This window comes from Bradyrhizobium sp. MOS002, from assembly GCF_003020115.1.
Lineage (GTDB): Bacteria > Pseudomonadota > Alphaproteobacteria > Rhizobiales > Xanthobacteraceae > Bradyrhizobium.
On sequence record NZ_PYFX01000007.1, the window covers coordinates 164858 to 220482 of the forward strand.

Below are 55625 nucleotides of genomic sequence, written 5' to 3' on the forward strand. Positions count from 1 at the left end.
CAGTCATGTCCGCGCGCGGCGTAGGTTACCACCTGCGGCTTGTAGCGGGCCGGCTCGTCGAGGCTTGCGGCGCGGATGGTGAAGATGTCGGGCATCGCTGCGAAGGTCAGGTAAACAGGCAAGCCGCAGGCGGCGCAGAAACCGCGCGTCTTCACATTGCCGCTGTCGCCGACCATCTCCCAGTGCTTCGCTTCGCCCGTCACGGTGACGCCGGCGCGTGCGAAGGTCATGTACGACCCGTGGCCGCTGCCGCTTTCGCGCTGGCAGTCCCGGCACTGGCAGTGATTGCTGAAGAAGGGCTCGCCCAGAATCGAATAGCGGATCGCGCCGCAGGCGCAGCCGCCGGTATAGGGTTTGTCCATCGCGATGCCTCCTTACTGGTCTTCGCCGGCGACGGCATCGAGCCGCTGCACCACCTTGACCCAGCCGTCGCTCATGTTGCGATAAGCGGTGTCGTTCCTCGGCACTACGAAGCCCGAATGGACCACGCGCACGCGCGTGCCTGCTTCGACCGGTGTGAGGGACCAGGTGACGACGGTGTCGAGCGCCGAGCCGTAGCCGGTATTGCCCTCGTCGCCGCCCTTCCAGGCGAAAGCGAACCGCCGGTTCGGCACGACTTCGAGAACGCGGCAATGGATCGTGCCATCCCACGCGCCGGCCGGGTTGGTCTTGAACGTGAAAGTGTTGCCTTCGACGGCCTCGAAACCGGCCGGCGGCATCAGCCAGCGCGCAATGAGCTGGGCACTGGTCAGCGCCTTCCAGATCGTTGCGGTCGCATGAGGGAACACCTCGTCGATAACGATGTCCTGGGTTTGAACGTTGGAAGCAACAGCACTCACGGATCGATCTCCTTCAAGAGGTCACGCAGGTTTTGGAAGCGCTCGCGCCAGAACACGCCGTAATGGTCCATCCAGGAGACCAGCGGTTCGAGGCCTTGCGGCGCGGCACGGTAATAGACGTTGCGGCCCTCGGCACGCTCGGCGACGAGGCCGGCCTGCTTGAGGGACTTCAGGTGTTGCGAGATCGCGCCTTGCGTCACGCCGCTTCCGCGCGTGAGTTCGGCGACGCTGATCTCCTTGCTCTCGAAGACCCGCTCGAACACCGCGCGCCGGGTGGGATCGGCGAGGGCGCGCATCACGGTGGTGACGGGATTTGGGACGGCTTCGATCATAGGATTAGATTAGTATACGCTAATGAATTAGTCAATACTAATTTGTGCGCCTATTAGGTCTGTGGGCCTGTCTTGACTATGACTGACCGGTCAGTCATATTTTAAAGATGACAAGGAAGCCGACCAAAGCCGCCACGCCGTCCGTAGCCCGCGCCAGCGCAAAGGCCTCTGCACGCGCTGGCAGCGACGCGGCACCCGCGTCGAGCCGCGCCACGCGCGCGGCGGAACGGCGTGCGGCGATCGTGGATGCCGCGATGGAGGAGTTCATCGCGCGCGGCTTTGCCGCGACGCGGCTCGACGACATCGCGAAGCGCGCGGGTGTCGCCAAGGGCACCATCTACCTGCACTTCAAGGACAAGGAATCGATGTTCGAGGAGCTGGTGCGGACGGTGATCGTGCCTGTCGTGACGCGGTTGACGGCATTGCCGCCGCCAGCGGGCTCGGTGCGCGATCTCGTCGAGACGTTTGCCAGCAACTTCCTCAAGGAGGTCATCGGCACGCGGCGCGGCGATCTCGTGCGCCTGATCGTGGCCGAAGGGCCGCGGTTTCCCTCCGTGGCCGATTTCTACTACCGCGAGGTCGTCTCGCGCGGCATCGCCGCCATGCGCGCGCTGATCGAGCTCGGCATTGCCCGCGGCGAGATCCGCCAGAAGAACCTGGCGCATTACCCGCAGATCCTGGTCGCGCCCGCGATGATCGCGGTGATCTGGCAGAGCCTGTTTGCGCGGCACGCGCCGCTCGACGCGCAGGACATGCTGCGCGTTCATCTCGATTTGATTTTTGGCGAACGGAGCACGACATGAGGTCGTCGCGAACCATCTCTCACCTCATCGTGAGGAGCGCGGAACGCGCGTCTCGAAGGATGCAGGCCCGGCTGTGGCTCCTCTCCCTTCAAGACGCCGCTTCGCAGCTCCTCAGGGTGAGGAATCGACATAGGTGTCTGCCGCGCGTCTGTTCGATCGCGATATTGGTCCTCGCGACCGGGCTCGCCGGGTGCAAGGACAAGCGTGAGCCCGGCTTCCAGGGCTGGGTCGAGGCCGACATGATCTTCGTCAGTCCGGACGAGGCGGGCCGCGTGACGAAGCTGAACATCCGCGAGGGCGATGAGGTCAAGGTCGGCGATCACCTGTATTCTGTCGACGACGATCTCCAGCTTGCCGATCTCAACCAGAACAAGGCGACGCTTGCCAACGCGCAGCAAACCTATGACCGCGCGGCCTCGCTGAGCAAAACCGGCTCGGGCACGCAGGCCAATCTCGACTCGGCCGTCTCCGCCTTGCGCGTCGCAGAGGCGCGGGTGGCGACCTCGGAGACGCGGATGGCGCGGCGCAAGGGCTTTGCGCCCGTGGCCGGTACCATCCAGCAGATCTATTTTCGCGAGGGCGAGATGGTGGCGGCGCAGCGGCCGGTGCTCTCGATCATGCCGCCTGGCAACATGAAGCTGCGCTTCTTCGTGCCGGAGACCGAGCTGCCGAAGCTTGCGATCGGCGATACGGTGCGGATCGCGTGCGATAATTGCGCCGCCGATCTCACCGCAAAGATCTATTTCATCGCGACTTCGGCCGAATACACGCCGCCTGTCATCTATAGCCTCGAGGAGCGCAACAAGCTCGTCTATCTGATCCAAGCGCGGCCGTCGCGCCCCGATGCGCTGCGTGTCGGACAACCGATCGACGTCCATTTCAATCCAAAAACCCCCGTGGCGGACAAGCGATGAGCGGCGGCAATGGCATTGCGATCGACGTCAAGGGCCTGACCAAGTCGTTCGGCGGCCGCGAGGTCGTGCACGATTTGTCGATGCAGGTGAAGCGGGGTTCGATCTACGGCTTCCTCGGCCCGAACGGCTCGGGCAAGACGACGACCATCCGCATCCTCTGCGGCCTGCTCACGCCCGACAGCGGCGAGGGCACCTGCCTCGGCTACGACATCAGGCGCGATGCCGAAAAGATCAAGCGCCAGGTCGGCTACATGACCCAGCGCTTCAGCCTCTATCAGGATCTCTCTGTCCGCGAAAATCTCGAATTCGTCGCGCGGCTATACGGCCTTCGCGATGCACGCGGTGCCGCGCGCGACATGATCAAGCGGCTGGGGCTCTCGGGCCGCGAGGAGCAGCTCGCGGGCGAGCTCTCCGGCGGCTGGAAGCAGCGGCTGGCGCTAGGCGCCTGCACATTGCCCAGTCCGAAACTGCTGCTGCTCGACGAGCCGACCGCCGGCGTCGACCCGAAAGCGCGACGCGATTTCTGGAACGAGATTCATGCACTGGCGGCCGACGGTCTCACCGTGCTGGTCTCGACACACTACATGGACGAGGCCGAGCGCTGTCACGAGATCGCCTATATCGCCTATGGCCATCTGCTCGTGCACGGCACCGTGGAGGAGGTGATCGCGAAATCCGCGCTGACGACCTACACCGTGACAGGCGAGGACCTCAACGAGCTCACGGCTGCGCTCACCGGCAAGCCCGGAATCGACATGGTGGCGCCGTTCGGCACGTCGCTGCACGTCTCCGGCCGCGACGTCGCCGCGCTCGAAGCCAGCATCGCGCCGTGGCGCGAAAAGAGCGGCTTGCACTGGCATCAATCATCGCCGTCGCTGGAAGACGTGTTCATCGAATTGATGGGCCGTTCCAAGGACAATTTCCAATGAGCGCCGTCGATCATCCCGAACCACGGCACGCGATCCGGGAGCGATTCGGTTTCTGGAGGCGCTCCTATGCGATGCTGATCAAGGAGTTCATCCAGCTCAGGCGCGACCGCGTGTCGTTTGCGATGATCGTGATGCTGCCGGTGATGCAGCTGCTCTTGTTCGGCTATGCCATCAACACCACGCCGCACAATCTGCCGAGCGCGGTGCTGCTCCAGGAGGACTCCGATCTCGCCCGCTCAATCCTGAAGGCGTTGGAAAATACCGCCTATTTCCGCTTCATCTACGAGGTGCACGACGTCGACGATTTTGACAATCTCCTGAAATCCGGCAAGGTTCTGTTCGGCGTCGAGATCCCGCGCGGCTTCGAGCGGGCGGTACGGCGCGGCGACAGGCCTGCGCTGCTGGTCGCGGCCGACGCGACCGATCCGGTCGCAGCGAGTGCGGCGATCGGCTCGCTCGGCATGGTCGTGCAGACCGCGCTCAAACACGATCTCTACATCGGAGATCCCCCGGAGATGCCCTTCGAGATTCGCGCGCATGCCCGCTACAACCCCGCCGCCGCGTCGAGCCTCAACATCGTGCCGGGCCTCGTCGGCACCATCCTCACCATGACCATGCTGATCTTCACCGCGCTCTCGGTCACGCGCGAGGTCGAGCGCGGCACGATGGAGAGCCTGCTGTCGATGCCGATCAGGCCGGTCGAGGTGATGTTCGGCAAGATCATCCCTTACGTGCTGGTCGGGTTCGTGCAGGCGTTTCTCATTATCAGTATCGGGGTCGGCCTGTTCGGCGTGCCGGTGCTCGGCAATCTGTTCCTGCTGGCGCTGCTCTCGACGCTGTTCATCACGACCAATCTGGCGATCGGGTACACGATCTCGACGCTGGTGCAGAACCAGCTCCAGGCGATGCAGATGTCGATGATGTTCTTCCTGCCGAGCATCTTGCTGTCCGGCTTCATGTTCCCGTTTGCCGGGATGCCGGGCTGGGCGCAATATGTCGGCGAGTGCCTGCCATTGACGCATTATTTGCGCATCGTCCGAGCCATCATGCTGAAGGGCGCGAGCATGCAAAATTTGCATTTCGACGCGCTGGCGCTGGCGGTCCTGATGCTGCTCGCCATGACGATCGCCGTGACGCGCTTCCGCCGCACGCTGGATTGAGGCAAGATGCCCCTGGAATCAAGGGGACGGAATGGTCAGTTTTGCGAGCAGGAAGGCCCGGCAGCATGCCGTGGTGTCCGAAGACTTCGAGCGCGAGCTGACGCGCGAAGTGCTGCGCACCGAGCTCGTGCGGGTGAGGGCGCTGATCACGACGGGCTGCGTCATCGTCGTGTTCCTTACCGCGATCTATCTCGTCGATTCCTCCGTGGTGCAGCGGGTCTGGCGGGGCACCGAGGGGCTTGCCGAGGTCTATGGTCTCCTGACCGCCTTCATCCTGTTTGAGGTCTGGGTCCACAGCCAGATCAGGCGAAACCTCAAGCTCGACCGCGATCTGCCGGTGATCCGGCGCTATATCGGTGCGCTGATCGAGACCTCGCTGCCGACCGTGATCCTGATCCTGCAGATCCGTAGCATGGGCGCGAGCCAGGCACTCGGCTTCGTCGTGCCGCTGATCTATTTCATTTTCGTCATCCTCTCGACCCTGCGGCTCGACTTCTGGCTGTCCACCTTCACCGGCTTCGTCGCTTCGGCTGAGCTACTCACGGTGGCGCTGATCTTCGATCCCGTCAGCGGGAGCGGCGAGCCTCAGATCTATTTCCACGCGGTGCGAAGCACCATCATCCTGATCTGCGGCGTGCTTGCAGGCGCAGTCGGTGCGCAGCTCCGCCGCCAGTTCGCCGCGAGCATTGTCGCAGCGACCGCGCGCGACCGGGTGACCAACCTGTTCGGCCAGCACGTTTCCCCTCAGGTGGTGGAGCGGCTGATGGCGGCGGGGACGAGCGCCGCCGGCGACCTCCGCCGCGTCGCCGTGATGTTTGTAGATTTCCGCGGCTTCACCGCCGGCGCGCAGTCGCGCACCCCGCAGGAGGTGGTCGACCGGCTCGACGGCGCCTTCGCCGTCCTCGTCGACATTCTCGACCGCGAGGGCGGCATCGTGAACAAGTTTCTGGGCGACGGCTTTCTGGCCCTGTTCGGCGCGCCGCTGGAGACCTCCGACGCCGCGCACCGCGCGGTCGCCGCGGGCCGCGAGATGCTGACCGCGATGGAGCGCATCAACGCGCAGACGAGCTGGCCGCTCAGAATCGGAATCGGCATCCATTTCGGAGAGGTCGTCGCCGGCAATATCGGCTCGCCCCGGCGCAAGGAATACACTGTCATAGGAGACACCGTGAACTTCGCCTCCCGGCTGGAGGCGTTGAACAAGGAGTTCGGCTCGCAGCTCTTGATCTCCGCATCCGTGCGCGAGGCGCTGGGCGAGGACGGCAGCGATGCCGTCGCGCTCGGCGAGGTCGAGGTGCGGGGCTATGAGCAGAAGGTGGCAGTGTTTCAATTGGGCTAACGCGCCTTCAAATGCGAGTCGCGTTTCGTTGAAGCGAGTGGCGCTTCGGGTGAAACGCGTGATGAACTCTCTGCTGGCTTTCGGGTCCTGCATTGTGGGAGCCGCTTCTCGGCTTCCAACTCATCGTCGCGATTGCTCCGATTGCACCGAATTTTGGGGCATGACGAGCGGTGCCGCCGGCTTGTAGACTGGCGCGCGATGCGGCCGGTTGCGGCCGCGACTTGCGTGAGGAAGTGAAGATGCAGCGCCGCTACATCACCGTCGACGTGTTCACCGACCGCGCCTTCGGCGGCAACCAGCTCGCCGTGGTGCTCGATGCCGGCGGGTTGTCGACCACGCAAATGCAGTCGATCGCGACCGAGTTCAACTATTCCGAGACGACCTTCGTGCTGCCTCCGCGCGACAACGCGAATGATGCCGAAGTGCGCATCTTCACGCCTGTCAGGGAGCTTCCTTTCGCTGGCCATCCCAATGTCGGCACCGCTTTCGTGCTTGCCTCGATCGCGAAGGAGCCGAAGCCGCGCCTGCGGTTCGAGGAGAAAGCGGGTCTGGTGCCGGTCGATATTGTGAGAGAGCAGGGTCGTGTGATCAGCACCGAGCTCACCGCGCCGCAGCCTTTGGCGCGCCTGTCGCAATTGTCGGCTGCTGATGCCGCGAGCTGCATCTCGCTCAATGCAGACGACATCAAGGTCGACCGTCACGCGCCGCAGGTCGTCAGCGTCGGAACGCCGTTTCTGGTGATTGAGGTGCACTCGCGCGATGCACTGAAGCGGGCGAGGTCTGACGCGGCGGCTTTCGGCAAGGTATTTCCGTGCGACGGCGCGTTCGCGGCGTGGTTCTATACGCGCGATGTGCCCGCGGCGGAGGCGCCTTGCGAGCGACAGGCGCGGATGTTCATGCGGGGCGCCGGCGGCCTCGCCGAAGATCCCGCCACCGGCAGCGCGACGGTCGCCGCGGCTGCGTTGTTCGCCGAGCTCGATGCCACGCGTGATGGCGAATTGAAGCTTACGGTCGGGCAGGGCTTTGACATGGGTCGGCCGAGCCTCTTGCTGACGCGCGTGCGCAAGCAGGACGGCAAGGTCGTCTCGGCCCATGTCGGCGGGCGTTGCGTGCCGATGATGGAAGGGACGTTTAAGCTGGCCGGAGAGGGGTAGGTAGGCGCTCTCTCCCCGTCATCCTGAGGTGCGAGCTCTAGCGAGCCTCGAAGGATGTACGGCCGAGGTGCTGCATTGGCGTCACGCCGTCGTCCTTCGAGGGCCGCTGAAGAAGCGGCCACCTCAGGATGACGGCTACGGCGACAGCTACACCTGCCGCCCCGCCAGATTCTTCACTGCCACCCCATTGCGCTCCTCGATGATCTCCGCGATCATCTGGCGGTGGCAATGGGTGTGGTCGCGCTCGTAGCAGAGCAGGCAGACGGGGCCGGCTTTCTTCACCAGCGCCGAGAGCTCATCCATCTGCTCGCGGGCCTCCGGCGTCTTCAGGTGCTTTGAGAAAACCTTCTCCAGCACATCGTATTGCCCGCTGCGCGCGGCGAGGCGTCCCTCCTTGGGCGTGCCGAGCGCTGCCAGATGGACATAGGCGATGCCGCGTTCGTCGAGCCCTGCGGCGAGCTGCTTCTTGGAAAAGCCGGGCCGGCGCGATGATGTCACCGCGCGCACGTCGACGACGAGCTTGACGCCGGATTGCTCCAGTTCGTCGAGCACGGCCTTGGGCGGCGTCTGTTCATAGCCGATGGTGAAGAGCTTTTTCGCCTTTGCCATGAAACGCCTCAGCTCACCCGCGCGATCAGTTCCATGGCGCCGGCCGGCGCGCGCACCTTGCCCTCGTGGATGACATAGGCGAACACGTCGCGCGGCTCCTTCTTCGGCTTGGCCTTGTCGACCTTCGGCAGGTCGTCGGGTTCGCTTCCCTCGGCCCAGTCCTGAAAACGCTTGGCCCAGGCATCGAGCTGCTTCGGCGGATAGCAGGTCTTGATCTCGTCATTGCCTTTCTGCAGCCGGGCATAGACGAAATCACCGGCGACGTCGGCGATACCAGGATATTTGCCGTGCTCGGCAAACACGACGGGCGTCTCGAATTCGCGGATCAGCGCGACGAAGTCCGGCGTGCAGAAACTGTCGTGACGGACCTCGACGACATGGCGCAGCGCGCGTCCCTCGAGCTTGCGCGGCAACAGCTCGAGGAACTTGCCGAAATCGGCGCCGTCGAATTTCTTGGTCGGCGCGAACTGCCACAGCACCGGCCCAAGATGGTCGCCGAGTTCCAGCACGCCGGAATCATAGAACCGCTTGATCGAATCTCCGGCCTCGCCGAGCACGCGGCGGTTGGTGGCGAAGCGCGGTCCCTTCAACGAAAACACGAACCCCTCCGGCACTTCGCCTGCCCATTTGCGAAAGCTCTCCGGTTTCTGCGAGCCGTAGTAAGTGCCGTTGATCTCGATCGAGGTCAGCTTCGAGGCGGCGTAGGACAGCTCCTTGGCTTGCGTGAGCTTCTCCGGATAGAACACGCCGCGCCAGGGCTCGAAGGTCCAGCCGCCGATGCCGATGAAGATGTTGCCGGATTTTTTAGACGCGGTTTTTGCTTTGGCCACGGGAGGATCTCGGATGACGGGAGGAGGGCCTCCATCCTAATCAAACCAGTTGTGATTGGCCAGTTGCGACGTCCCGTCTAAGGTCGCGACGGGATCTGCGAAAAAAGGAGAACAAGATGCGGATGCTGATGGTGGGAGCGGCGCTCGTTATGATGACATCTGCTGCCATGATATCTTCAGTTATGGCCGACGATGACGATGCCAAGGGTGCGCAGAAGCTCGCCATGCAGGGCCGCGACGATTATTGGCATTGCCTGGCGCGGGAATATTCGCGCGACGGCAATCAGGGCCTGTCGGAACAGGACTTTGGCCGCTCCGTCGCCGGAGCCTGTCCGTCGGAGCGACAATATTACCGGGTGGCACTGCTCGATTATCTCACCACGCAATATCCGGATATCGATGCCGGCGCGCATCTCGCGACCGCGAACAGGGCGGTGGAGGCGGCGCAGAAGGACATCGTGACGGCTTTCGTCAAGCACAAGCCGCCGCAGAAATAGCCCATGGACCGGTGCGTCCGGCAAGCCCTTCCGGCAGCGCGCTCATCCATGGTACTACTGAGCGCATCTGGAACAGGGATGGGTTTCCATGTCGTCTGAGTCGGTGGGGGGCATTTTGGGCGCGATCGTCGCGGCGATCGTGCTTGCGGTGGCTGTCATCTTCGGACCGATCGGCCAATACGGCAAGCCGCCCAGGCCCGCGAAAGTCGACCCGGCCGCGGTTGCGGCGCCGGCGGCCCCTGCCGCGCCCGTGCCGCGAGGGCCCGTGATCAAGGAAGTCCCTAACCAATAGGGGCCTGAAAAAGGCCTCGTTCGCCCCTTGCAAAGCGGCTTTGTCGTTCCTATTTAGCTCCTAACGGCGACGTTGAGCGAAAAACTCCGGCGCTGGAACGACCTTGGAATAGCACAGGCTGCGCCGGATGTACGCGCGGTCCGCCGTTCCGGGGTCGTTGGCATTTTTGGGCCCCTTTTGGGCCGCTCCCCAGAGAACCCCCGGCTTGCTGGCGCAAGTTCTTGTCAGCACAAGTTCTTGCCAGCACAAGTTCTTGCCAGCACAAGTTCTTGGCAGCACAGGACGCGGCGGATATACGCTGCCGTCATGAATGAAGCGATCAGACCGGGCTCCGATACCCAACAGGCGGCTTCGCCGGCGCCGGAATTGTCGGTCGTCGTCCCGACCTTCAACGAACGCGACAACGTCACGGTGCTGTACCGGCGGCTGGAGGCCGCGCTGGCCGGCATCGCCTGGGAAGTCGTGTTCGTCGACGATAATTCGCCTGATGGCACCTGGGACGTGGTGCGCGCGCTGGCCCAGCGCGACAGCCGCGTGCGCTGTGTCCGCCGCATCGGCCGCCGCGGCCTGTCGGGGGCCTGCATCGAGGGCATCCTGGCCTCCAGCGCGCCCTATGCGGCCGTGATCGACGCCGACCTTCAGCACGACGAGACGCAGCTGCCGAAGATGCTGTCGCTGCTCGCGAGCGGGCAGGCCGAGCTCGTGGTCGGTAGCCGCTACATCGAGGGCTACAAGAGCGAAGGCTTCAACAAGCAGCGCGCCGGCGCCAGTGCGCTGGCGACCGAGGTCGCTAGGAAGATGCTGCGGGTCGAGATCGCCGATCCCATGAGCGGCTTCTTCATGGTTCGCCGCGACCGCTTCGAGCAGCTCGCGCCGAAACTTTCCGTGCACGGCTTCAAGATCCTGCTCGACCTCGTCGCGAGCGCGAACGGCACCTTGCGCGCCATCGAAATTCCTTACACGTTCGGTGAGCGCCAGCACGGCGAAAGCAAGCTCGATTCCATGGTCGCGCTGGATTTTCTCGGCCTGGTGCTGGCGAAGTTCACCAACGATGCTGTCTCGCTGCGCTTCCTGCTGTTCGCGATGGTTGGCGGGATCGGCCTCGTGGTGCATCTCACCACCCTGTTCATATCGCTCGAGCTGTTCAAGGAGCCGTTCGCGGAAGCGCAGGCCTCCGGTGCCATCGTCGCGATGACCAGCAATTTCGTCCTCAACAACTTTCTCACCTATCGCGACCAGCGACTGAAGGGCTTTGCGCTGCTGCGCGGCCTGATCGCGTTCTACATCGTGTGCAGCGTCGGCCTGCTCGCCAATGTCGGCGTCGCCTTCTCGGTCTACGACCAGGAGCCGATCTGGTGGCTTGCGGGTGCGGCCGGGGCACTGATGGGTGTGGTGTGGAACTACGCGATGTCCGGACTGTTCGTCTGGCGCAAGAAATAGCTCACGATGGGCGGGTCTGACGCGCGGATCGTCCGCAATACGGCGCTGGTGATCCTTGCGCTGGTCGGCTTGCGGCTCGTTGCGGCCGCCTTCACGCCGATCACCTTCGACGAAGCTTATTACTGGATGTGGTCGCGGAACCTCGCCGGGGGATATTATGACCATCCGCCGATGGTTGCCTACGTCATCCGCGCCGGCACCCTGATCGCGGGCGACACCGAACTCGGCGTCCGCCTGGTCTCGATCCTGCTCGCGCTGCCGATGAGTTATGCGATCTATCGCTCCGCCGCGATCCTGATCGGTGGCGCGCGGGTGGCGGCGACCAGCGCCATCCTGCTCAACGTGACGCTGCTGGCCTCGGTCGGCACGCTGATCGTCACGCCCGATGCCCCGCTCCTGGTTGCCTCCAGCTTCGTGCTGTTCTTTCTCGCCAAGGTGCTGGAGAGCGGCCGCGGCGCCTGGTGGCTCGCGGTCGGCGCAGCCGTCGGCGCGGCGCTCCTGTCGAAATACACCGCGATGTTCTTCGGGCTGGCGATCCTGATCTGGCTCGCTGCCGTGCCGAAACTGCGGCACTGGTTTCTCTCGCCCTGGCCGTATCTCGGCGGTTTCGTGGCGCTTGCGCTGTTCTCGCCGGTGATCCTCTGGAATGCCGATCATCAATGGGTCTCGTTCGCAAAGCAGCTCGGGCGCGCCAGGATCGAGGATTTCCGCCCGGTCTTCATTTCCGAGCTGATCCCGACCCAGATCGCGTTCGCAACCCCGCCGGTGTTCATTCTCGGCGCGATGGGGTTGCACGCGCTGACCTGGCGCCGGGCCGGCGCGCTGGCCTCGCGCGTGCTGATCGAGACGATGTTCTGGACCATTGTCGTCTATTTCGTCTGGCATTCGCTGCATGCCCGCGTCGAGGCCAACTGGTTCGCGCCGGTCTACCCGCCTTTCATCGTCGCCGCGGCCGCCGCCGCCAATCTGGTGCAGTGGAAGCCGCGCCAGCGCCGCCTGGTGGATTTCTGCCTGCGCTGGGCCGCACCCACCGGCATCGTGATGTTTTCCGCGCTGATCGTGCAGGCCAATACCGGCTGGCTGTCCGGTTATCGCCGCGATGCGACCGTGCGCAGCGTCGGCGTCGGCTGGCGCGAGCTCGCTGCCGAAATCGAAGCGGTGCGCGTCCGCAATGGCGCGACCTGCGTGCTTGCGCCGGACTACGGCACGACAGGCTGGCTCGCCTTCTATCTGCCGCGCGGCAGCTGCGTGGCGCAGCAGAACCAGCGCATCCGCTGGGCCAGCATGCCCGAGCCCGATCCAAAGCTGCTTGCGGGCAAGCTGATCTATGTCGACGAGCTGCGCCCTGACGGCCATCCCGCCGTCCACGATCTCTTTGCGAAGGTGACGCAGGTCGCGCAGTTGCAGCGTAAGCGCGGCCCGCTCGTGATCGAGACCTACGGCATCGATCTGCTCGAAGGCGCCAAGGGCGACGTGCTGGACCGCTCGCCACCGCCGGAGGCGCGATAGTTCCGTCAGAACGTCGATGAAGGTTTAGTCGACCATCTCGGCCTTGGTCGTGGCCTGGTTCGGCCCGTCCTGGTCGCGCCAGAACCAGACGGTCACGACGCCGGAGCGGCCGCGGACCTGCGTGAGCAGGGGGCCTGACAGAATGCCGTCGGGAGCGCCCTGGAAGTCGGCCGCATCCAGCAGCGTATCGCTGAGTGCGAGCTGTGCGCCGTTCTGGACGGCAACCTCCATCAACCGGCTCGCGACGTTGACGGTGTCGCCCGTCGCCGTGATGTGCTGATGGCTTTCGCCGAGGCGCGAGGCGACGATCGGACCGAAATGCGCGCCGATCTTGAAGCCGAGCTGATCCCTGATCGCAGGCGGCAACGACGCGATCCAGCGTTCGACGCCGCGGTGCAGGTCGATCGCGCATTTCAGCGCGCGTGCGGGGTCGTCGGGCATTGCGCCGGGCAGGCCGAACAGGATCATGGCGCCGTCGCCGAGAAAGCCGCTGATCATGCCGGCGCAATCGACCGCGGTCTTCTCGATCAACGCGTGAAACGCCCTCAGAATGTCCTGGAGTTCGCCCGGATCGATCCGCTCGCTCAACGCCGTGAAGCCGGAGAGGTCGATGAAGACCACGGCTGCGTCCTGCCGGACGGGTTTCGAGAGGAAATTCGGATCGCGCGCGAGCCACTCCTGCACGGCCGGCGCCTGGAATTGCGCGAGCGACCGGCTCTTGGCCGCGAAATATTGCGTGCGGCGGCCTCCCGCCCACAATTGCACGCCGGCAAAGACCGCAACCGGCGGTACTGCTGCGGCGAGCGTAGTCGCGGCGTTCAGCCAGACACCATGCGTGAACGCGAATAGATTGAAGCCGGCCCAGGCGAACATGACCGCGGCCGCAGCGACGATGCCGAGCGCGCTGCGCCGCCAGGCGAGCAGGCCCACCAGCAGCATCGGCAACAGGATCGCGATGAGCGCGTCGGCGATATGGACCTTGCGGTCGCGCACGATGCTGTCGCCGGCGACCAGATGGGTGATCGCGGTGGAGACCACTTCGACGCCGGGCATCAGGGAATCGAACGGCGTCGGGTAGAAATCACCGCCGCCGGCGACCGAGGCGCCGATCACGACGATCCGGTTCTCGATCGCCGCGCGATTAAGCGTGCCGTCAAAGATGCTTTGCGCGCTGACGGTGCGGATGGTCCGGCGTGGGCCGTAATAGGTGACCGGCAACGCGAAGTCGGTATCGGTGGGCACCGCGCGGTCGCCGAGCATCAGATGGTCCGGCGCGATCGTCAGCGACTTGTCGAGCGCGCGCGCCGCGACCCGCAACGGGAAGGACAGCTCGACCTTGTCGCTGGTCCGGAACAGCATCGGCACCGAGAGCGGCGAGCCCGATTGTCCGGTCGCAACGTTGACGACGCCGACCTCGGCATGATCGGCGAACGCCGGCAAGGGCAGCAGGAAGCGCTCGGCCTGCGGCAGGGCGGCGAGGGGGCCTTGGCCGCTGGTTTCCACGGTCTCGCTGGCGGACGGGAAGATCGCCGCGGCGGCAAGGACCATGGGACCCGTAGCCAGCGTATTTGCCAACGTGGCGTCGCCGATCGCAGCGCTGCGGTCGACCAGCAGCAGGTCGATCGCGACGACCTTCGGCTTGAACTGCACGATGGTGTCGACCACGCGGGCAAGATCGGCGCGCGGCAGCGGATAGCTGCCGCCGCGCTTCACGACGGTGTCGTCGATCGCGACGATGGTGACGAGATCGGGCGGAACCTGCACGCCGCGGACTTGCGTCCGCCAATCCGTCAGCGTCGCCTCGAGGCGATCGAGAAAGCGAAGGTGACCGTTGGCGTGGCCGGCATAGATGCCCGCGCCCCACAGTGCGGTGAGGACCAGTGCCACCAGGATCTGAACGCGTCGGCTGCTCATGTGGTCGTGTTGCAATTTTCTCTGTCGTCCAAATGCTGTTGGCCGAGCCCCGGTGACCCGAACTTATTGGCCTGGTCTTGTTGACCTGGTCTCGTGACCTGGCCCTATTGACCAAGTCTTATTGACCAAGTCTTGCCATCAATGCGTCGACGCGCGGCTGGCCCCATGTCTTGACCGTCAACGGGCCTGTCGCTTCCACGTCGACGCCTTCGCCGCGGCCTAGTACCACGCGGCGTCCGCCGCTCCTGCGGCTCACGCCGACGCGGCCGTCGGCGACGAACACGGATGTCTTGGCCTCCGCGACATCGACCGCCCATTTCGTGCCGCGCACCGCGGCAATCGCCTGCGGCGTCAGCACCTTGAAGGGGGTGCCGCCGGGCTTCCTGGGCACCTCGACCAGCAGCGCTTTGCTGCTCAACTCCACGGAGTCTATATGTCCGTCGCGGTTGGCGTCCTTAAGTTCAAATCTGGCACCGCTTTCGGCAACGATCGTGATGCCGTTGTCGCAGCGCCAGGTCTGCGTGCCGGCAGCAGACGGCGCCGCCGTGCAGCCAACATTGGCAGCAGGCTGGGCAATCGCATGTCCGATCAACAGAAACGACCCCGCCAGAGCGAAAAGCCCTGCGCGCGCGAACTCTCTCATGCCAGCCTCCGTTTGCGTGCTCGGCACAGTTCAATGCGATGTCGATACGGTACCGTATCACACGCAGAGGCTGCTGAAAAGTGCCGGTCTCGCAGCTATTTCCTCGCCGCGGCCTTTTCCAGACTGCCGCGATCAACTTTCGGTCAGGGCGCCGTGCCGCGCGGGCGCCCCGTGCGGTGCGTGAGTGGCGTGCCACGAGAGGTGGAAGCGGGCTATTGCGCACCAGCCTCACGCAATGCTTCCCCGTTAACGTCCGGGTATTGAAGACCACGAAAACGACTTGGTTGGTGCGTTTAGAGATGCGCCCGGAGACGTCCGCCGACGGTGCTGAACCGGCCGAGAATTATGGTTAACAGCTTCGCCTAAGTCCGTAATCCTGCGGGCTTTTTCTCGAAATGGCACAGCGTTAGCGACTTGCCCTACATCCGCCCGAACTTAATCCGCATTTAACTAAAAGTGGCCTTAATGACGCTCCGACCCTCTGCGAGATGCTGTTGCCGGATCGTGACCAGCGGCGCTTCGAAGGGGGACTGAGTGACACCGTTCTGGACGCAAGGCGAATGAGTACGAGTATCGCTGCGCAAGGTATCGCGGCACGGAAGTCCAAAGGGTTCTCGAGCAATTCTTATCGGAAGCCTTCCCGGAAAATGACCACGCAAAACGTGCTTGGCGCCGCCGTGATCGGCTGCGTCGTGCTTGGCGCCGGCTGGACCATCTACAGCAACATCTTTGCCGCCAGCGTCTATCCGACCGTCGGCAGCAGCGGCTACGACGAGCCCGTGATCAAGCGCGCGCCCAGGGTCGCGCTGCGGGAGGCCGGTGAGGCCGTCAAGGAAGCCTTTGCGCTCTTGCCCGACCGGTTGCAGGTGGCAGCGCCGATCTCGCGCGAGATGTTCAACGATCGCTTTGCTGCGGCTGCGACCCAAGGCGTGACATCGAATGCGGCGGGCGCCGCGCCCGCAACCAAGGTCGCCGAAGCCAAGGACGCGCCGAAGCCGAGCGTGATGGCAAGGGTCGCGGAAGTCCTGAAGCCAGGTCCCGCCAAGATTGCTGACGCTGCGAAGTCCAAGCGCGGCGCCGACGCGCCGGTGCAACTTGCCTCGGCAGATCCGGCCGAGATCGTGCCGGCGCCTGAGGCGAAGCCAAAATCCTTCGCCGATCGCGCCAAGGCCGCGGTGATGTCGGTCACCGGGCCGCGGCAGTCGATGGTGGAAAAGCTTTGGGGCAAGCGCGAGCCGTCCGGCGGGCTGCTCGCCTATGCCTCGGCCGACGCCAGCGTCACCGCTTCCATCGCGCCGAAGGAGCAGAATCCCATGCTCGGCGGCTCGGCGCCCTACGACCGCTCCACCGCGGTTTACGACATCAGCGCGAAGACGGTGTATCTGCCTGACGGCACCAAGCTCGAGGCACATTCCGGCCTCGGCTCTAATCTCGACGATCCCCGTTCCTCGCGCATCCGCATGCGTGGCGTGACGCCGCCGCACATCTACGACCTGAAGCCGCGCGAAGCGCTGTTCCACGGCGTTCCGGCGCTGCGCCTGACCCCGATCGGCGGCGAGAGCGCGATCTACGGCCGCGACGGCCTGCTCGCGCACACCTTCATGCTCGGGCCGAATGGCGACTCCAACGGCTGCGTGTCGTTTAAGGACTATTACGCGTTCCTCGACGCCTACCGCAACAAGGGCATCCGTAGGCTCGCGGTGCTGGCGCGGGTGGAGTAGGCCCAGTCAATTCGAGATCACGCAAAAGGGCCGCTTGCAGCGGCCCTTTTCTTTTTCCGCTTCACGGGTGCTTTCTAGCCCGGCCAGCACTGCCCGCCGCCGTCGATCCGCAGCACCTGGCCGGAAACGAACGCGCCCATGGGACCGGCGAAGAATTCGACGACGCGCGCGACCTCGTCGACGGTTGCGATTCGGTCGAGCGTGCCTGTCTCGACCATTCTGTCGGGGTCCACCGCGCGTGTCCCGAGGAAGCGGCCGGTACGGGTATCTCCGGGCGCGATGCAGTTGACGGCGATATCGTAGGGGCGGAGCTGGTCGGCCAAGCATCGCGTGTAATGGGTCACGCCGGCCTTCGACACCGCATAGATCGAGCCCTGGGTACGCCCCTTGAAAGCCGCGACCGAGCCAAGCGTGACGATGCGGCCGCGTCTTCGCTCCATCATGCCGCGCGCGACCGCCTGGCATGTCAGGATGGTGGAGAGCAGATTGCGCTCCAGCACCGCGCGCACATCGGCCTCCTTGATGTTCACCGCATCGTTCGGATCGGGCTTGCCGCCGCCGGCCGCGATATCGCCCCCGGCATTGTGCACGAGAATGTCGATCGGGCCGAGTGCCGCTTCGGTCTCCGCGATGACGCGAGCGATGTCCTCGCCCTTGGTGAGATCGCCGAGCACGCGCTGGCTGCGAACGCCGAATTCCCGGCCGATCTCGGCGGCGACCGCGGTGAGGGTGGTGCCCTCGCCATATTCGGCCGGCCCGTTCTCGCGCATGCCGTGGATGGCGACGTCAGCGCCGAGCGCGGCAAGCTTCTCTGCAAACGCGCGGCCGAGCCCGCGCCCCGCGCCGGTCACCAGCGCAACTTTGCCTGCCAGAATCTTGTTGGTGTCATGCGATGTCATGATCTTGTTCCTGTTATGAATGTCAGTCGGCTGCGAGATCGAGGCCGATCGCCAACGCCTGCACGAGGCACATCGGTGCGACAAGCGTGCGCAACGCAGGCTCAGGCATATCCTGGATCTCGAACACGACGCTCGCGCCCTCGACGATCGGGCTCAAGAGGCTGTCGGTGATGGAAATCGTGGGTACGCCCCGCGCGACGAGTTCAGGAAACAGCCGCGCCGTATCCGGATAGTAATTCCGGAAGCTGATCGCGACCAGCGCGTCCTCCGTGGTCGCGGCATGCGACTGCTCATGGATGCTGCCGCCGGTGCCGTCGAGCAGGACGACACGCCGTCCCAGCTTGCGCAGTACGTAGGCCAAATGAATCGCAACTGGAAACGAGCCGCCGAGGCCGAGCAGATAGATGTCGCGCGCCTTGGCAAGGATCGCGGTTGCAGCGTCGAGTTCGCGCGCATGCACGGACTGGCTCAGCGTGACCAGTGCCGATTGGGCTTCCGAGACGAAGCGCGACAAGACCGCGGCCGGCTGGCGGCCGAGCACTGACTTCTCCTGGCTCTTCATGCGGGCGAGACGCGCCTTGTAGCTTGGCGCGACGCCGGCAACGAGGCGTGAGCGGAATACCTGCTGCATCTCGGTGAAACCGCCGAACCCGAGCGCATGCGCGAAGCGAACGATCGCCGACGGCGGGACCCCTGAGCGCTGCGCCACCTCCGCCACGGTGCCGAGCGCGACATCGGTCGGATGGTCGAGCACGAACTCCGCGATCTGTTGCAGCCGGCCGGACAACGCCCGATGCCGCTGCGCAATCGCGCCGCGCAGTTCGTCATAACTCATGGCGCCAGCCGCCTTGTTCATCGAGTCGATCTCCGGATCGGTCGCCTGTTTAACGGCATTTCACGGTTTGGATCAAATATTCTACTTTACATAGTAGATGGAATGAATATTCTAATCTCACAAAAAAGCAAAAGACTTCGAAAACGGGAGGACACGATGAGAGGGCGTCAGATCTCACGGCGAAGCGTTCTGAAGGGCAGCTTGATGGCGAGTGTCATCGGCGGCACCGGCAGCTTCTTCGGCCCGTGGCGGCAGAATCATGCCTGGGCGCAAGGCGCGAAACCGATCAAGCTTGGGCTGACCTGCGATGCCAGCGGTCAATACGGCAACAGCGGCCAGGATGATTTCCGCGGCATAAAGATGGCGATCGACGAGATCAACGCCAAAGGTGGCGTACTCGGGCGCCAAGTCACTTTCATCACGGCGGACACCGAGACGACGCCAGCTACCGGCAGCCGCGTCGCCGAACGTTTCATCACCCGTGAGGACTGCACCATCCTCATCGGCGCGCTGCATTCGGGCGTCGCCAACGCCATCACGCAGGTCGCCAGCAAATACGGTGTGATCTACATGAACACCAATTCCTCCGCGCCGAGCGAAGCCGGGGAGAACTGCTCACGCGTGAAATTCGTCTGGGACGGCAACGGCACCAATTTTTCTAAGGCGTCGGTCAAGAACGCGGTCGATTCCATCGGCAAGAACTGGATGCTGCTGACCAACGACTATGTCTGGGGTCACACGACGTCTGCCGCGACCAGGACGCAGGTCGAAGGCGCTGGTGGCAAGATCATCGACAATCTGCTGGTGCCGCAGAACACGCGTGACTTTACCGCCTATCTGCTGAAGATCCAACAAGCAAAACCCGATGTTGTGGCGACCGCGGTTGGTGGCGACGACATCAAGGCACTGCGCGAGCAGGTGGCGCAGCTCAAGCTCGACGGCAAGCCGGCCTGGATCAACAACCAGCAGGACTGGCCCGATGTGTGGGGCGCGCCCGACAGCCTGTTCGGCGTGTTCGGAACGACGTGGTATCACAAGCTGCCGCTGCCCGGGGTCGCCGAATTCGTCAAGAAGTGGCAGGCCGCCAACAAGGACGGCCCGATCCCGGTGCCGGGCAACGTCTCCTACAACGGCTATATGTCCACGCGCGAACTGCTCCGCGCGATCGAGCGGGCAGGCTCGACCAACAACGTCAAGATCATCAAGGAGCTCGAGAACCTGAAGGTGTCGGCGACCGATCGCATGCAGCATTTCGACGCCTACATGGATCCGATGACGCACCAGATGCAGCAGACGATCTATCTGGCGCGGCGCAATGCCAAGCCGGCCGACAATACCGATCTGTTCGAGATCATCAGCTGGACGGAGCCGAAATCCGCCGCCGACGACGCGGCACCCGGCAAGTGCAAGCTCACGCCCTACGAGCAGGTGCCGACCGTCGACTCCTAGAGACGGCGTGTCACGCCGCAGAACGAGCGGCGCGCATCTCGTGCGCCGCGCGCCCGGGACCATCGGCGTCCCGGGTGAGACATGCCAGTTGCGAGAGCCCAAACCTTGTTCGACCTTCTTCCGCATCTCCTGAACGGCCTGACGCTCGGCCTGTTGTTCGCGCTGATCGCACTCGGCTTCATGCTCATCGTCGGGCTGATGGAGCAGATCAATCTCGCGCACGGCTCGCTGTTCGCGCTCGGGGCTTATATCGCCATGCAGCTCACGGGGCCGCGCCCGCCATTGCCGATAGAACTTGCGAAAGCGTGGCTCGCGCTGCCGCTGGGCTGGCGCTATGCCGCCACGTTAATCATCGCGCCCGTGATCGTGAGTCTGGTCGGCATGCTGATCGAGCTCTGCATGCGGCGCACTTATGGCAAGGATCCGCTGTACGGGCTGCTCCTGACATTCGGCGCCGCGATGGTGATCGAGGAGATGATCCGCCTGGTCTGGGGCACGCGCGATTACGTGCTGCAGGTGCCGTCCGCCATCAATGGGGGCTTCCCGTTCGGCGACCTGATCTGGTCGACCTATCGCTTCTACGCAGCGGGCATCGCCGCCGGGGTCATCGGCCTGGTCTGGCTGTTGATCGAAAAGACCTCGTTCGGCGCGACGGTCAAGGCCGGCGCGCATGACAGCGAGATCGTGCGCGCCCTCGGTATCAACCTGTCACGATTGCGGCTCCTAGTCTTCGTGTTCGGCACGATGCTGGCCGCGATCGCGGGCATCATCGTCGCGCCGATCTGGGGCATTCGCCCGCATATGGGCGTCGATGCCGTCATTCCTGCGTTCCTGGTGATCGTGCTCGGGGGCGTCGGCAGCTTTTGGGGTGCGGTCGTGGCGGGTCTCATGGTCGGGCTGTGTGTCGGTCTCGCCGGCGCCTACGCGTCCGAATGGTCGCTGTTGTCGATGTACATCTTGCTCGTTGCCGTCGTGACGTTCCGCGCGCGTGGCCTGTGGGGCAAGAAGAGCGTGCTCGAGGCCTAAAGGGAATGATTGTGGGATCAAAAACTTCACCGGACGCCGCGCGCCTCGTGACGCCGACGATGCTGGTGCTCTGGCTCGTGCTTGCAACGGTGCCGCTCTGGATCACGCGGATCGGGCTCTATCCCTATCTCGGAATCGAGATCCTGATCTGGTCGCTCTATGCGCTCGCGTTCAACCTGGTGCTGGGCACCGCCGGACTTCCGTCGTTCGGTCATGGTGCCTATTTCGGCATCGGCGCCTATGCGTTCGGTCTCTGTCAGCTCGAAATCGTTGCAAATCTCTGGATATGTCTGATTGCGGCGGCCGCGGTGGCGGGCCTCGCCGGCGTGCTGGTGGCGCTGTTCATCTCGCACAGGCGCGGCATCTATTATGCCTTCATGACGATTGCCTTCGGCCAGATCTTCTGGACACTGGCGATCAAATCGCACCGGATCACCGGCGGCGAAGACGGACTTCTCAAGATCAAACGGTTGCCGGCCGATTTCGGGCTGGTGTCCTTCGATCTCACCGACAATGTCGCGTTCTACTATTTCGTGCTCGCCGTCTTTGCGGTCGGTACCGCTGCATTGTGGCGGCTGGTGCACTCTCCCTATGGCCGCGTGGTCGCTGCGATCAGGCAAAGCGAGGTTCGTGCAAGCCATCTCGGCTATAATGTGTGGCTCTACAAGGTCGCGGTCTTTGCGCTGTCGGCTGCCGTCTCGGGCCTTGCCGGCGGATTGTTCGCCATGGCGCAGCTCGCCGCATTCCCTGACGTCATGAGCCTGCATCAATCCGGCTACGTCGTGATGATGACGCTCGTCGGCGGCGGGCTCGTCAGCTTCTGGGGACCGGTGATCGGCGTGTTTCTCTTCCTCACCGCCCGCGACGTGATCGGCGCGCTGACCAATGCCTGGATGCTCTATTTTGGCCTGCTGTTCATCGCGATCGTGCTGTTTCGCCCCGAAGGCATTGCTGGCGCGATATCCGCTGCCGTGCAGCAGCATTCACTCGGCGCGTTACGGCAGCGTGGCACGTCGGCGATGCGGCTGCTGTTCGGGAGCGGGCGATGAACATGATCGAAGCTGCAGCCGTTCATGTCCGCTTCGGCGATCGCGTCGTGCTGGAAAGCGTCGATCTCGCGGTCGCGGAGGGCGAGTTTCACGGTGTGATGGGTCCGAACGGCGCCGGCAAGACCACATTCTTCAATGTCCTCACCGGCCGGGTGAAGCCGAACCGGGGCCGAGTCCTGCTCGCCGGCGAGGATGTCACGGGCCTTAGCCCGCACCGCATCGCCGCCAAGGGCATCGCCCGCTCGTTTCAGATCATGACACTGTTCGACGAATTTTCCGCGCTTGACAACGTCATGATGGGCTTGCCCGAGTTTCGCGCCCGCAGCCACGATGTCGCGCGCGCAGCGGCAGGCGATAGCCGGTTTGCCGCGAAGTCCTCCGAGGCGCTGGCGGCAGTCGGGCTTGCCGACAAGGGCGACATCCGCGCCAAGGACCTGTCCTATGGCGACCGGCGCGCGCTGGAGATCGCGGTCGCCCTGGCGCAGGCGCCCCGCGTGCTGTGCCTGGACGAGCCGACTTCCGGCCTCGGCTCCGATGGCGTGCAGCGGCTCGCAGCCCTGATTGCACGCCTGAAGGGGCGGCTGACCATCGTCGCCATCGAGCACGATATGGAGTTCTTGTTCTCGTTGGCTGACCGCATCTCGGTCATCCATTGGGGCCAGGTAGTGGCGCGCGGAACGCCACACGAACTGCAGCAGAACGAATGGGTGCGGCGCTCCAATCTCGGAAAGTTCGCATGATCCTCGAAGTAGACGCGGTCGATACCTTCTACGGCGAGACCCAGGCGCTGTTCGGCGCCTCGCTCGCGATCGAGCACGCCAAGGTGTTTGCGTTGCTCGGCCCCAATGGCGCCGGCAAGACAACCATGCTCCGCTCGATTCTCGGGCTGACGCGACCGCGCCGCGGCTCGGTTTGTTTCGACGGCCACGATGTCACGCGCGATCCGACCCACGAGATTGCGCGCGCGGGCATCGGCTGGGTGCCCGACGACCGCCGGCTGTGCCCGACATTGACGGTCGCGCGCAACCTGTCGATCGCGCAAAAGCGCACGCGCTTTCGCCACTGGAGCGTCAAGGAGGCCGCCGCGATCTTCTCGCCGCTCGAATATCTCATGGAGCGCGACTGCGAAAACCTCTCGGGCGGCGAAATGCAGATGGTGGCGATCGCCCGCGCGCTGGTCGGTTCGCCGGGACTGGTGCTGTTCGACGAGCCGAGCCAGGGACTGGCGCCGAAAATCGTCGGCGACGTGCTCGCCACGATCTTGCGCATGAAGGACGAGGGCATTGCCTCGCTGGTCGTGGAGCAGAACGCCGAGATCGCGCTGTCAGTCGCAGACCATGCCGCGGTGATCGACCGCGGCCGTATCGTCTGGACCGGGGAGGCCGCGGCCTTGCGCGCTGATCGCGGGCTTCGTCAGCGCTTGCTGGGAGTACAATAAGTGGCCGCACCGCTGCTCGTTCTCGACGACGTTCGGAAGGTCTATACAAGGGGCCGCGTGATCCGCCGCCCGACATTCACGCTACAGGCAAACCTGTCGCTGGACGAACCTGATATCGTCGGTGTCGTCGGCCCGAATGGCGCCGGCAAGACGACCTTGTTCGAGATGATGACGGGCTCGAACGCACCGACCTCGGGGCGCGTGCTGGTCGCGGGCACCGATATCCATGGCGTCAAATACCGGGAGCGCGACCGGCTCGCGATCCACTATCACCAGTCGTATCAGGTCCGGCGCTTCCGCAAGCGCATTCCATCCGCCTTCCTGGCGCCGTCGCCGACGCGGACGCCGCTGGTTCACCTGTTCGACGAACCGCAGTTCAACCTGCAGGATGGCTATATCGGCTTCATGCTCGATTTCTTCCGCAAGCTGCGCGACGAGGGCCGGCTGGTCGTGCTCTGCATGCATCCGACGGCGGCCTGGCACCTCGACATTCTTGCCGAGATCGCCGGGCGGTTCCTGTTCGTGGCCGGCGGCGGCGTGACGGCCGTGGCGAATTTCGGCGCGCTCGTCGCAGATCCACGCTGTCGCTCTTATCTCGGGCCGGAAATGACCAAGGCGGCGGACGCGATTTGTCACGGCGCCGTTCACAGCTCGACCTAAAAGGAGAAACCATTGGCCTATTCGAACACCCAACTTTTCATTGCCGGAAAATGGCGACCGGCCCATTCGGGCAAGGTGATCGAGGTGCGCAATCCCGCGACCGAAGAGGTGATCGGCACCGTCGCCCATGCCGGACGGTCCGACCTCGACGAGGCGCTGGCCGCAGCAAGTGCCGGCTTCAAGATCTGGCGGAACGTTGCCCCTTTCGAGCGCTGCCGGATCATGCGGAAGGCCGCCGCGATCATGCGCGAGCGCAATGACGAGATCGCGCCGCTGCTCACGATGGAGCAGGGCAAGACTCTTGGCGAGGCCAAAATGGAGGCGATGGCCGCCGCCGATGTGATCGAGTGGTTTGCGGAGGAAGCCAAGCGCGCCTATGGCCGGCTGATCCCCGCGCGGGGGCCAGGCATTTACCAGCTCGCGATCAAGGAGCCGGTCGGCCCCGTCGCGGCGTTCACGCCCTGGAATTTTCCGATCAATCAGGTCGTGCGCAAGCTCTCCGCCGCACTCGGCGCCGGCTGCTCGATCATCGTCAAGGCCCCGGAGGAGACACCAGCCTCGCCCGCACAGCTGATCCGCGCGTTTGCGGACGCCGGCGTGCCCGATGGCGTCATCAACCTGGTCTACGGAGTTCCTGCCGAGATCTCCGAATATCTCATTCCGCATCCGGTGATCCGCAAGATCTCGTTCACGGGCTCGACCCATGTCGGCAAGCAGCTCAATGCGCTCGCTGGCCTGCACATGAAGCGCGCCACCATGGAGCTCGGCGGACATGCGCCGGCGATCGTCTTCAAGGACGCCGACGTCACATCGGCCGCGAAGATTCTGGCGGCAGCAAAATATCGCAATGCCGGGCAGGTTTGCATCTCGCCGACGCGGATGCTGGTGCAGGATGACGTGTTCCGTGAATTCGTCGACACCTTTGTCGACAGCGCCAAGACATTCAAGGTCGGCAACGGCCTCGATCCCGACTCCAAGATGGGCTCGCTCGCCAATCCGCGCCGCGTCACCGCCATCGAAGGCATGGTGCAGGATGCCGTCGGCAAAGGCGCAAAGCTCGAGACCGGCGGCAAACGCGTCGGCAACAAGGGCCATTTCTTCGAGCCGACCGTGGTGAGCGACGTGCCGAAGGATGCGCGCGCCATGAACGAGGAACCGTTCGGCCCGCTCGCGCTGATTTCGCGATTCTCGTCGTTCGACGAGGTGGTCGAGGAGGCCAACCGGCTGCCTTTTGGGCTAGCGTCCTATGCCTTCACCAGTTCGGCCAAGACGGCGGCCGCGATCGGTTCGGCGGTCGAAGCCGGCATGATGTCGATCAACAGTTTTGGTCTCGCGCTGCCCGAAGTGCCGTTCGGCGGCATCAAGGATTCCGGCTACGGCTCGGAGGGCGGCACCGAGGCGATGGAGGGGTATTTCAACACCAAGTTCATCAGCCAGACCGGCGTGTGACCGGAAAGGGATGCTCAGCTAGCGTTTGACGAAAACCAGATTGCAGGCACGCGCCTCGTTGCGCTTGCCGGTGCCGCGGGTGCGATCGAACTGCGCATCCACCGTAAAGGCGTAGGGCGAGCCGGGCGCGAGATTATTCAGCGTGTACGTGCTCGCGCCCGTCGTGCCGCGCGCGCTCAATGTCGTCTTGCCGTCCGCCGGAATCTGGCCGTCGATCTCGAGCCGGTTGATGTTGTTGCCGGGGCCCTGCGCCTCGGCATGAAAAACGCCGTTCGTGACGGTAGCGACCAGAGGCCTGGTGAAGCCCTGCGCCTTGCCGGTGGCCAGGCAGTTCAAGGTCACGTCCCAATTGCCGTCATAATCCTTGCTGCCGCTAGTCCGGCCGTTGCCCGAAGGCGCGAGCGCCACCTTCTGCTTCAGGCCCTCAATCCGCGCCTTGGCAAGCGTGGCGAAGATGCAATTCGGAAATCTCGTGAGATGGTCCTCGTAAGCACCAAGCGTGCCGATGCCGTCCGCAGCCTTCCAGTGCGCCTCTGCGGCTGCGCAAGGGTCAGCCCGGGGTGCGGCTTGCGGCGCCGCTGGCGCCACCGTGACCGACACCGGCCCGTTCAGATAGAACTTGCCGATGATCGACAGCGACAGTTCCGGGAGCTGGGTCTTGCCGCTGGAATCATAGACGTCGCTGCTGATGTCGCGAAAGACCTCGCCGATCTCCTGCGGCTCCTCGATGTGCTTCAGGAACGCTGTCGTATAGGGGCTGTTGCGGCCGCTGCCATCGGCCGCGGTTTGCCCGGACTGGGTTGAGAACGACACGATCGTGCCGCGTGGTGCTTCGACTTTCGACAAGCCCCGCCCGATCGAGGCAGCGCGCGTCGCAGAGCGCTTCAGCATGTCGGCCAGCGGATTGTCGCGGCAGGAATCGAGGATGAGGATGCGCAGGTTCTTGGCCTGCTGCAGATCGTTCACGATGTCGTCGACCCGCACGAAGCGCTTCAAATCGGCTTCGTCGCTCAGCACGGCGTCGACAGGCATCAGATAGTTCACGCCGTTGTACTGCATCGCATGGCCGCTGTAGTAGAACATGGCGACGTCGGCTTTGCTCGCGGCGCGCGCGAAGCGGATGGTCAGGTCCTGCATGTCGGCCTGGCGCAGGTCGATGCCCTGGAGCACCTCGAAGCCGCTGCGCTTGAGCGAGGCGGCGACGTCTTCGGCATCGTGAGACGGATTGGGAAGCTTCGCCGTACTGGCATAGGCGCCATTGCCGATCACCAGCGCGACGCGGGTTTCCGCCGATGCCGGCGCAAGGGAAAGCCAGCAGGCGAGGAGGGCGAGGCAAAGTCCGGCCGGGCAAAATCTGGAAAGAGCACGCATGAATGCCTTCCAAGGAAATGTCGAAAAATATCCCTCCAGATTAGCGGATGCCGCGCCGACATCAATGCCCTGCTCGAGAAAACGCTCAGATTTCGCGGCCGTGACATCCTGTCACGCCGGGCTCGTCGCCATCGTCTTGCGCACGGCCATTTCGGTCACAATCGCGTCCCGCACGGTGGGTCGCGCCTGCATGCGCGCGAGATAGGCCGACAACGATGGCCATTGCGCGATGTCGACGCCTGCCGGACGGAGCAGCAGCAAAGCCCAGGTGAGGTGGGCATCCGCGACGGTGAAGCTGTTGCCGACGAGGAATTCGCGGTCCGCCAGATGCGTGGCAGGCATCGACAATGTCTGCGCTATCCTTGCACGCGGCTTGGCGAGAGAGGCGTCGTCCTCGTACCAGAAGGTCGGAAACAGGAACGCCTTGTGGATCTCGGTCCCGACGAAGCTGAGCCATTCCTGCAGGCGGTAGCGGTCGGGATCTCCGAACGCGGGTGCAAGGCCTGCCTCAGGCTTCATATCGGCGATGTATTGCAGCACCGCCGCGCTTTCGGTCAGCCGTTGGCCATTCTCCAGCACCAGGACAGGCACCGCGCCCTTCGGCGAAATTGCGCGAAAGTCGCTGTCGTCGTCCACGACCTGCTTGGTCCGGAGATGGACCGGATGATAGCGCGCATCGAGGCCCGCTTCCATCAGCGCGATGCGGCTCGCAAGCGAGCAGGCCATCGGGGAGAAATAGAGTTGCAGCATCGCCCACGCTCCTTCAGGTCAGCGCCTCGGTTTGCGCGATGATCGCAAACCGGTCCGACAATTCAGCCAAGGCGACTTCGTGGATGGTCCTTGCGGAGAGCGCTCCGCCGCGGCCGTCGGGAAGATCGCGTGTGGCGCAGGCATCGGCTGCGATCGTCGTGCGCAGGCCGAGATCGAGCGCGGCGCGGGCGGTCGAGCTGATGCACATATGGGTCATGAAACCGGCCAGCACGATGTTCGTGCGTCCGGTTGCGGCCAGCCGGACCTGCAGGTCGGTGCCGGCAAAAGCGTTCGGCAGCGCCTTTTCGATCACGGCTTCGCTGGCGAGCGGCGCCAGGTTGCTGACGATCGCGCCGCGCGCGGCCTCGCGGTCGAACAGGCTGCCGGCACGTCCCTTGTGCGCGATATGGAAGATCGCAGCGCCGCTCGTCCTCGCGCGGGCGAGCAGACGCGCGCCGGCGGCGATCGCGGGCACCGCATCCGGCAAGGCGAGCGGTCCGGCGCAATATTCGTTCTGGATGTCGATCAGCACGAGGCAGGAATCGGCGAGCCTGGGCGGAGTGAGATCGGCGCCGGACAATTCAAGCAGGGTTTTCGGGGCAGTCATGCGGATCGGGCCTTCCTGGAAATATCGGATGGCGCGACACTAGCGCGGCCGCGGCCTGCCAATGTGCAGGACTATTGCAGCTTATGGCTGCAAATTTGCAGGAGCCGGTCGCGCCTGCTAGGCTCATCGCCATGAACTGGGACGATCTGCGCATCATCGCCGCGGTCAGGGACGAGGGCACCTATGCCGGCGCCAGCGCACGGCTGCGCATCGACGAGACCACCGTCGGCCGCAGGCTCGCACGCATCCAGCGCGATCTCGGCGTGCCGCTGTTCGATGCGGTGGACGGCCAGCGCCGGCCGACGCGGAGTTGCGAGGCGGTGCTGGCGCATGTCGAGGCGATGGCTGCACATGCCGCCGAGATCGGTCGCGTCGGCGAGAGTCTCGCAGGCCCGGTGGGACGCCTGCGTATCGCCTCCACCAACACGGTCGCCGAGGAGGTTCTGTCGCAGCGCGCGAGCGACTTCCTGCGCGCCAATCCCGGCCTGACGCTGCAGTTCCTCACCTCGAGCGAGAACGTCAAGTTCTCGCGCTGGGAAGCCGATCTCGCGATCCGGCTGCGCAAGCCCGACAAGGGCGACTTCGCGATCTCCAGGCTTGGTGACGTCAAGCTCTATTATTTCGAGCCTGTCACGACCGAAGGTGAGCCGGTGCTGTGCGCCTATCCGGACGAACTCGGTGCCATTCCCGAAATGCAATTCCTGCGTATGAAGCAAGCCCAGGCGCGCTGCGTTACCGACAACGTTCGCGTCATCCGTAACCTGATCCGCGCGCATCGGGCCGCTGGCGTGTTGCCGGAGCATGTCTGCGCGGACTTGCTCGGCGATCGCCGCCTGCGCGCCACGCTGCTGCCTGGGCGCCGCGACGTCTGGCTGCTGGTGCAGAACCATCTCAAGCGCGATCCGGCGACGCGGCTCACCATCGAATGGATCCGCCGCTGCTTCAGCGATCTCGCGCGCGGCTGATTGCGGGCGTGAACGCGATCCGCACGCGGCGCGACCAAGTTATGGGATTGCGTGCGCGCGAGGGTTGCGTAATCTCGCGACGACCACGGGCTTGATCAGGGCAGGCACATGACCACTCTTCAGGAAACCATCCGCCCGCAAGTCAAATCGCGGGAATGGAAGGCGATCGTCATCCTCATCCTTCTGATCCCGGTGCTGTGGTCGCCGCCGTTCCTGTTTCGCATCTTCTTGTTTCAGCCGTTCAACATCCCGTCCGGCTCGATGACGCCAACGCTGGTCGTCGGCGACTACGTCTTTGCCGCAAAATATGCCTATGGCTATGGCCGCTATTCCTTTCCATTCGCGCCGTCATGGATCTCTGGACGTGTCCGGGCCGCCGTGCCCGAGCATGGCGACGTCGTCGTGTTCCGGACGCCAAAGGATACCTCGGTCGACTATGTCAAGCGCGTCGTCGGGCTGCCCGGTGATCGCATCCAGATGCGGCAGGGCCAACTCATCCTCAACGACCGCCCGGTGACACGCGTTGCCCTGAAGCCGGTGGTTGCCGGCTCCACCTGCGGCGTGGATGACGGTGCGAAAGCCAAGCGCTGGCGCGAGACGCTGCCGAACGGCGCCTCCTACGTGACGCAGGACTGCGTCGACAACGGCTACTACGACAACACCGACGTCTACACCGTGCCGCCGGGCCATTTCTTCGTGCTCGGTGATAACAGAGACAACTCGAGCGACAGCCGCGTGATGTCGTCGATCGGATTCGTGCCGATGGACAATCTGGTCGGCAGGGTGACGCGGATATTCTGGTCGCTCGACCAGCACGGCGAGCCACACATGGAGCGGCTGGGGAAGGTGTGGTGAGGCCCACTGTCATTCCGGAGGCAGTGCGCGGCGCCTGCATGACGCGAGTTCGTAGCCTGGATGGAGCGCAGCGTAATCCAGGAGAATTGCTCGCGCCGGATACGGTGCCTCGGATTTCGCTTCCGCTCCATCCGGGCTACGGGCGGTGCTCGTGGGGGGCGCGAAGCGATTCAAAAACAAAAACCCCGGCATCGCTGCCGGGGTTTCGCATTCTGTCGTTTGCCGGAATGGCTGGACTTAGAAGTCCATGCCGCCCATGCCGCCGCCCGGGGGCATCGCGGGGCCGGAGCCACCCTTCTTGGGCAGCTCGGCGACCATGGCTTCCGTGGTGATCAGCAGGGCCGCAACCGAGGCTGCGTTCTGGATCGCGGTACGGACCACCTTGGTCGGGTCGATGATGCCCTTCTTGACGAGGTCGACATATTCGCCGGTCTGGGAGTCGAAGCCGTAGGCGTACGACTTGTTCTCGAGGACCTTGCCGACGATCACGGAGCCGTCTTCACCGGCGTTGATCGCGATCTGGCGAGCCGGCGCGGAGAGCGCCTTGCGCACGATCTCGACGCCGGTCTTCTGGTCGTCGTTCTTGGTGCGCAGGCCCTTGAGCTGCTCGGAGGCACGGAGCAGAGCGACGCCGCCGCCCGGGACGATGCCTTCTTCCACTGCCGCGCGGGTCGCATGCATCGCGTCATCAACGCGATCCTTGCGCTCCTTCACCTCGACCTCGGTCGCGCCGCCGACGCGGATCACCGCGACGCCGCCTGCGAGCTTGGCAAGACGCTCCTGGAGCTTCTCACGGTCGTAGTCCGAGGTGGTTTCCTCGATCTGCGCCTTGATCTGCGACACGCGCGCTTCGATGTCGGCCTTCTTGCCGGCGCCGTTGACGATCGTGGTGTTCTCCTTGTCGATCATCACCTTCTTGGCGCGACCGAGCATGTTGAGCGTCACGTTCTCGAGCTTGATGCCGAGATCTTCCGAGATCGCCTGGCCGCCGGTCAGGATCGCGATGTCCTGCAGCATGGCCTTGCGGCGATCGCCGAAGCCCGGAGCCTTGACGGCCGCAACCTTCAGGCCGCCACGGAGACGGTTCACGACCAGGGTCGCAAGCGCTTCGCCTTCGACGTCCTCGGCGACGATGACCAGCGGCTTGCCGGTCTGCACCACGGCCTCGAGCAGCGGCAGCAGCTCGTTCAGCGAGGAGAGCTTCTTCTCGTTGATCAGGATGTAGGCGTCGTCCATCTCAACGCGCATCTTGTCGGCGTTGGTGACGAAGTAGGGCGAGATGTAGCCGCGGTCGAACTGCATGCCCTCGACGACGTCGAGCTCGGTCTCGAGCGACTTGGCTTCCTCGACGGTGATGACACCCTCGTTGCCGACCTTCTTCATGGCGTCGGCGAGGAACTTGCCGATCTCCGCGTCACCGTTGGCCGAGATGGTGCCGACCTGGGCGATCTCGTCGTTCGAGGTGACCTTCTTGGAGTTCTTGACGAGGTCCGCAACGACGGCTTCGACCGCGAGGTCGATACCGCGCTTGAGGTCCATCGGGTTCATGCCGGCGGCAACCGACTTGGCGCCTTCGCGCACGATCGCCTGGGCCAGCACGGTGGCGGTGGTGGTGCCGTCGCCGGCCGCGTCAGCGGACTTCGAAGCGACTTCGCGCACCATCTGCGCGCCCATGTTCTCGAACTTGTCCTCGAGCTCGATCTCCTTGGCGACGGTGACGCCGTCCTTGGTGATGCGGGGAGCGCCGAACGACTTGTCGAGCACGACGTTGCGGCCCTTCGGACCGAGCGTGACCTTCACCGCGTTGGCGAGAATGTCGACGCCGCGAAGCATCTTGTCGCGCGCATCGACGGAGAATTTAACTTCTTTTGCTGCCATCTGGATTTTTTCCTTAGGTGTTTAGCTGGATAAGAGAGGGGCTCTTAGGCCGCCTTCTTCTTGGAAGCGGGGGCGTCGAGGACGCCCATGATGTCGCTTTCCTTCATGATCAGCAGATCGACGTTGTCGATCTTGACCTCAGTGCCGGACCACTTGCCGAACAGCACGCGGTCGCCGACCTTCAGGTCGATCGGGATCAGCTTGCCTGCTTCGTCGCGGCCACCCGGGCCAACGGCGACGATTTCGCCCTGCGAGGGCTTTTCCTTGGCCGTGTCGGGAATGATGATGCCGCCAGCGGTCTTCTCTTCTGCGTCGATGCGCTTGACCACGACGCGGTCGTGAAGCGGACGGAATTTCATGCAGTTCTCCTAAGCTTTTGCACGAGTTGGGAATTTTGGGTTGTTAGCAGTCTGCGCCCGCGAGTGCTAGCACAGGCACAGCTGAGATAGGGCAGGATTTTGGCTGGAGCAAGGGCTTGTAGCAGAAAAATAGCACTCGGAAGCGCTGCTTGCCAAAATCTCTTTCCATCGTTAATCGCGCCCAGGGCCCGTATTAGCACGGAGCCACATCTGCTGCTAACGCATTGAATTTCAACAGCTTGTTAAACTTTTGGGCTTGAGATGGATTGTCAGTTTGCGTCACATTTCACTCATGTGAGCGCATCTCCACCGGGTGGCTCGTAGGGCGTACCGGAAAGCCACCCCTTGAATATGCGCTCCTGCAAAGGAGGTTGGCATGGTCTCGCGAGTTGGGGTTGTTTCCGACGACTTCCGGAAACAGGTGCTGGGTTACGGGCTGACGACGGCCGAAATTCTCTACCGGATGCCGGATCATCGTTCGCTGCTCCAGACCTATGTCTGGCAGAACTACGACATGTTTCCGAAATTTCCAGCGCTGACGGATTTCCTGGCGTTCTGGCAGAAGAAGCTCGACGGTCCGCTATTCTCGGTCACGATCGCGCATTCCAAGCTGATCAAGCCGGCCGAACTGCGCGCGGTGGACGGCGTATTCCGGCTGCATTGAAGGCGAGCGCGGTGCTGTAGGGTGGGTTAGCGCTAGCGTAACCCGCCATGCTTCAACGGTTGCGGAAAGAAGTGGTGGGTTACGCTAGCGCTAACCCACCCTACGATTTCGCATTCCGTGCTAGCCTCTCCTCATAACAACAGGGGAGGCCGTCCATGGCCAAGAAAGCAAAATCGCGTAGCGCATCGCAGGCGGCGGTGAAGAAGCAAAGCGGGGCCAAACCCGCAGCACGATCCACGGCGCGCAAGGCGGTGAAGGCAAAAGCCCCCACGACAACGGCTAAGTCATCCGTCACGAAACCCGCGCGGCCCAAGCAGCGCATCGCCATCAGCCATCACCGCGAGGAAGACTTCAAGGCTGACGGTCTGCGCACCTACGCGAAGTATCGCGATCTCGGCATCGCCGCCGCGAGCCACGGCCTCGCGCAGGCGCACGTGATCCGGCTGCAAGGCCCTTGCAATCCGGACGAGGTGTCCAAGCTGCACTTCCACGACGTCGACTTCCAGATGGTCTACGTGCTCAAGGGCTGGGTGAAGACCTATATGGACGGAGAGGGCGAGACGCTGATGAAAGAAGGCAGCGCCTGGACCCAGCCGCCGAAGATCAAGCACATGATCCTGGACTATTCGGACGACGTCGAGCTGCTGGAGGTGATCCTGCCGGCGGAGTTCAGGACGGTGGAGTTGAAGGCGTAGGCGAAGCGGAGATCAGCCGCCGTCGTTGCAATAGCGTTTCCACATCGCGCGATAGGCATCGTCCACCGCTTGCGCGTATAAGACGGGGTTACCGGCGGCGGCAGCCCTGATCTGTCCGGGCAGTTCGCTGCGCAACTTATCGAGCTCGCCGATCTGCGACCCACGGCTCGCTGCGATTTCGACATACGCCTCGTCGCTATCCGCGACCCAGTCCGGCAGCCCAAGCGCGGCGAGGATGGAGCCGGCAGCACGGCTGGGCAGGCTGTGACCCAGCTTCGCCACCACCGGCACGCCCATCTGCAAGGCTTCCCAAGTGCTGACGCCGCCATTCTGCGGGAATGGGTCGAGGCCAATATCGACGCGATTGAACGTCGCCAGATGTTCGTCTCGCGACGTGGCTCCGAGCAGATCGACGCGTTCGGCCGGCAACCGGCAAGCCGCAAACCGCGCCAGCAGATTGTCGCGAACCAGTTGAGCGTCCAGCGCAGTATCCTTGATCAGCAGTCGCGAACCCGGCACCCGCTCGAGAATCCTGGACCAGACGTCCACCGCCTCGTTCGAAATCTTGCTGATGCGGTTGAAGACACCGAATGTGATGAAGCCGTTCGCAATCGCCGGCGTCGGCGCCCGCGCAATCCCGGCCGGCAGCGGCGCCAGCGTCACAAAGCACGGCAGGTCGACGATGGTCTCCGCAAACAGATGCCGAACCGCCACAGGAATCGCGACCGGGTCCGAGAATAGATAATCGATCGTTGGCAGCCCGGTGCCGGTACCGTGGCCCCAGCCATGCACCTGAACGGGTGCCGGCTTGCGCGCAAACACACCGAGGCGGTTTCCGCTGGTGTGGCCGGACAGATCGATCAGGATATCGACGCCATCGGCGCGGATCTGGGCGGCGAGCCGATCGTCGGACCATTGCGAGGCGTCGCGCCAGCGATTGGCGATCCCCTGAAATTCTCTGGTCGTCGCATCCGTTTTCGGTGAACACGAGTAGCAGACGATCTCGAACTGTGCCCGATCATGGTGCTGCAGGACCGGCTTGAAAATGAACGCCGCCGAATGTGTGTGAAAATCCGACGAGACATAACCCAGCACCAGACGGCGATCCGGATCGCGGCTGTTATCATGCGGTCCCGCCGCTGCCGAGGCGATCTTCGCACCGATCTGCTCCCACCATACATGTCGCGCTTGCTGATGCTGCGCAACGCTGGCGTCGGCCATGAAATCGAGGGTGAATATCTTGCTCGAGATCGTGCTCTGATCAGGCTCGATGTCGAGAGCTCTGTCGAAACTGGCGAGGGCTTCGTCGACCCGGCCAAGTGCCGCGAGACATTGGCCGAGCAGGCTGTGGGCCTGAGCGAAGCCGGGATCGGTCGCGAGAGCCTTCTCGCAATCGGACAATGCTTCGGCAACGTGCCGGGTCAGGAGCAAGATACTGGCCCGCCAGAGCCACCCATTCGCGTCGTCGGGTGCCAGGGCGATTGCGCGATTGCAATCCGCCATGGCTTCGTCAAATCGCTGCAGCTCCCGCAATGCAACGGCGCGGGTCGACAGCGCCGAGGCATAGTCAGGCTTGATCGATAACGCGCGGCTCAAGCTTGCGATAGCCTCGTCATAGACGCGCAGACCGCAGAGCGCCCAGCCCCGGCCGTTATGCGCTTCGGAAAGTTTTCCGTCGATTGCGAGCGCCTGGTCGTAGCTCTCGATCGCTTCCTGGTAAAGTTCGAGGGCCGCGCTCGCGTTACCGAGATTGGACAGGGCTAAGGCGTAGTTGGGCCGCAAGGCGAGGGCCTTTCGATAGCTCTCGCGGGCCTCATTGTGGCGTTTTAGTCCGTTGAGCGCGACGCCGAGGCTCATATGTGCCTCGGCAGATCGCGGATCCACCGCAACCGCTCGGCTCAGCAGAGCTTGCGCTTGCTGATAGTTTTTGGCTTCAGACTCCAAAGCGCCCAGCAAATGAAGCGCGATGAATTGGTTGGGCGCGAGCTCCAGGAGTTCGCGATAGGCCGCCTTTGCCTCGCGGAGAAGTCCCGCCTTGTGCAGCTGGAGGGCGCGCGCGAGCAGCGGCCCTAGCTCGGCTTTCTGCCGTTTCTGAAGCCGCGAATTTTGAAATGCACGCTGGCCAACGCTGTCGCTCATGAATCAATTCCACCCGAATCTCCTCCAGAGATTAACATGGAAGGATTGTCGCGATTGCATTGCGCTCCATCGGAGCTACGAGGACGCCAGCCTCGCACAAGCTTCAGGGCGGATCAGCCAGCTACCGCTCGAGATAGCCCAATTCCGCGCTCATGACCTTGCGAGCATATTCGCTGAAGGCATCGATCAACCGGGCGCGCGCGGCATAAGGTGGATAGAGCAATGCAATCGTAACGGGGACAGCCGGGTTGAAGGGGCGCGTGATCAGAGCTGCGCCAGAGCTTTCGTCATGCGCGGCAATCGGGTTGATAATGCTGATGCCGAGGCCCGCGGCGACCAGGGCACAGACCGATGCGCCGAGATCGGTCTCCGCAACGATGCGGCGCGTGACGCCCGCCTGCGCGAAGATCGTATCGATGCGATCGTAGAGTGGACTCCCGGTGGCGAAGGAGATGAAGGCCTCGTCGGCGAAATCGGCAGGGCGCAGCGTCTTCTTCTGCGCAAGACGATGCGCCTTCGGCATTATCGCGACGCAACGGGTCTTGAGCACCGGCTCGACATGCACCCCCGCAACCTCGCCGTAGAGCATTGCCAATCCGGTGTCGCAAAGCCCGGAACTGACCCAGTCGTGCACGGCGCTCGCCGTGCCGGATCGGATCGAGATCATCACATGCGGATAGTCTACCTTGAAGCGTGCCGCGATGCGTGTCAGCAGGCCGCCGGCCAGGCGCGGCATCGCCGCAACGCTTAACCGACCCATGCCGAACGAGCGGATGCTGGCCGCGCTGGCCTCCAGTCCCGCCAAGCCGATGAAAGTCTTCTCGACCTCCTGGAAAAAGCGCGATCCGTCCACCGTCGGGCGGAGGCGGCCGCCACTGCGGTCGAACAGCGGGAATTGTGTGATTGCCTCCAGCTGTCCGATCAGGCGGCTGATCTGGGGTTGCGAGGTATGCATGCGCTGAGCCGCCTGCGTCATCGATCCCGTCACGAAGACCGCCCGAAACGCCTCCACATGCTTCAGGCCCATGCGTCTGGTGGCCATATCAAATCCGTATAGGAGAGTATGAAACTGGAATTTCATCAGATCGCGCTTTTGGACGATAGTCCAGAGCATGAAGCCGTTCGCACGGAGCTGTCCTGTGGTTGCTCACCCACCGTGCACGGCGTCACCGACAAGAGGGACACATGAAAGCGACAATGATCAAGGCATTGGCCGCGGCGACCGTCGCTGCAGTTCTTCTTTCCAGCGAGGCCATGGCTCAGGGCGCGGGCAGGCTGGACAAGATCCGTGAGAGTGGCTCGATCACGTTGGGGTACCCCGAGACTTCGGTGCCCTTCGCCTATCTCGACGGTAACCAGAAGCCGATCGGTTACACCGTGGAAATCTGTGAACAGGTGGTGCAGGCGATCAAGACGGCCCTCAAGCTCCCCAAGCTCGAGATTCGCTATAACCCTATAACCTCGGCGACACGCATTCAGCTGCTCGCCAACGGCACGATCGATCTCGAATGCGGCAACACGACTAACAATGTCGAGCGGCATAAACTCGTTGCCTTTGCTCCCACCACCTTCGTTGCGCAGGTCGTCCTCGTCGCGCGCAAGGATGGCGGGGTCGATGTCAACGACCCGGCTTCGTTTCGCGGCAAGGCCATCGCCGCCCAGGCGGGCGGCCAGACTTTCAAGGTGATTACACTGATCAACGCCAAGGACAATCTCAGCATCACGGTGGTGCCGGCCAAGGACACCGCCGAGACCTTCTTGTTGGTGTCGACGGGCCGGGTGGCCGGCACCGCAAACGATGACGGTCTTGCCTATGCCACGGTCGCCTCGTCCAGAACGCCGGATGACTTCCTGATCGGTAGCAAGAGTCTCGAGACGGCGCCCTACGGTATCGTCCAACCCAAGGATGATCCTGCTTTCAAGAAGATGGTCGACGATGCCGTGATCGACCTGATGAAGAGCGGGCAGATTGCGGCGCTCTACGACAAATATTTCAATTCACCAATTCCACCGCATGGCCTCAACCTGAAATTTCCGATGAGCGCCGCCCTCAAGCGGGCGCTGGCCAATCCGACCGATTCCGGCGACCCGGCAGTCTACGAATGACGCGACAAGCGCTCTAGAGGTCTCGCAATGGCACATCAACACGACACGAGTCCGGCAGACGCCGGGTTGCCACCCATCGACCTGCGCAGCGATACGGTCACCAAGCCGACCGAGGCGATGTATGCCCGCATGGCCTCTGCGCCGCTCGGCGATGACGGGCTGGACGGTGACCCCACGGTGCAGGAGCTGGAGGCCGTCGCAGCTGCGGCGTTGGGCAAGGACGTCGGCCTGTTTGTGCCGAGCTGCACCATGGCCAACCTGCTGGCGACGTTGGCGCAGTCGCAGCGCAGCGAACAGATCGTGCTGGAATCGAATGCCCATATGTACACCTCGGAACGAGGGGCGGCGACGTTTACGGGGCAGTTCTACTTCGCAATTGCCGGCACCGCCGGCGCTATGGACCTGAATTTGCTGGAGGACGCCCTGCAGGGCGAAGGGCTCAAGCTCGGGACCGCTCTTGTCGCAATGGAAACCTCGCACAACAACGCGAGCGGCGCCGTATTGCCGCTGGATCATATGCAGGCCGTGCACGCCATGGCCTCGGCCCGCGGTGTCCCGGTGCATCTCGACGGCGCGCGGCTGTTCAACGCCGCCGTCGCCCTTGAAACGGTGCCGGCCGAGGTTGCGAGACATTGCGACACGGTTTCTCTGTGTCTGTCGAAGGGCCTGAGCGCACCCGCCGGGGCCGTGCTCGCCGGACCGCGCGCGGTGATCGACAGCAGCCGCAGGTTTCGCCGCATGCTGGGCGGCACGCAGCGCCAGATCGGCGTCCTGGCCGCGGCCGGCCTGGAGGCGGTTCAGGTCATGGGGACGCGTTTGGGCGAGGACCACCGGCGCGCGCGAGTTCTGAGTGATGCGTTGAATGGGATGCATCCAAAGCTCAGCGCGACAATCCCTCAGACCAATATCGTGCAGGTCGACGTCTCTCTCTCCGGTCGCGACAGCGCCGTGTGGTCGGGGGCTCTGGAGAGGGAAGGCCTGAGGGCGAGGCCCTGGGGCAAGCATCGCTTGCGTTGCGTGACCCATCGCCATATAGGCGATACGGAGATTGACCGCGCGGTCATGGCATTTCGCGCCGTGGCCGAAGTTTTGCTCTAGACATTCGCCGATGTGAATCGGGTCCCTTGTAGCCCGGATGGAGCAAGCGAAATCCGGGAAAGTCTCTCTGCGGAGATGGTGGTCCCGGATTGCGCTGCGCTCCATCCGGGCTACGAGCTCGCTGCTAACTCAACACCCCCACCACCGCTCCCATCAAACACGTTGTCAGCGTCCCGGACACGATCGACTTCAGCCCGAGCGCGTTGATCTCCTCGCGCCGCTCCGGCGCCATCACGCCGAGACCGCCGATCATGATGCCGAGGCTGGCGAAATTGGCGAAGCCGCACATCGCATAAAGCATGATCAGGCGCGAGCGCGGATCGAGCGTGCCGGGCGGCAGCTTCGAGAAGTCGACATAGGCGATCAGCTCGTTCAGCACGGTTTTCGTGCCCATCAGGCTGCCGGCGGTGATCGCCTGGTCCCACGGCAATCCCATTAGCCAGCACACCGGCGCCATCACGAGGCCGAGCAGGCGCTGCAACGAGATCGCGGCGCCGCCGATATCAGGCAGCAGGCCGAGGATCGCATTGACGAGATAGACCAGCGCCACCAGCACCAAGAGCATTGCGACGATGTTGATCAGCAGCTCGATCCCCGCGCCGGTCCCTTTCACGATCGCGTCCATCGTGCCGGAGACCTCCATCTCGGGATCCTCCAGCGCGCCGCCGGTGCGCTTGTCGGATGTTTCCGGCACCATGATCAGGCTGACCAGGATCGCGGCCGGTGCGCCCAGCACCGAGGCGATGACGAAATGCGCCGCTGCGTCAGGAATGAGGGGAGCAAGGAACGTCGCATACAGCACCAGCACCGTGCCGGCGATGCCGGCCATGCCGCCGGTCATCACCAGGAATAACTCGCTGCGGGTCATCTGCGCGAGATAAGGCCGCACGAACAGCGGCGCCTCGACCATGCCGAGAAAGATATTGGCGGCGGTCGAGAGTCCGACCGCGCCGCCGACGCCGAGCGTCCGCTCCAGCAGCCAGGCCATGCCGCGCACGACCGGCGGCAGCACGCGCCAATAAAACAAGAGCGTCGTCAGCACGCTCATGACCAGCACGATCGGCAGCGCCTGGAATGCCAGCACGAAATCGGCACCCGGTGCTTTCAGGTCGAAGGGCAGGGGACCGCCGCCGACATAGCCGAACACGAAGGAGGAGCCCGCGCGCGAGGCCGCCGAGATCGCGCCCACGGCGTCGTTGATGGCACCGAAGGCGCGCGCGACGACGGGCACCTTCAAGAGAACGAGCGCGGTGACGAAGGTGGCGACGAGGCCGATCGCCGCCTGGCGCAGCGAGGCCCCGCGGCGATTCTCGCTCAGGACCAAGGCGATCAATAGCAATGCGAAAACGCCGAGTGCCGATTGCAGCCGCAGCATGATGTCCCCAAACCCCGATGATTATGGCCACCCCTGCGTCGCAAACGCAATGCCGAGAGATTGTCGGAGCGTCCCGCTGTTGACAAGCAGGTCCGCGTCAGCCACGCGGAGCACGTCGACATCAGGAGCCGGATAGTCCGAGCGTGACCGAAGAGGCGATGCCAGACCAGCCGATATCGGGAAACCCGCCGGTCAGTGCCCGCGCGCTCCTCTCCCATCGCGCCTTCCTGTTCTTTCTGCTCTCGCGCAGCCTGTCGCGTTTCTCCAGCCAGATTGCGGCGGTCGCGATCGGCTGGCAGATCTACGATCTCACCGGCTCGGCCTTCGACCTCGGCATGGTCGGCCTCGTGCAATTCCTGCCCACGGCGCTGCTGGTGTTCGTCGCCGGCCATGCCGCCGACCGCTACGAGCGCAAGCGCGTGGTCCAGCTCTGCCAGCTCGTGGAAGCTGCGACCGCGCTCTATCTCGGAATCATCACCTATCTCGGCTTGGTCAGCGAAGTGCAGATTTTCGTGGCAACCTTCGTGCTCGGCATTGCCGGCGCGTTCGAGAGCCCGACCACCGCGGCGCTGCTGCCGGCGATCGCGCCGCAGGGCTCGCTCCAGCGCGCCACCGCCGTCTCCAGCGGTGCGGCGCAGGTCGCGACCATTACGGGGCCGGCGCTCGGCGGTTTTGCCTACGCAGTCGCGCCGCATCTCGCCTACGCGGTGATGGTGCTGTTCTGGATCTTCGGGATGATCTTGACCGGCTTCATCCGGCCGCGCCCGCAGGCGATCGCCAAGGACATGGCGGGCGCCGACAATATCTTCGCCGGCGTCCGCTTCATTCGCAGCAATCCGGCGATCCTCGGCACCATCTCGCTCGATCTGTTCGCGGTGCTGTTCGGCGGCGTCACCGCGCTGTTGCCGATCTATGCCCGCGACATCCTCCAGACCGGTCCGATGGGGCTCGGAATCCTGCGCGCCGCCCCGGCGGTCGGCGCGCTGCTGATGACCCTGGTGCTGGCCCGTCACGCCATTTCGCGCCACGTGGGCCTGCGCATGTTTCAGGCCGTGATCGTGTTCGGAGTCGCAACGATCGTGTTCGCGCTGTCGTCCTGGATGTGGCTGTCGGTGCTCGCGCTCGCCGTTCTCGGCGCGGCCGATACGATTAGTGTCGTGATCCGCTTCTCGCTGGTGCAGCTCGCGACCCCCGACGAGATGCGCGGCAGGGTCGGTGCGGTGAACTTCCTCTTCATCAACGCCTCCAACCAGCTCGGCCAGTTCGAGAGCGGGGTTGCGGCCGCACTGTTCGGCGCCATGCCGGCAGCCGTGCTTGGCGGCGTCTGCACGGTCGCGGTGGCGCTGTTGTGGATGAAGCTGTTTCCGAGCCTGCGGCAGGTGGAGACTCTGGAATAGGGGCTCGCTCTCTCCCCCGTCATTGCGAGCGCAGCGAAGCAATTCAGAATCTTGCCACAGTTGGCAGTCTGGATTGCTTCGCTGCGCTCGCAATGACGATTGTGGAAGCAGTGCGGGGACTTAGTCGACTTCACCCGCTGGCGGAAGGCAGGTTGCAACCCCACGCATTCTACTGTGCATGGGGTTGTTTTCGCGTTTTTTTGATTCAGCCCCGTCCCACGAACGGCATCTTGGTTGCCATGACGGTCATGGTCAGCACGTTGGCATCGAGCGGCAGGCCGGCCATGTAGGCGACGGCATCGCCGACCGCCTTCGCGTCCATGCGCGGCTCCTGCTTCGACGTGCCGTCGGGTTGCAGCACGCCGGGGCCGTTGACCATCCGGTCGGTCATGGGCGTCGCAGCATTGCCGATGTCGACCTGGCCGACCGCGATGTCGTACATGCGCCCGTCGAGGTTGGAGGCCTTGGTCAGGCCCGTGATGGCGTGCTTGGTCGAGGTATAGGCCGCAGAGAACGGCCGCGGCGCATGCGCCGAGATCGAGCCGTTGTTGATGATGCGACCGCCGCGTGGGCTCTGGTCCTTCATGATGCGAAAGGCGTGCTGGGTGCACAGGAACGGGCCGGTGAGATTGGTATTCACCACCGCCTGCCACTGCTCAAGGCTGAGATCCTCGAAATTCACCGGCGGCGCGCCCATGCCGGCATTGTTGAAGAGCACGTCGAGCCGGCCATAGGTCGCCTTCACCTTGTCGAACAGCGCGGCAATCGAGTCCGGCTTGGTCATGTCGGCGGTGACGCAAAGGCTCTTTCCGGCAGGGCCGAGCTTGGCCGTCTCCTCGAGCATGTCCGGCCGGCGCCCGACCAGCACCACGGTGAAGCCTGTGTTCATCAGCGCCAGTGACGCCGCGCGCCCGACGCCGGTGCCGGCGCCCGTCACCACTGCGATCTTTTTCGCTTCACTCATCGTTTCCTGCCTTTTTCTCTTGAGCTGTCAGGTTTTGGATTCTTTTTCGTTCTTGTAGGGCGGCCGCGGGATATTCTGATGCGCCGCCCGCAAGGCCGCCGACCAGCGCGAGCGCAAATCGTGGAAATAGGGCTCGCCCGCCTCGATGCGGTGGTTGAGGTCGGCCTCGCAGGCGTCGGCGCGCACCACCAGCACGTCGATCGGCAGGCCGACGCCGAGATTCGAGCGCATGGTCGAATCCATCGAGATCAGCCCGGTCTTCAGCGCCTCGTAGAGCTCGACGTCGTAATGCATGGCGCGGTCGAGCACCGGCTTGCCGTATTTGTGCTCGCCGATCTGCAAATAGGGTGTGTCGGTGGTGCATTCGATGAAATTGCCGGCGGTGTAGACCATGAACAGGCGCATGCGCGCGCCGTTGATCTGGCCGCCGAACAGGAACGACACGTCGAACGACACGTCCTCTGATTTGAGCGCCGGCCCCTCGGTCGTGTGCACGGCCCGAATCGCCCGGCCGATGCGCTGGGCGGCCTGGAACATGGTCGGCGCGTTCATCAGCGTCTCGATCTCACCGGTGTTAGGGTCTTCGAGGCCCTCGGTCAGCGTCGAGAGCACCGACTGGCTGATGGCGAGGTTGCCGGCGCTGGCGATCGCCATGATGCGGTCGCCGGGTTTGGAGAAGATGTGGAGCTTGCGGAAGGTCGAGACGTTGTCGAGGCCGGCATTGGTGCGGGTGTCGGCGATCATCACCAGACCGTCCCGAACCAGAATTCCGCAACAATAGGTCATTTCCAGTCCCCGAACGCGTTTGCGCCGAATTACTAGCCAATTTCAAGGGCCGCTCCAACCCCCGATTGCCGCGGGGCGGCAGGGTGGAAACCGACCGTGGGTGAGGGGAGCGCGCGGCGCGGCTCAGCTCTGCCGCTGGGACTGCGATTGCGACTGGCCGCCGCGGCCGGCCTGCTCGACCTTGACCGCCACCGACAGCGTCTCCGCGCCGCCGCCATAGCGGGTGCCGCGCACGGGGGCCGCGCCGAGATAATCGAGCCCGATCGCGACGCGGACATGGGCGTCGGTGGCGCAGATGCTGTTGGCGGGGTCGAAGCCGACCCAGCCGAGACCGTCGACATAGGCCTCCGCCCATGCATGGCCCGCGTCCTGATGCACCGTGCCGTCGGAGCGCAGGAAGTGGCCGGAGACGAAGCGCGCCGGCACGCCGCCGCTACGGGCGCAGGCGATGAAGATGTGCGCGTAGTCCTGGCAAACGCCGCGCTTGAGCGTGAACGCTTCCGCCGCCGACGTCCCGCTGTTGGTCGGGTCCTCGTCGAAGGTCATGTGATCACTGATTTGCGTCATCAGCGTGTGCAGGAAGCCGAGCGTGTCGTTCTCGGCCTCGCTGCGCAGCTGGCGCGCGACTGCATGCATCGCCGGATTGACCGTGGTGAGGTCGGTGGCGCGCAAGAACATGCCGGCCGGAAAGCGCTCATCGGCGCCGCGCAGAACGCCGCCGGTGTCGTGGGTCTCGATCAGGCCCTCGGCGGTGATCTTGATGTCGCCGACGGGTCCGCAGGACAGCACATGGGTGACGTTGCCGAACGCGTCCTCGTGGGTGTCGAGCTTGGTGTCGGTCGACACGTCGATCTGCCACTCCGCCACATATTGCCCGTCATGGCTGCCGGGCGTCATGCGCAGGATCTGGATCACGCTCGTGGCCTGCGGCTCGTAGCGATAGGTCGTGGTGTGCAGGATTCGCAGGCGCATGGTGGACCACAGTTCTTATGCCGTCATTCCGGGGCGGTGCGCAGCACCGAACCCGGAATCTCGAGATTCCGGGTCTGGTCCTTCGGACCATCCCGGAATGACGGAGGTCAAATCAAATACTGCTTCGTGATGATTTCGCCCAGCCTGGAATTGTCCGAGATGAATTCCTGAATGAATTCATGCACGCCATGCTGGAAAATGTCGTTCATATTGCTGTGTTCCAGCCGGTTGCGGATGCCGCGGGCATGGCGCTGGGCCGGGCCCTGGCGGCCATAGGCGACCCCGATCTGATCGAGATTGCGCACGAGATTGCCGTAGCAGCTTGCGAGCGAACGCGGCAGCGAATCGTTGAGGATGAGCAAATCCGCGATCAGCCAGGGTTTCAGCGTCTCCCGATAGACCCAGTGATAGGCCGTCAGTGCCGAGACCGAGCGCAGGATCGAGGTCCACTGGTAGAAATCGAGCGGGCCGCCGACATGCTCCTCCTCGGGCAGCAGCACATGGTATTTCACGTCGAGAATGCGCGCGGTGTTGTCGGCGCGTTCAAGATGCAGGCCCATCCGCGAGAACCAGTAGGCGTCGTTGCGCAACATAGTCCGGTAGGCCGAGCCGTCGAAACGCAGCGATGTCTCCTGCACGAAGCGCAGGAATTTCGCCAGGTCCTCGCGCGTGGAGGTCCCTCTGCTCCAGACTTCCTGCAATTCGATCCAGGCCGAGTTGATGGTGTCCCACATCTCGCTCGTCAGCGCTGTGCGCACCGAGCGCGAATTCAGCCGCGCCGCCTCGATGCAATTCCTGATCGAGGACGGATTATCCGCCGAGAACGAGAGATAATCGACGACGTTGCGCTCGTTGGCTTCTTCATACTGCTGATAGAAGCTGCCGGCGACGCCGGCAGTCAAAAGCGCCGAGTCCCATTCGTTGGTCTGGCCGATATAGGCGGCGGGAAGCGCGGTGACGCGCAGCGTCGCATCGATGGTGCGCGCGAGATACTCGGCCCGTTCGACGTAGCGGGCGAGCCAATAGAGGTTTTCGGCGGTACGCGACAGCATCTCTCTACTCGTCCAGGATCCAGGTATCTTTGGTGCCGCCGCCCTGGCTCGAATTCACCACCAGGGAGCCTTCCTTCAGGGCAACGCGTGTCAACCCGCCGGGCACGATCGTGGTGCTCTTGCTGCCGGTGAGCACGAACGGCCGCAGGTCCACGTGGCGCGGCGCAAGGCCGGATGCCGTGCAGGTCGGGCAGGTCGAGAGCGCCAGCGTCGGCTGCGCAATGAAGCCCTCGGGCTCGCGCTTGAGCTTTTCGCGGAAAGCCTCGATCGTCGCCTTGGTTGCGGCAGGACCGATCAGCATGCCGTAGCCGCCGGAGCCGTGCACCTCCTTCACCACGAGTTCGCTCAAATTATCCAGCACATAGGCGAGGTCCTTTGGCTCGCGGCAGCGCCAGGTCTGCACGTTCTTCAGAATCGGCTCCTCGCCGAGGTAGAATTTCACGATGTCCGGCATGTAGGAGTAGATCGCCTTGTCGTCGGCGATGCCGGTGCCGACGGCGTTGGCGAGTGTGATGTTGCCGGCCGCATAGGCTGACATCAGCCCGGGCACGCCGAGGGCGGAGTCGGGACGGAAGGTGAGGGGATCGAGGTAGTCGTCGTCGACGCGGCGATAGATCACGTCGACGCGTTTCACGCCCTCGGTCGTCCGCATGAACACTTCGTTGTTTTTGACGATGAGGTCGCGGCCCTCAACCAGCTCGATACCGAGCTTGTCGGCGAGGAAGGAGTGCTCGTAATAGGCCGAGTTGTAGACGCCCGGCGTGAGCAACGCGACGGTCGGTTCGCCGGAGGCGCTTTGCGGCGCCACCGAGCGCAGGGCCGAGAGCAGCTCGTCCGGATAGCGTTCGACCGGCGCCACCCTGTGACGGGCGAACAGGTCCGGAAACAGCCGCATCATGATCTCGCGGTTTTCCAGCATGTAGGACACGCCCGAGGGCGTACGCGCATTGTCCTCCAGCACGATGAAGTCCTCGGCATCGACCCGGACGATGTCGATGCCGGCGATGTGCACGTAGACGTCGTGCGGCACCTGCTGACCGTTCATCTCGGGACGGAAGACCGGGTTCTGAAAGATGAGGTCGTCGGGCACGATCTCGGCGCGGAGGATGTCGCGGCCATGATAGATGTCGCGCAGGAACATGTTGAGCGCGCGCACGCGCTGCTTCAGTCCCTTCTCCAGCAGCGACCATTCCCTGCCGGACATGATCCGCGGGATCACGTCGAAGGGGATCAGGCGCTCCGTGGACTCGGAGTCCCCATAAACAGCGAAGGTAATGCCGATGCGGCGGAAGAGGAGCTCGGCCTCCTGGCGGCGATATTCGAGCGCCTCGGGAGGCGTCTCCTTGAGCCAGCGCGCCAGCTCCTGATAGGCAGGGCGAAGGTCCCCACCGGGAATGTTCATTTCATCAAACGCGACTGCCATAGATCCCGACTTGTCTCCGCAAGGCGTTGCGCCATTCGACAGGCCGCCAAGCCTTGGTGAAGACCGCGACGTCCTGGCCATGCGGCAAGAGTGCATGACTTTCATGCGGTAGCAAGGGCCGGGCCAGCGCGATAAGCATGGGGAGAGGACATTTGCCGGGGATGGCCGGCGGCTTGCCTGAAAAAATGGCTGAGGACTGCTTATTTCGGCAGCAAAACCGCGTGACTTCAACGCGTTACCTCGGCAAAGTCGGGCCGATAGGTGAGGGACTTGAGGTATGAGCGAGATCGTCACGGCGGGTATTCTGGTTATTGGGGACGAAATCCTGTCCGGCCGGACCAAGGACAAGAACATCGGCTTCATCGCCGAATACCTGACCAATATCGGCATCGACCTGAAGGAGGTCCGGGTCGTCTCCGACGACGAGCCCGACATCATTGCCGCGTTGAATGCACTGCGGCATCGCTACACCTATGTCTTCACCACCGGCGGCATCGGGCCGACCCATGACGACATCACCGCCGACAGCGTCGCCAAGGCGTTCGGCGTCGGCATCGACCATCATCCGGAGGTGGTCGCCCGTTTCCGCGAGCGCTGGAGCGAGCAGGACCTCAACGAGGCCCGCCTGCGCATGGCCCGCATCCCTGATGGTGCCGAGTTGATCCAGAGCGCGACCATCCTCGCCCCCGGGTTCAAGATCGGCAATGTCATCGTGATGGCGGGCGTGCCCTCGATCATGCAGGCGATGATGGACATCGTCTCGCCCAAGCTGAAATCGGGCGTGCGCATGCTCTCCGAATCGGTCCGCGCCAATGCGCGGGAAGGCGACATCGGCAGCCCGCTGCGGGCGATTGCCGCCGAACATCCCGACACCATCATCGGCAGCTATCCCTTCATGGATGAAGAGCAGAAGCCCAACACCAATCTGGTGGTGCGCTCGCGCGACGCGGACAAGCTCGCAGCCGCAATGGCGGCAGTGAAGGAAATGCTGGCGGGATTGAACATCACCCGTTAGCAACCTGGCTGCCGGCAGACGAAGGAGACGACAATGGCTGGTGAAGCACCGGAACTGAGCGCACAGGAGCGGGCCGGCAAGGCCTTTCCGGTTTCGTGGGACCAGTTCCACCGCGATTGCCGGGCGCTGACCTGGCGGCTCAACGAGGTCGGCCCGTTCCATGCGGTGATCGCGATCACCCGCGGCGGCCTAGTGCCGGCCGCGATCGTCGCGCGCGAGCTCGGCGTGCGCGTGATCGACACGGTCTGCATCGCCAGCTACGACCACGACAAGCAGGGTGAGCTCCAGGTCCTCAAGGGCATCTCGGAATCCGCCATGAAGCTCGGCGGCGGCACCGGCAAGGGGCTCCTGATCGTCGACGATCTCGTCGACACCGGCAAGACCGGCAAGCTGGTGCGCGCGATGCTCCCCGACGCGCATTTCGCCACCGTCTACGCCAAGCCGAAGGGGCGCCCGCTGGTCGACACCTTCATCACGGAAGTCTCGCAGGACACGTGGATCTTTTTTCCCTGGGACACCGCGCTGTCCTATCATCCGCCGCTCCGCGACGGCGCGGCGTGATCTTCGCCGTCATTGCGAGGAGCCAACGGGTCCGCGCGAAGCGCGGCTCGATGACAGGCTCCGCGACGAAGCAATCCAGACTGCTTCCGCGGATGCATTTCTGGATTGCTTCGCTTCGCTCGCAATGACGGGTGGAGGCAACCATGCCCCTGCAAAACCGAGTCACGCCAACCGGCGAGATCGTCGCGACACCACATCGCGGCCTGTTCACCGGCAACCGCGGCATCATCCATGATCCCGCGACGAAGACGCTGCTGAAAAAGCGCTGGTCGTCGCCGGCCTGGATCGTTTGCCTGTGTGAATTCCGCGGCTGGCGGCGGCCTGTGATGGGGCGGCGGAGCTGGACCGAGCTGTTCTTTCTCGACGAGGCTACCGCCTTTGCCGCGGGCCACCGTCCCTGCTTCTTCTGCCGCCGCGACGATGCGAGGCGCTTTCGCGTTGCATGGGAGACGGGGAATGATGCAAGCGGCATCAGCGCCAAGGCGATGGATGCCGTACTGCATCGGGAACGGCTCGATCGTGGCAAGAAACGGCTGCATGCGCTGCCGATGCCGGTCGCGGAATTGCCGGACGGCGCGATGGTGCAACAGGGCGACGACTGCTTCCTGGTCGCGCAGGGCAAGGCGCTGCTGTGGCTACCCGCGGGCTACGTCCCGCATACGAGCGCTCTCGATGACCCGATGCTGCTGACGCCGCCTTCCACTCTGCGCGCGATCATCGCTGGATATCAGCCTGTGCTGCATCCGACCGCGCGCAGCTAGCGCAGTGGCTTACGGTCTTGATCCACGGTCGTCCGCGCATCGCGCAACGCCCATTCGCGAACGCCAGACGGATCATAGCCTTAACCCAGCTTCTCGCGTGCCAGCGCGGCACCGGCGCCGAGCGCCATCAGCTTGGCTTCGGCGATCTCGCGCCGCATCGGCGCCATGCCGCAATTGGTGGTGGCGATGATGTTGCTCTTGGGCACGAATTTCGACACCGCGTCGATGACCTGCACGACATCCTCGGCCGTCTCCACCGTGTCGCTGGCGACGTCGATCACGCCGGCCTGCACGATCTTGGATTTGAGCAGGGCAAGCAGGTCGAGCGGCACCTTCGAATTACGGCACTCGATCGCGACCTGCTGGATGGGGCTGGCGTCGATCGCGGGAAAGATCTGCTCGTACTGCCGCCATTGCGCGCCGAGTGTTTCCTTCCAGTCGGTGTTGGCCTTGATGCCGTAGCCGTAGCAGATATGCACGGCGGTGGCGCAGGTCAGGCCCTGCGCTGCGCGCTCCAGCGCCTTGATGCCCCAGTCGTTGACCTCGTCCATGTAGACGTTGAACGCGGGCTCGTCGAACTGCACGAGATCGACGCCGTCGGCCTGGAGCGCCTTGGCTTCCTCATTCAGGAGTTCGGCGAACGCAAAGGCCATCTTGACGCGGTCGCCATAGTAGCGATCGGCAATGGTGTCGATGATGGTCATCGGTCCGGGCAGGGTGAATTTCAGCTTCTTCCTCGTGTGCGCGCGGGCGACGCGCGCCTCGTCGGCGTGGACGCGGCTCTTCAGCCGGAGCGGGGCGACGACCTGCGGCACCATCGCCTTGTAGCGATCCTTGCGGATTCCCATCTCGACCTTGTGGGCGAAATCGATGCCCTCGATCTTCTCCAGGAAACCGTGGACGAAATGCTGCCGGGCCTGCTCGCCCTCGGTGACGATGTCGATGCCGGCGTCCTCCTGGACTTTGACGGCAAGCATCGTCGCATCGCGCTTGGCGCGGACGAGCTCGTCGCCTTGCGACTTCCAGGGCGCCCAGAGCATGTTGGGTTCGGCGAGCCATTCCGGCTTCGGCAAGGAGCCGGCGATCGTGGTTGGAAACAGCATGGCGGCCCTCTCGGCGGGTTATGATTGCGCCCCTTCCTGCCATGTCTTAACGTCGAGGTACAGAACAACAAAAGTCGCCCTGAAACCGGCGGCGCCGGACCGGAAACGCCATGATCGAATTCTTCTTCGACTGTTCCAGCCCCTGGACCTATCTCGCCTTCCACAACATCCAGCCGCTGGCCAAGGAGGTTGGCGCCGAGATCATCTGGCGGCCGATCCTGGTGGGCGGCATCTTCAATACGGTCAACCCAAGTGTCTATGCGCAGCGTGAGACACCGGTGCCGCTGAAGGCGCGCTACATGAAAAAGGACCTTGCCGACTGGTCGCGGTCGGCCGGTCTCGCGATCAAGATGCCGCCGACGGTATTTCCGGTGAACAGCGTGAAAGCGATGCGCGGCTGCATCTGGCTCGGCCAGGAATTGGTGCCTTTCGCCACGGCGGTGTTCGAGACCTATTGGGGCGAGGACAGGGACATCTCGCAGGACGCTGTGCTCGCCGAGATCTGCAGGAAGGTCGGCGTCGACGAGCAGAAATTCTTCGTGGGCATTTCCGGGCAGGGGATCAAGGATCAGCTCAAGACCAACACCGAAGAGGTCGTCGCCCGCGGCGGCTTTGGCTCGCCGACGATCTTCGTCGGCAAGACCGACATGTATTTCGGCAATGACCGCCTGCCGTTGATCCGCGAGGCGCTGCTGCGCGGCAAGGCGAGCGCGGCCTGATGGTGCGGGCTGTTGTTTGCCGCACGCTCGGCGCGCCCGAAACGTTGCAGCTCGAGGAGTTTCCGTCGCGCGACCTGAAGCCGGGCGAGGTCCGCGTCGAGATCCGTGCCGCCGGCTTGAATTTTCCCGACGTGCTGATGGCGGCCGGCGAATACCAGCTCAAGCCGGAGCTGCCGTTCACGCCGGGCATGGAGGCGGCCGGCGACGTGACCGAGGTCGGCGCAGAGGCGAGCGGCGTAGCCGTCGGCGACAAGGTCATCGTCAAGATGCGGCACGGCGCCTTCACCGATGAAGCAGTGGTGATGCCGTCGCAACTCACGCCGATGCCATCGACGTTCGACTATGCGGAAGCCGCGACCTATCTCGCCGGGCACGGCACCGCCTATCACGCGCTGATCGATCGCGGCCGGGTCGAGCCGGGCGAGGTGCTGCTGGTGCATGGCGCCGGCGGCGGCGTGGGCCTTGCCGCCGTGGAAATGGGCAAGATGCTGGGCGCGACCGTGATCGCGACGGCGTCCAGCGACGAAAAGCTGGCGATTGCCAAGGCGCGCGGCGCCGATCATCTCGTGCGCTACGATCGCGAGCCGTTTCGTGATGCCGTCAAACGGATCACCGACGGCCGCGGTGCCGACGTCGTGTTCGATCCCGTCGGCGGCGAAGTGTTCGAGAATTCGATGCGTTGCATCGCCTGGGGGGCGCGGCTGCTGGTGATCGGCTTCACCGGCGGCATCGGCTCGGCCAAGACCAATCTGCTGCTGATCAAGGGCGCCAGTGTGCTCGGTGTGCGTGCCGGCGAAGCCGTGCGGAAAAATCCCGCGCTTGGCGAAGCGCGCCTGAAGGCGCTGGTCCAATGGGCCGAGGAGGGCAAGTTGCGCCCCAACGTCTCGCATCGCTTGCCGCTGGAGGAGTTTGCGAAGGCGATGCGGTTGCTGATCGACCGCAAGTCGATCGGGCGTGTGGCGTTGGTGATGAATTAGCTTCTACCGTCGTCATTCCGGGGCGCCCGCAGGGCGAGCCCGGAATCTCGAGATCCCGGGTTCGACGCTCCGCATCGCCCCGGGATGACGCTTCGCGTCACTTATACTCCCGCTCCGTCCACCACGGGAAATAGTCCGGCATATCGCTCGATACCTTGTTCTTGAACTGCGCAGGGCGCTTTTCCAGGAACGACACCACGCCTTCCTTCACATCGTCCGAGCGGCCGCGGGCGTAGATGCCGCGGCTGTCGACCTTGTGGGCCTCCATCGGATCGTCGGCGCCCATCATGCGCCACATCATCTGGCGGATCAGTGCCACCGACACCGGTGCGGTCTTGGCGACGAATTCCTTGGCGAGCGCACGTGCGGTCGGCAGCAGATCATCAGGGGCTACGACCTTGCTGACGAGACGTCCCGCGAGGGCTTCCTGCGCCGGGAAGACGCGGCCTGAATAGCACCATTCCAGCGCCTGCGAGATGCCGACGATGCGCGGCAGGAACCAGCTCGATGCGGCCTCCGGCACGATGCCGCGCTGGGAGAACACGAAGCCGAAGCGGGCGGCGTCGGAGGCGATGCGGATGTCCATCGCGAGCTGCATGGTGACGCCGATGCCGACGGCGGGACCGTTGACCGCGGCAACCACCGGCTTCAGGCATTTGAAGATGCGCAGCGTCACCTGGCCGCCGCCGTCGCGCACCTGGGAATCACTGTAGTCGACCTTGCCGTCGGCGAAGCGCTTCACCGGCCCGCGCCGGGCGTCGCGATCGAACGTGTCCGCACCGGACGAAAGGTCTGCGCCCGCGCAAAAACCGCGGCCGGCGCCTGTGACGATGATGGCGCGGACGTTGTCGTCCTGGTCGGCGGCGTCGAACGCGTCGATCAACTCTCCTTGCATCTGCGCGTTGAAGGCGTTGAGCTTGTCGGGGCGGTTCAGCGTGATGGTGAGGATCTGCTCGGCGACCTCGTATTTGATCGTCTCATACGCCATGGTGGTTTCCTTCCCTGTCCTGAATTCTGTCTCGAAGAGACGTCATGCATGGTCGCCGGCGTCCGTCTTGCGCGGACTGGGCATGTGGCGATCAGTAAGAGAACGTGGATGGCCGGGCTGAACACAAGCCTGGCCATCACGGCGTGCGTTAGCGCGCCGGCGGGCTCGGCCAGGGCTTCTGCGGCCCGCGCAGGCTCTCAAAAGCCTTGGCCATGCCAAGCACGCCGATATCGTCAAAGCGGCGGCCGACGATCTGCACGCCGATGGGAAAACCCTTGGCGTCGAAGCCGCCGTTGATGGAGATCGCCGGATTCTCCGACATATTCCACGGCACGGTATAGGCGATGTGCTCGAACGGCTTCATGGGATCGTTGGTCGGCGAGGCCCACTCCGCCGGATAGTTCACGTTCGGCGCGGTCGGCGAGATTACATAGTCGAGCTCGCAGAACAGCTTTGATGCCGCCGCCCGGATGGCCATGGTCTGGTTGAAGCCGCGGATGACGTCGACGCCAGACAGCTTTGCGCCGGACTCGCCCCATTTGAAGATGTAGGGCAGCACCTTTGCCTGCTCGGCCGACGTCAGCTTGGACAGATCATCCCACATCCGCGCGCGCCAGAAATTGTCGAGACCATCGAGCATCTCGCGCGTGAGGATGCCGTCGACTTCCGTGACGACGGCCCCTGCAGATTCGAACGCTTTCGCCGCCTTCACCGCGACCTCGCGCACCGGCTTGTCCAGCGCCAGGCCAACGCCGGGATCGAGCATCAATCCGATGCGGAGTTTGCGCGGGGATTTCTCCATCCCCTTCCAGTTGAGGGGCTCGGCGGGAAGGCTCATGCCGTCGCGCCGGTCGGGTTTTGCGATCACGCTCATCATCAGCGCGCAATCGTCGACGGTGCGGGTCATGGGACCGGCGACGCGGCCGACATAGGTGGGATCGATCGGCACGCGGCCAAAGCTCGGCTTCAATCCGACGAGGCCGCACCAGCCCGCGGGCAGGCGGACCGAGCCGCCGATATCGGTGCCGAGATGCAGCGGACCATAGCCAGCTGCCGCAGCGGCGCCCGCGCCGGCGCTGGAGCCGCCGGGATTCTTGGAGAGGTCCCAGGGATTGCGCGCGAGCGCATGGAAGCTGGAGAGCCCCGAGGACAACATGCCGTAATCGGGCATGGTGGTCTTGGCGAAGATGATTGCACCGGCCTCGCGCAGGCGCGCGGCGGGTGGTGCGTCCTTCTCGGCCGGCACGAGCTTGACGCTGGCCGCACCCAGCGGCACCGGCACGCCTTTGGTCGCGATGTTGTCCTTCACGGTCGCCGGCACGCCGTCGAGCGCGCCGGACGGCTCGCCCCCGGACCAGCGCGCGGTCGAGGCCTTCGCGGCCTCGCGCGCGCCGTCGGGATCAAATGCATAAAGCGCCTTGAGGTGCGGCTCCCACGCTGCGACATGCGCGAGCACGTCTTCCAGCACCTCGCTCGGCGAGAACTGCTTGGCGCGATAGCCCGCGATCAGGTCGACCGCGGAGAGATCGTGCAGCGAAGTGACTTCCTCTTCGACGCTTTTTTTATGCATTGCTACCTACCGGCATACGGGTCTCGATGATCCGGGCGAACATGCTGGCACCGATCGGCAGGATCTTGTCGTCGAGCACGAAGCCGGGATTGTGCACGGGCACCGAGCCGTCGTGGCCGACCCAGAAATAGGCGCCGGGAATGGTTTGCAGCATGTCGGCAAAATCCTCGCTGCCCATCTTCGGCTGGGCGCGGGTAATCACGTTGGCGGGGTCGACGATTGTGCGCGCGACGTCCTCGACCACCCTGGACTGCTCGACCTGGTTGACCAGCACATCGAAGGTGTCGCGGATGTCGACGTCGATCACGCACTGATAGGCGCTCGCAATGCCGGCGCAGATCGTGCGAATGCGTTCGCTGATCAGGGTGCGGACTTCCTTCGAGAAGGTGCGGATGGTGCCGCAGAGATGCGCTTCGCCGGGGATGACGTTGTAGGCGGAGCCGGCATGGATCTGCGTGATTGAGACGACTGCGGCCTGCAGCGGCTCGACGTTGCGGCTGACGATGGTCTGGATCGCCTGCGCCAGCGTGGTCGCGATGATCACCGCATCCTTGGAGCGTTCGGGCATCGCGCCATGCGCGCCGTAGCCTGTGATGCGCAGATCGAAGAAGTCGGCGCTGGCCATCGCAGGGCCGGGCAGGATCGCGATCTCGCCATGGTTGAGGTCGGGCGCGTTGTGCAGTCCGTAGAGCTCGTCGCACGGAAATTTCTCGAACAAGCCGTCCTTGATCATCGCGCGGGCGCC

At 64.1% G+C, this 55625-nt stretch carries 56 protein-coding genes (2 of these 56 running past the window's edge); 30 read left to right on the forward strand and 26 right to left on the reverse strand.

Going from position 1 to position 55625, the window contains the following annotated elements:
* The 3 genes in view from C7G41_RS22195 to C7G41_RS22205 are tightly spaced (at most 12 nt apart) and all read right to left on the reverse strand, a layout consistent with a single transcriptional unit that may run on beyond the window.
* A protein-coding gene (locus tag C7G41_RS22195; RefSeq protein ID WP_106944519.1) for a GFA family protein crosses the window boundary here: on the reverse strand, positions 1 to 362 show its 5' portion. Its footprint begins 52 nt before the window's first position; the window shows 362 of its 414 coding nt (coding positions 1-362); the start codon lies at positions 360 to 362; its stop codon lies beyond the left edge, outside the window.
* A 12-nt stretch (positions 363 to 374) separates the two neighbouring features.
* Positions 375 to 839, reverse strand: a complete 465-nt coding sequence (locus C7G41_RS22200; protein WP_106944520.1) for an SRPBCC domain-containing protein — start codon at positions 837 to 839, stop codon at positions 375 to 377.
* On the reverse strand, positions 836 to 1171 hold the full coding sequence (locus C7G41_RS22205) for a helix-turn-helix transcriptional regulator (RefSeq protein WP_106944521.1): 336 nt from the start codon (positions 1169 to 1171) through the stop codon (positions 836 to 838). Before C7G41_RS22205 ends, C7G41_RS22200 begins: the two co-directional genes overlap by 4 nt.
* A gap of 107 nt (positions 1172 to 1278) precedes the next feature.
* Between C7G41_RS22205 and C7G41_RS22210 the strand changes: the two genes are divergently transcribed.
* From C7G41_RS22210 to C7G41_RS22235, 6 genes are all read left to right on the forward strand, one after another.
* Positions 1279 to 1974, forward strand: a complete 696-nt coding sequence (locus C7G41_RS22210) for a TetR/AcrR family transcriptional regulator (RefSeq protein ID WP_106944522.1) — start codon at positions 1279 to 1281, stop codon at positions 1972 to 1974.
* Entirely contained in the window at positions 1971 to 2888 is a 918-nt protein-coding gene (locus C7G41_RS22215) for an HlyD family secretion protein (protein WP_245446618.1), read from the forward strand. Before C7G41_RS22210 ends, C7G41_RS22215 begins: the two co-directional genes overlap by 4 nt.
* The gene (locus C7G41_RS22220; RefSeq protein WP_106944523.1) at positions 2885 to 3817 is read left to right on the forward strand and encodes an ABC transporter ATP-binding protein; all 933 of its coding nucleotides are present in this window, start codon (positions 2885 to 2887) and stop codon (positions 3815 to 3817) included. The genes C7G41_RS22215 and C7G41_RS22220 overlap by 4 nt, the downstream gene beginning before the upstream one ends.
* Entirely contained in the window at positions 3814 to 4977 is a 1164-nt protein-coding gene (locus tag C7G41_RS22225) for an ABC transporter permease (RefSeq protein ID WP_106944524.1), read from the forward strand. The genes C7G41_RS22220 and C7G41_RS22225 overlap by 4 nt, the downstream gene beginning before the upstream one ends.
* A 31-nt stretch (positions 4978 to 5008) precedes the next feature.
* Complete coding sequence (locus C7G41_RS22230) at positions 5009 to 6316, forward strand: adenylate/guanylate cyclase domain-containing protein (RefSeq protein ID WP_106944525.1); 1308 nt, start codon at positions 5009 to 5011, stop codon at positions 6314 to 6316.
* Positions 6317 to 6555: 239 nt separating this feature from the next.
* The gene (locus C7G41_RS22235; RefSeq protein ID WP_106944670.1) at positions 6556 to 7470 is read left to right on the forward strand and encodes a PhzF family phenazine biosynthesis protein; all 915 of its coding nucleotides are present in this window, start codon (positions 6556 to 6558) and stop codon (positions 7468 to 7470) included.
* Positions 7471 to 7617: 147 nt separating this feature from the next.
* On the opposite strand, the gene C7G41_RS22240 is transcribed toward C7G41_RS22235, so the two are convergent.
* Both C7G41_RS22240 and C7G41_RS22245 read right to left on the reverse strand, forming a co-directional pair.
* On the reverse strand, positions 7618 to 8079 hold the full coding sequence (locus C7G41_RS22240; protein ID WP_106944526.1) for a DUF488 family protein: 462 nt from the start codon (positions 8077 to 8079) through the stop codon (positions 7618 to 7620).
* Positions 8080 to 8087: 8 nt separating this feature from the next.
* Positions 8088 to 8909, reverse strand: coding sequence for a DUF72 domain-containing protein (locus C7G41_RS22245; protein WP_199198536.1), 822 nt, complete (start codon positions 8907 to 8909; stop codon positions 8088 to 8090).
* 116 nt (positions 8910 to 9025) lie between these two features.
* Here C7G41_RS22245 and C7G41_RS22250 point away from each other — a divergent pair, with 116 nt between their 5' ends.
* From C7G41_RS22250 to C7G41_RS22265, 4 genes are all read left to right on the forward strand, one after another.
* Positions 9026 to 9406 (forward strand): hypothetical protein, encoded by a 381-nt coding sequence (locus tag C7G41_RS22250; protein WP_106944528.1) that lies wholly within the window; start codon positions 9026 to 9028, stop codon positions 9404 to 9406.
* An 88-nt stretch (positions 9407 to 9494) separates the two neighbouring features.
* Positions 9495 to 9698: a hypothetical protein gene (locus C7G41_RS22255; protein WP_106944529.1), complete on the forward strand. Its 204-nt coding sequence runs from the start codon at positions 9495 to 9497 to the stop codon at positions 9696 to 9698.
* 306 nt (positions 9699 to 10004) lie between these two features.
* Entirely contained in the window at positions 10005 to 11138 is a 1134-nt protein-coding gene (locus C7G41_RS22260; protein WP_106944530.1) for a glycosyltransferase family 2 protein, read from the forward strand.
* 6 nt (positions 11139 to 11144) lie between these two features.
* Complete coding sequence (locus tag C7G41_RS22265; protein WP_106944531.1) at positions 11145 to 12647, forward strand: glycosyltransferase family 39 protein; 1503 nt, start codon at positions 11145 to 11147, stop codon at positions 12645 to 12647.
* Positions 12648 to 12671: 24 nt separating this feature from the next.
* Here C7G41_RS22265 and C7G41_RS22270 read toward each other — a convergent pair whose 3' ends face one another.
* Together C7G41_RS22270 and C7G41_RS22275 are read right to left on the reverse strand one after the other, a co-directional pair.
* Complete coding sequence (locus C7G41_RS22270; protein ID WP_106944532.1) at positions 12672 to 14561, reverse strand: CHASE2 domain-containing protein; 1890 nt, start codon at positions 14559 to 14561, stop codon at positions 12672 to 12674.
* 118 nt (positions 14562 to 14679) lie between these two features.
* On the reverse strand, positions 14680 to 15204 hold the full coding sequence (locus C7G41_RS22275; RefSeq protein ID WP_199198537.1) for a FecR domain-containing protein: 525 nt from the start codon (positions 15202 to 15204) through the stop codon (positions 14680 to 14682).
* A gap of 647 nt (positions 15205 to 15851) precedes the next feature.
* On the opposite strand from C7G41_RS22275, the gene C7G41_RS22280 reads away from it, so the two are divergent.
* On the forward strand, positions 15852 to 16925 hold the full coding sequence (locus tag C7G41_RS22280) for a DUF2778 domain-containing protein (protein ID WP_199198538.1): 1074 nt from the start codon (positions 15852 to 15854) through the stop codon (positions 16923 to 16925).
* 74 nt (positions 16926 to 16999) lie between these two features.
* Here the strand turns inward: C7G41_RS22280 and C7G41_RS22285 are convergent, their stop codons facing one another.
* Positions 17000 to 17824, reverse strand: coding sequence for an SDR family NAD(P)-dependent oxidoreductase (locus tag C7G41_RS22285; protein ID WP_106944535.1), 825 nt, complete (start codon positions 17822 to 17824; stop codon positions 17000 to 17002).
* Positions 17825 to 17846: 22 nt separating this feature from the next.
* On the reverse strand, positions 17847 to 18680 hold the full coding sequence (locus C7G41_RS22290; RefSeq protein WP_106944536.1) for a MurR/RpiR family transcriptional regulator: 834 nt from the start codon (positions 18678 to 18680) through the stop codon (positions 17847 to 17849).
* A gap of 183 nt (positions 18681 to 18863) precedes the next feature.
* On the opposite strand from C7G41_RS22290, the gene C7G41_RS22295 reads away from it, so the two are divergent.
* The 7 genes from C7G41_RS22295 to C7G41_RS22325 all read left to right on the forward strand — a co-directional run bounded on the left by C7G41_RS22295 (position 18864) and on the right by C7G41_RS22325 (position 25730).
* Positions 18864 to 20108, forward strand: coding sequence for an ABC transporter substrate-binding protein (locus C7G41_RS22295; protein ID WP_106944537.1), 1245 nt, complete (start codon positions 18864 to 18866; stop codon positions 20106 to 20108).
* Positions 20109 to 20213: 105 nt separating this feature from the next.
* Positions 20214 to 21134: a branched-chain amino acid ABC transporter permease gene (locus C7G41_RS22300; RefSeq protein WP_106944538.1), complete on the forward strand. Its 921-nt coding sequence runs from the start codon at positions 20214 to 20216 to the stop codon at positions 21132 to 21134.
* A 5-nt stretch (positions 21135 to 21139) separates the two neighbouring features.
* Complete coding sequence (locus C7G41_RS22305; RefSeq protein ID WP_106944539.1) at positions 21140 to 22183, forward strand: branched-chain amino acid ABC transporter permease; 1044 nt, start codon at positions 21140 to 21142, stop codon at positions 22181 to 22183.
* Complete coding sequence (locus C7G41_RS22310) at positions 22180 to 22923, forward strand: ABC transporter ATP-binding protein (protein WP_106944540.1); 744 nt, start codon at positions 22180 to 22182, stop codon at positions 22921 to 22923. Before C7G41_RS22305 ends, C7G41_RS22310 begins: the two co-directional genes overlap by 4 nt.
* A complete protein-coding gene (locus tag C7G41_RS22315; RefSeq protein WP_106944541.1) occupies positions 22920 to 23621 on the forward strand; it encodes an ABC transporter ATP-binding protein in 702 nt (233 codons plus the stop codon). The genes C7G41_RS22310 and C7G41_RS22315 overlap by 4 nt, the downstream gene beginning before the upstream one ends.
* Positions 23622 to 24281 carry an ATP-binding cassette domain-containing protein gene (locus C7G41_RS22320; protein WP_106944542.1) on the forward strand — a complete coding sequence of 220 codons (660 nt, stop codon included), beginning with the start codon at positions 23622 to 23624 and terminating at the stop codon, positions 24279 to 24281.
* A 12-nt stretch (positions 24282 to 24293) separates the two neighbouring features.
* Positions 24294 to 25730 carry an NAD-dependent succinate-semialdehyde dehydrogenase gene (locus C7G41_RS22325; protein WP_106944543.1) on the forward strand — a complete coding sequence of 479 codons (1437 nt, stop codon included), beginning with the start codon at positions 24294 to 24296 and terminating at the stop codon, positions 25728 to 25730.
* An 18-nt stretch (positions 25731 to 25748) separates the two neighbouring features.
* Here C7G41_RS22325 and C7G41_RS22330 read toward each other — a convergent pair whose 3' ends face one another.
* The 3 genes from C7G41_RS22330 to C7G41_RS22340 form a co-directional block, all read right to left on the reverse strand.
* A complete protein-coding gene (locus C7G41_RS22330) occupies positions 25749 to 27101 on the reverse strand; it encodes a caspase family protein (RefSeq protein WP_106944544.1) in 1353 nt (450 codons plus the stop codon).
* 111 nt (positions 27102 to 27212) lie between these two features.
* Complete coding sequence (locus C7G41_RS22335) at positions 27213 to 27851, reverse strand: glutathione S-transferase N-terminal domain-containing protein (RefSeq protein ID WP_106944545.1); 639 nt, start codon at positions 27849 to 27851, stop codon at positions 27213 to 27215.
* A 13-nt stretch (positions 27852 to 27864) separates the two neighbouring features.
* A complete protein-coding gene (locus tag C7G41_RS22340) occupies positions 27865 to 28458 on the reverse strand; it encodes a cysteine hydrolase family protein (protein ID WP_106944546.1) in 594 nt (197 codons plus the stop codon).
* Between the two features lie 131 nt (positions 28459 to 28589).
* On the opposite strand from C7G41_RS22340, the gene C7G41_RS22345 reads away from it, so the two are divergent.
* Both C7G41_RS22345 and lepB read left to right on the forward strand, forming a co-directional pair.
* A complete protein-coding gene (locus tag C7G41_RS22345) occupies positions 28590 to 29423 on the forward strand; it encodes a LysR family transcriptional regulator (protein ID WP_106944671.1) in 834 nt (277 codons plus the stop codon).
* A gap of 108 nt (positions 29424 to 29531) precedes the next feature.
* Positions 29532 to 30278: a signal peptidase I gene (gene lepB / locus C7G41_RS22350; protein ID WP_106944547.1), complete on the forward strand. Its 747-nt coding sequence runs from the start codon at positions 29532 to 29534 to the stop codon at positions 30276 to 30278.
* A 237-nt stretch (positions 30279 to 30515) separates the two neighbouring features.
* Here the strand turns inward: lepB and groL are convergent, their stop codons facing one another.
* Together groL and C7G41_RS22360 are read right to left on the reverse strand one after the other, a co-directional pair.
* Positions 30516 to 32156 (reverse strand): chaperonin GroEL, encoded by a 1641-nt coding sequence (gene groL, locus C7G41_RS22355; RefSeq protein WP_085351091.1) that lies wholly within the window; start codon positions 32154 to 32156, stop codon positions 30516 to 30518.
* Positions 32157 to 32200: 44 nt separating this feature from the next.
* Entirely contained in the window at positions 32201 to 32515 is a 315-nt protein-coding gene (locus C7G41_RS22360) for a co-chaperone GroES (protein WP_106944548.1), read from the reverse strand.
* Positions 32516 to 32891: 376 nt separating this feature from the next.
* Between C7G41_RS22360 and C7G41_RS22365 the strand changes: the two genes are divergently transcribed.
* A complete protein-coding gene (locus tag C7G41_RS22365; RefSeq protein WP_106944549.1) occupies positions 32892 to 33179 on the forward strand; it encodes an usg protein in 288 nt (95 codons plus the stop codon).
* A gap of 155 nt (positions 33180 to 33334) precedes the next feature.
* Entirely contained in the window at positions 33335 to 33874 is a 540-nt protein-coding gene (locus C7G41_RS22370; protein WP_106944550.1) for a cupin domain-containing protein, read from the forward strand.
* 12 nt (positions 33875 to 33886) lie between these two features.
* On the opposite strand, the gene C7G41_RS22375 is transcribed toward C7G41_RS22370, so the two are convergent.
* The gene (locus C7G41_RS22375; protein WP_106944551.1) at positions 33887 to 36013 is read right to left on the reverse strand and encodes a glycosyltransferase family 41 protein; all 2127 of its coding nucleotides are present in this window, start codon (positions 36011 to 36013) and stop codon (positions 33887 to 33889) included.
* A 121-nt stretch (positions 36014 to 36134) separates the two neighbouring features.
* A complete protein-coding gene (locus C7G41_RS22380) occupies positions 36135 to 37055 on the reverse strand; it encodes a LysR substrate-binding domain-containing protein (protein ID WP_106944552.1) in 921 nt (306 codons plus the stop codon).
* Positions 37056 to 37198: 143 nt separating this feature from the next.
* Here C7G41_RS22380 and C7G41_RS22385 point away from each other — a divergent pair, with 143 nt between their 5' ends.
* Together C7G41_RS22385 and C7G41_RS22390 are read left to right on the forward strand one after the other, a co-directional pair.
* On the forward strand, positions 37199 to 38119 hold the full coding sequence (locus C7G41_RS22385; RefSeq protein ID WP_199198556.1) for an amino acid ABC transporter substrate-binding protein: 921 nt from the start codon (positions 37199 to 37201) through the stop codon (positions 38117 to 38119).
* Between the two features lie 27 nt (positions 38120 to 38146).
* Complete coding sequence (locus tag C7G41_RS22390) at positions 38147 to 39217, forward strand: low specificity L-threonine aldolase (RefSeq protein WP_106944553.1); 1071 nt, start codon at positions 38147 to 38149, stop codon at positions 39215 to 39217.
* A 124-nt stretch (positions 39218 to 39341) separates the two neighbouring features.
* On the opposite strand, the gene C7G41_RS22395 is transcribed toward C7G41_RS22390, so the two are convergent.
* Positions 39342 to 40592 (reverse strand): NupC/NupG family nucleoside CNT transporter, encoded by a 1251-nt coding sequence (locus C7G41_RS22395; RefSeq protein WP_106944554.1) that lies wholly within the window; start codon positions 40590 to 40592, stop codon positions 39342 to 39344.
* 158 nt (positions 40593 to 40750) lie between these two features.
* On the opposite strand from C7G41_RS22395, the gene C7G41_RS22400 reads away from it, so the two are divergent.
* The gene (locus tag C7G41_RS22400; RefSeq protein ID WP_106944673.1) at positions 40751 to 41989 is read left to right on the forward strand and encodes an MFS transporter; all 1239 of its coding nucleotides are present in this window, start codon (positions 40751 to 40753) and stop codon (positions 41987 to 41989) included.
* 205 nt (positions 41990 to 42194) lie between these two features.
* Here C7G41_RS22400 and C7G41_RS22405 read toward each other — a convergent pair whose 3' ends face one another.
* The 5 genes from C7G41_RS22405 to C7G41_RS22425 form a co-directional block, all read right to left on the reverse strand.
* On the reverse strand, positions 42195 to 42953 hold the full coding sequence (locus C7G41_RS22405; RefSeq protein WP_007602492.1) for an SDR family oxidoreductase: 759 nt from the start codon (positions 42951 to 42953) through the stop codon (positions 42195 to 42197).
* A gap of 27 nt (positions 42954 to 42980) precedes the next feature.
* Entirely contained in the window at positions 42981 to 43739 is a 759-nt protein-coding gene (locus tag C7G41_RS22410) for a proteasome-type protease (protein ID WP_106944555.1), read from the reverse strand.
* A gap of 123 nt (positions 43740 to 43862) precedes the next feature.
* On the reverse strand, positions 43863 to 44711 hold the full coding sequence (locus tag C7G41_RS22415) for a transglutaminase family protein (protein ID WP_106944556.1): 849 nt from the start codon (positions 44709 to 44711) through the stop codon (positions 43863 to 43865).
* Between the two features lie 107 nt (positions 44712 to 44818).
* Positions 44819 to 45763: an alpha-E domain-containing protein gene (locus tag C7G41_RS22420; RefSeq protein ID WP_106944557.1), complete on the reverse strand. Its 945-nt coding sequence runs from the start codon at positions 45761 to 45763 to the stop codon at positions 44819 to 44821.
* Positions 45764 to 45767: 4 nt separating this feature from the next.
* Entirely contained in the window at positions 45768 to 47186 is a 1419-nt protein-coding gene (locus tag C7G41_RS22425; RefSeq protein ID WP_106944558.1) for a circularly permuted type 2 ATP-grasp protein, read from the reverse strand.
* Between the two features lie 277 nt (positions 47187 to 47463).
* On the opposite strand from C7G41_RS22425, the gene C7G41_RS22430 reads away from it, so the two are divergent.
* The 3 genes from C7G41_RS22430 (at position 47464) to C7G41_RS22440 (ending at position 49523) form a co-directional block, all read left to right on the forward strand.
* Positions 47464 to 48201 carry a molybdopterin-binding protein gene (locus tag C7G41_RS22430; protein WP_106944559.1) on the forward strand — a complete coding sequence of 246 codons (738 nt, stop codon included), beginning with the start codon at positions 47464 to 47466 and terminating at the stop codon, positions 48199 to 48201.
* Between the two features lie 33 nt (positions 48202 to 48234).
* Positions 48235 to 48762: a xanthine phosphoribosyltransferase gene (gene gpt / locus C7G41_RS22435; RefSeq protein ID WP_106944560.1), complete on the forward strand. Its 528-nt coding sequence runs from the start codon at positions 48235 to 48237 to the stop codon at positions 48760 to 48762.
* A gap of 143 nt (positions 48763 to 48905) precedes the next feature.
* Positions 48906 to 49523, forward strand: coding sequence for a hypothetical protein (locus tag C7G41_RS22440; protein WP_106944561.1), 618 nt, complete (start codon positions 48906 to 48908; stop codon positions 49521 to 49523).
* Between the two features lie 80 nt (positions 49524 to 49603).
* On the opposite strand, the gene C7G41_RS22445 is transcribed toward C7G41_RS22440, so the two are convergent.
* Entirely contained in the window at positions 49604 to 50626 is a 1023-nt protein-coding gene (locus C7G41_RS22445) for a methionine synthase (protein WP_106944562.1), read from the reverse strand.
* A 110-nt stretch (positions 50627 to 50736) separates the two neighbouring features.
* Here C7G41_RS22445 and C7G41_RS22450 point away from each other — a divergent pair, with 110 nt between their 5' ends.
* Positions 50737 to 51345: a 2-hydroxychromene-2-carboxylate isomerase gene (locus C7G41_RS22450; RefSeq protein WP_106944563.1), complete on the forward strand. Its 609-nt coding sequence runs from the start codon at positions 50737 to 50739 to the stop codon at positions 51343 to 51345.
* Entirely contained in the window at positions 51345 to 52322 is a 978-nt protein-coding gene (locus C7G41_RS22455; protein ID WP_106944564.1) for an NADPH:quinone oxidoreductase family protein, read from the forward strand. Before C7G41_RS22450 ends, C7G41_RS22455 begins: the two co-directional genes overlap by 1 nt.
* Positions 52323 to 52419: 97 nt before the next feature.
* On the opposite strand, the gene C7G41_RS22460 is transcribed toward C7G41_RS22455, so the two are convergent.
* The 3 genes from C7G41_RS22460 to C7G41_RS22470 form a co-directional block, all read right to left on the reverse strand.
* Positions 52420 to 53310 carry a crotonase/enoyl-CoA hydratase family protein gene (locus C7G41_RS22460; RefSeq protein WP_106944565.1) on the reverse strand — a complete coding sequence of 297 codons (891 nt, stop codon included), beginning with the start codon at positions 53308 to 53310 and terminating at the stop codon, positions 52420 to 52422.
* A 148-nt stretch (positions 53311 to 53458) separates the two neighbouring features.
* The gene (locus C7G41_RS22465) at positions 53459 to 54880 is read right to left on the reverse strand and encodes an amidase (RefSeq protein ID WP_106944566.1); all 1422 of its coding nucleotides are present in this window, start codon (positions 54878 to 54880) and stop codon (positions 53459 to 53461) included.
* On the reverse strand, positions 54873 to 55625 hold the 3' portion of the coding sequence (locus C7G41_RS22470; RefSeq protein ID WP_106944567.1) for a M20 aminoacylase family protein. 420 nt of this gene lie beyond the right edge of the window; 753 of the gene's 1173 nt are visible here — the last part of the coding sequence; the start codon falls outside the window, past its right edge; the stop codon is at positions 54873 to 54875. Before C7G41_RS22470 ends, C7G41_RS22465 begins: the two co-directional genes overlap by 8 nt.

Excerpts from the sequence above, each read along its gene's own strand:
- C7G41_RS22205 (WP_106944521.1), bottom strand. The coding sequence starts at position 1,171 with ATGATCGAAGCCGTCCCAAATCCCGTCACCACCGTGATGCGCGCCCTC.
- C7G41_RS22210 (WP_106944522.1), top strand. The coding sequence starts at position 1,279 with ATGACAAGGAAGCCGACCAAAGCCGCCACGCCGTCCGTAGCCCGCGCC.
- C7G41_RS22215 (WP_245446618.1), top strand. The coding sequence starts at position 1,971 with ATGAGGTCGTCGCGAACCATCTCTCACCTCATCGTGAGGAGCGCGGAA.
- C7G41_RS22220 (WP_106944523.1), top strand. The coding sequence starts at position 2,885 with ATGAGCGGCGGCAATGGCATTGCGATCGACGTCAAGGGCCTGACCAAG.
- C7G41_RS22225 (WP_106944524.1), top strand. The coding sequence starts at position 3,814 with ATGAGCGCCGTCGATCATCCCGAACCACGGCACGCGATCCGGGAGCGA.
- C7G41_RS22230 (WP_106944525.1), top strand. The coding sequence starts at position 5,009 with ATGGTCAGTTTTGCGAGCAGGAAGGCCCGGCAGCATGCCGTGGTGTCC.
- C7G41_RS22235 (WP_106944670.1), top strand. The coding sequence starts at position 6,556 with ATGCAGCGCCGCTACATCACCGTCGACGTGTTCACCGACCGCGCCTTC.
- C7G41_RS22240 (WP_106944526.1), bottom strand. The coding sequence starts at position 8,079 with ATGGCAAAGGCGAAAAAGCTCTTCACCATCGGCTATGAACAGACGCCG.
- C7G41_RS22250 (WP_106944528.1), top strand. The coding sequence starts at position 9,026 with ATGCGGATGCTGATGGTGGGAGCGGCGCTCGTTATGATGACATCTGCT.
- C7G41_RS22255 (WP_106944529.1), top strand. The coding sequence starts at position 9,495 with ATGTCGTCTGAGTCGGTGGGGGGCATTTTGGGCGCGATCGTCGCGGCG.
- C7G41_RS22260 (WP_106944530.1), top strand. The coding sequence starts at position 10,005 with ATGAATGAAGCGATCAGACCGGGCTCCGATACCCAACAGGCGGCTTCG.
- C7G41_RS22265 (WP_106944531.1), top strand. The coding sequence starts at position 11,145 with ATGGGCGGGTCTGACGCGCGGATCGTCCGCAATACGGCGCTGGTGATC.
- C7G41_RS22270 (WP_106944532.1), bottom strand. The coding sequence starts at position 14,561 with ATGAGCAGCCGACGCGTTCAGATCCTGGTGGCACTGGTCCTCACCGCA.
- C7G41_RS22275 (WP_199198537.1), bottom strand. The coding sequence starts at position 15,204 with ATGAGAGAGTTCGCGCGCGCAGGGCTTTTCGCTCTGGCGGGGTCGTTT.
- C7G41_RS22280 (WP_199198538.1), top strand. The coding sequence starts at position 15,852 with ATGACCACGCAAAACGTGCTTGGCGCCGCCGTGATCGGCTGCGTCGTG.
- C7G41_RS22285 (WP_106944535.1), bottom strand. The coding sequence starts at position 17,824 with ATGACATCGCATGACACCAACAAGATTCTGGCAGGCAAAGTTGCGCTG.
- C7G41_RS22290 (WP_106944536.1), bottom strand. The coding sequence starts at position 18,680 with ATGAACAAGGCGGCTGGCGCCATGAGTTATGACGAACTGCGCGGCGCG.
- C7G41_RS22295 (WP_106944537.1), top strand. The coding sequence starts at position 18,864 with ATGGCGAGTGTCATCGGCGGCACCGGCAGCTTCTTCGGCCCGTGGCGG.
- C7G41_RS22305 (WP_106944539.1), top strand. The coding sequence starts at position 21,140 with ATGATTGTGGGATCAAAAACTTCACCGGACGCCGCGCGCCTCGTGACG.
- C7G41_RS22310 (WP_106944540.1), top strand. The coding sequence starts at position 22,180 with ATGAACATGATCGAAGCTGCAGCCGTTCATGTCCGCTTCGGCGATCGC.
- C7G41_RS22315 (WP_106944541.1), top strand. The coding sequence starts at position 22,920 with ATGATCCTCGAAGTAGACGCGGTCGATACCTTCTACGGCGAGACCCAG.
- C7G41_RS22330 (WP_106944544.1), bottom strand. The coding sequence starts at position 27,101 with ATGCGTGCTCTTTCCAGATTTTGCCCGGCCGGACTTTGCCTCGCCCTC.
- C7G41_RS22335 (WP_106944545.1), bottom strand. The coding sequence starts at position 27,851 with ATGCTGCAACTCTATTTCTCCCCGATGGCCTGCTCGCTTGCGAGCCGC.
- C7G41_RS22340 (WP_106944546.1), bottom strand. The coding sequence starts at position 28,458 with ATGACTGCCCCGAAAACCCTGCTTGAATTGTCCGGCGCCGATCTCACT.
- C7G41_RS22345 (WP_106944671.1), top strand. The coding sequence starts at position 28,590 with ATGAACTGGGACGATCTGCGCATCATCGCCGCGGTCAGGGACGAGGGC.
- lepB (WP_106944547.1), top strand. The coding sequence starts at position 29,532 with ATGACCACTCTTCAGGAAACCATCCGCCCGCAAGTCAAATCGCGGGAA.
- groL (WP_085351091.1), bottom strand. The coding sequence starts at position 32,156 with ATGGCAGCAAAAGAAGTTAAATTCTCCGTCGATGCGCGCGACAAGATG.
- C7G41_RS22360 (WP_106944548.1), bottom strand. The coding sequence starts at position 32,515 with ATGAAATTCCGTCCGCTTCACGACCGCGTCGTGGTCAAGCGCATCGAC.
- C7G41_RS22365 (WP_106944549.1), top strand. The coding sequence starts at position 32,892 with ATGGTCTCGCGAGTTGGGGTTGTTTCCGACGACTTCCGGAAACAGGTG.
- C7G41_RS22370 (WP_106944550.1), top strand. The coding sequence starts at position 33,335 with ATGGCCAAGAAAGCAAAATCGCGTAGCGCATCGCAGGCGGCGGTGAAG.
- C7G41_RS22375 (WP_106944551.1), bottom strand. The coding sequence starts at position 36,013 with ATGAGCGACAGCGTTGGCCAGCGTGCATTTCAAAATTCGCGGCTTCAG.
- C7G41_RS22380 (WP_106944552.1), bottom strand. The coding sequence starts at position 37,055 with ATGGCCACCAGACGCATGGGCCTGAAGCATGTGGAGGCGTTTCGGGCG.
- C7G41_RS22385 (WP_199198556.1), top strand. The coding sequence starts at position 37,199 with ATGAAAGCGACAATGATCAAGGCATTGGCCGCGGCGACCGTCGCTGCA.
- C7G41_RS22390 (WP_106944553.1), top strand. The coding sequence starts at position 38,147 with ATGGCACATCAACACGACACGAGTCCGGCAGACGCCGGGTTGCCACCC.
- C7G41_RS22395 (WP_106944554.1), bottom strand. The coding sequence starts at position 40,592 with ATGCTGCGGCTGCAATCGGCACTCGGCGTTTTCGCATTGCTATTGATC.
- C7G41_RS22400 (WP_106944673.1), top strand. The coding sequence starts at position 40,751 with ATGCCAGACCAGCCGATATCGGGAAACCCGCCGGTCAGTGCCCGCGCG.
- C7G41_RS22405 (WP_007602492.1), bottom strand. The coding sequence starts at position 42,953 with ATGAGTGAAGCGAAAAAGATCGCAGTGGTGACGGGCGCCGGCACCGGC.
- C7G41_RS22410 (WP_106944555.1), bottom strand. The coding sequence starts at position 43,739 with ATGACCTATTGTTGCGGAATTCTGGTTCGGGACGGTCTGGTGATGATC.
- C7G41_RS22415 (WP_106944556.1), bottom strand. The coding sequence starts at position 44,711 with ATGCGCCTGCGAATCCTGCACACCACGACCTATCGCTACGAGCCGCAG.
- C7G41_RS22420 (WP_106944557.1), bottom strand. The coding sequence starts at position 45,763 with ATGCTGTCGCGTACCGCCGAAAACCTCTATTGGCTCGCCCGCTACGTC.
- C7G41_RS22425 (WP_106944558.1), bottom strand. The coding sequence starts at position 47,186 with ATGGCAGTCGCGTTTGATGAAATGAACATTCCCGGTGGGGACCTTCGC.
- C7G41_RS22430 (WP_106944559.1), top strand. The coding sequence starts at position 47,464 with ATGAGCGAGATCGTCACGGCGGGTATTCTGGTTATTGGGGACGAAATC.
- gpt (WP_106944560.1), top strand. The coding sequence starts at position 48,235 with ATGGCTGGTGAAGCACCGGAACTGAGCGCACAGGAGCGGGCCGGCAAG.
- C7G41_RS22440 (WP_106944561.1), top strand. The coding sequence starts at position 48,906 with ATGCCCCTGCAAAACCGAGTCACGCCAACCGGCGAGATCGTCGCGACA.
- C7G41_RS22445 (WP_106944562.1), bottom strand. The coding sequence starts at position 50,626 with ATGCTGTTTCCAACCACGATCGCCGGCTCCTTGCCGAAGCCGGAATGG.
- C7G41_RS22450 (WP_106944563.1), top strand. The coding sequence starts at position 50,737 with ATGATCGAATTCTTCTTCGACTGTTCCAGCCCCTGGACCTATCTCGCC.
- C7G41_RS22455 (WP_106944564.1), top strand. The coding sequence starts at position 51,345 with ATGGTGCGGGCTGTTGTTTGCCGCACGCTCGGCGCGCCCGAAACGTTG.
- C7G41_RS22460 (WP_106944565.1), bottom strand. The coding sequence starts at position 53,310 with ATGGCGTATGAGACGATCAAATACGAGGTCGCCGAGCAGATCCTCACC.
- C7G41_RS22465 (WP_106944566.1), bottom strand. The coding sequence starts at position 54,880 with ATGCATAAAAAAAGCGTCGAAGAGGAAGTCACTTCGCTGCACGATCTC.